The 57,671-nt window shown below is 32.1% G+C and carries 59 protein-coding genes and 2 tRNA genes (2 of these 61 running past the window's edge); 24 read left to right on the top strand and 37 right to left on the bottom strand.

Annotated features, from left to right (window positions below; all coding sequences use genetic code 11):
• Together UXY25_RS10610 and UXY25_RS10605 are read left to right on the top strand one after the other, a co-directional pair.
• A protein-coding gene (locus UXY25_RS10610; protein ID WP_320815990.1) for a zinc-dependent metalloprotease crosses the window boundary here: on the top strand, positions 1-2,351 show its 3' portion. 385 nt of this gene lie to the left of the window's left edge; 2,351 of the gene's 2,736 nt are visible here — the last part of the coding sequence; its start codon lies off the left edge, out of view; its stop codon occupies positions 2,349-2,351.
• Positions 2,352-2,460: 109 nt separating this feature from the next.
• Entirely contained in the window at positions 2,461-5,826 is a 3,366-nt protein-coding gene (locus UXY25_RS10605; protein ID WP_320815989.1) for a reprolysin-like metallopeptidase, read from the top strand.
• 48 nt (positions 5,827-5,874) lie between these two features.
• Here the strand turns inward: UXY25_RS10605 and pth are convergent, their stop codons facing one another.
• The 3 genes from pth to UXY25_RS10590 form a co-directional block, all read right to left on the bottom strand.
• Positions 5,875-6,495, bottom strand: a complete 621-nt coding sequence (gene pth, locus UXY25_RS10600) for an aminoacyl-tRNA hydrolase (RefSeq protein WP_320815988.1) — start codon at positions 6,493-6,495, stop codon at positions 5,875-5,877.
• 203 nt (positions 6,496-6,698) lie between these two features.
• Positions 6,699-7,307, bottom strand: a complete 609-nt coding sequence (locus UXY25_RS10595; protein WP_320815987.1) for a 50S ribosomal protein L25/general stress protein Ctc — start codon at positions 7,305-7,307, stop codon at positions 6,699-6,701.
• A gap of 26 nt (positions 7,308-7,333) precedes the next feature.
• Complete coding sequence (locus UXY25_RS10590) at positions 7,334-8,275, bottom strand: ribose-phosphate pyrophosphokinase (protein ID WP_320815986.1); 942 nt, start codon at positions 8,273-8,275, stop codon at positions 7,334-7,336.
• Positions 8,276-8,490: 215 nt separating this feature from the next.
• On the opposite strand from UXY25_RS10590, the gene UXY25_RS10585 reads away from it, so the two are divergent.
• Positions 8,491-8,570 (top strand) — tRNA-Leu (locus UXY25_RS10585).
• 33 nt (positions 8,571-8,603) lie between these two features.
• On the opposite strand, the gene UXY25_RS10580 is transcribed toward UXY25_RS10585, so the two are convergent.
• Both UXY25_RS10580 and rbfA read right to left on the bottom strand, forming a co-directional pair.
• Positions 8,604-9,803 (bottom strand): ABC transporter permease, encoded by a 1,200-nt coding sequence (locus UXY25_RS10580; protein ID WP_320815985.1) that lies wholly within the window; start codon positions 9,801-9,803, stop codon positions 8,604-8,606.
• A 1-nt stretch (position 9,804) separates the two neighbouring features.
• Positions 9,805-10,197, bottom strand: coding sequence for a 30S ribosome-binding factor RbfA (rbfA, locus tag UXY25_RS10575; RefSeq protein WP_320815984.1), 393 nt, complete (start codon positions 10,195-10,197; stop codon positions 9,805-9,807).
• A gap of 122 nt (positions 10,198-10,319) precedes the next feature.
• Between rbfA and mce the strand changes: the two genes are divergently transcribed.
• The 3 genes from mce (at position 10,320) to UXY25_RS10560 (ending at position 11,349) form a co-directional block, all read left to right on the top strand.
• Positions 10,320-10,727: a methylmalonyl-CoA epimerase gene (gene mce, locus UXY25_RS10570; protein WP_320815983.1), complete on the top strand. Its 408-nt coding sequence runs from the start codon at positions 10,320-10,322 to the stop codon at positions 10,725-10,727.
• Between the two features lie 111 nt (positions 10,728-10,838).
• Positions 10,839-10,912 (top strand) — tRNA-Ile (locus UXY25_RS10565).
• 224 nt (positions 10,913-11,136) lie between these two features.
• Positions 11,137-11,349, top strand: coding sequence for a hypothetical protein (locus tag UXY25_RS10560; RefSeq protein ID WP_320815982.1), 213 nt, complete (start codon positions 11,137-11,139; stop codon positions 11,347-11,349).
• A gap of 9 nt (positions 11,350-11,358) precedes the next feature.
• On the opposite strand, the gene UXY25_RS10555 is transcribed toward UXY25_RS10560, so the two are convergent.
• Positions 11,359-11,949 carry a riboflavin synthase gene (locus UXY25_RS10555; protein WP_320815981.1) on the bottom strand — a complete coding sequence of 197 codons (591 nt, stop codon included), beginning with the start codon at positions 11,947-11,949 and terminating at the stop codon, positions 11,359-11,361.
• 58 nt (positions 11,950-12,007) lie between these two features.
• On the opposite strand from UXY25_RS10555, the gene pdxA reads away from it, so the two are divergent.
• The 6 genes from pdxA to accC all read left to right on the top strand — a co-directional run bounded on the left by pdxA (position 12,008) and on the right by accC (position 17,017).
• Positions 12,008-13,051, top strand: coding sequence for a 4-hydroxythreonine-4-phosphate dehydrogenase PdxA (gene pdxA / locus UXY25_RS10550; protein ID WP_320815980.1), 1,044 nt, complete (start codon positions 12,008-12,010; stop codon positions 13,049-13,051).
• An 86-nt stretch (positions 13,052-13,137) separates the two neighbouring features.
• Positions 13,138-13,680, top strand: a complete 543-nt coding sequence (locus UXY25_RS10545) for a DUF177 domain-containing protein (RefSeq protein WP_320815979.1) — start codon at positions 13,138-13,140, stop codon at positions 13,678-13,680.
• A 9-nt stretch (positions 13,681-13,689) separates the two neighbouring features.
• Complete coding sequence (gene rpmF / locus UXY25_RS10540) at positions 13,690-13,884, top strand: 50S ribosomal protein L32 (RefSeq protein WP_264559858.1); 195 nt, start codon at positions 13,690-13,692, stop codon at positions 13,882-13,884.
• A 163-nt stretch (positions 13,885-14,047) separates the two neighbouring features.
• On the top strand, positions 14,048-15,046 hold the full coding sequence (locus UXY25_RS10535) for a beta-ketoacyl-ACP synthase III (RefSeq protein WP_320815978.1): 999 nt from the start codon (positions 14,048-14,050) through the stop codon (positions 15,044-15,046).
• Between the two features lie 29 nt (positions 15,047-15,075).
• Positions 15,076-15,552 carry an acetyl-CoA carboxylase biotin carboxyl carrier protein gene (gene accB / locus UXY25_RS10530; protein WP_320815977.1) on the top strand — a complete coding sequence of 159 codons (477 nt, stop codon included), beginning with the start codon at positions 15,076-15,078 and terminating at the stop codon, positions 15,550-15,552.
• Between the two features lie 112 nt (positions 15,553-15,664).
• Positions 15,665-17,017 (top strand): acetyl-CoA carboxylase biotin carboxylase subunit, encoded by a 1,353-nt coding sequence (gene accC, locus UXY25_RS10525; RefSeq protein WP_320815976.1) that lies wholly within the window; start codon positions 15,665-15,667, stop codon positions 17,015-17,017.
• Positions 17,018-17,055: 38 nt separating this feature from the next.
• Here the strand turns inward: accC and UXY25_RS10520 are convergent, their stop codons facing one another.
• From UXY25_RS10520 to hemA, 13 genes are read right to left on the bottom strand one after another with little or no spacing between them, the layout of a single operon-like run.
• Entirely contained in the window at positions 17,056-17,691 is a 636-nt protein-coding gene (locus UXY25_RS10520; RefSeq protein ID WP_320815975.1) for a hypothetical protein, read from the bottom strand.
• A gap of 30 nt (positions 17,692-17,721) precedes the next feature.
• Positions 17,722-18,825 carry a DNA-processing protein DprA gene (dprA, locus tag UXY25_RS10515; protein ID WP_320815974.1) on the bottom strand — a complete coding sequence of 368 codons (1,104 nt, stop codon included), beginning with the start codon at positions 18,823-18,825 and terminating at the stop codon, positions 17,722-17,724.
• A 59-nt stretch (positions 18,826-18,884) separates the two neighbouring features.
• Entirely contained in the window at positions 18,885-19,940 is a 1,056-nt protein-coding gene (locus UXY25_RS10510; protein ID WP_320815973.1) for a CNNM domain-containing protein, read from the bottom strand.
• A 57-nt stretch (positions 19,941-19,997) separates the two neighbouring features.
• Positions 19,998-20,504: a DinB family protein gene (locus UXY25_RS10505; protein WP_320815972.1), complete on the bottom strand. Its 507-nt coding sequence runs from the start codon at positions 20,502-20,504 to the stop codon at positions 19,998-20,000.
• 5 nt (positions 20,505-20,509) lie between these two features.
• Positions 20,510-21,499, bottom strand: a complete 990-nt coding sequence (gene hemB / locus UXY25_RS10500) for a porphobilinogen synthase (protein WP_320815971.1) — start codon at positions 21,497-21,499, stop codon at positions 20,510-20,512.
• 23 nt (positions 21,500-21,522) lie between these two features.
• Positions 21,523-22,425 carry an oxygen-dependent coproporphyrinogen oxidase gene (gene hemF / locus UXY25_RS10495; RefSeq protein ID WP_320815970.1) on the bottom strand — a complete coding sequence of 301 codons (903 nt, stop codon included), beginning with the start codon at positions 22,423-22,425 and terminating at the stop codon, positions 21,523-21,525.
• Positions 22,415-22,945 carry a GNAT family N-acetyltransferase gene (locus UXY25_RS10490; protein ID WP_320815969.1) on the bottom strand — a complete coding sequence of 177 codons (531 nt, stop codon included), beginning with the start codon at positions 22,943-22,945 and terminating at the stop codon, positions 22,415-22,417. Before UXY25_RS10490 ends, hemF begins: the two co-directional genes overlap by 11 nt.
• Positions 22,942-23,973 carry a uroporphyrinogen decarboxylase gene (gene hemE / locus UXY25_RS10485; RefSeq protein ID WP_320815968.1) on the bottom strand — a complete coding sequence of 344 codons (1,032 nt, stop codon included), beginning with the start codon at positions 23,971-23,973 and terminating at the stop codon, positions 22,942-22,944. The genes UXY25_RS10490 and hemE overlap by 4 nt, the downstream gene beginning before the upstream one ends.
• Before the next feature lie 49 nt (positions 23,974-24,022).
• Positions 24,023-24,682 (bottom strand): uroporphyrinogen-III synthase, encoded by a 660-nt coding sequence (locus UXY25_RS10480; RefSeq protein WP_320815967.1) that lies wholly within the window; start codon positions 24,680-24,682, stop codon positions 24,023-24,025.
• Positions 24,682-25,401, bottom strand: coding sequence for a TrkA family potassium uptake protein (locus UXY25_RS10475; protein WP_320815966.1), 720 nt, complete (start codon positions 25,399-25,401; stop codon positions 24,682-24,684). Before UXY25_RS10475 ends, UXY25_RS10480 begins: the two co-directional genes overlap by 1 nt.
• 10 nt (positions 25,402-25,411) lie before the next feature.
• Complete coding sequence (locus tag UXY25_RS10470) at positions 25,412-27,154, bottom strand: TrkH family potassium uptake protein (RefSeq protein WP_320815965.1); 1,743 nt, start codon at positions 27,152-27,154, stop codon at positions 25,412-25,414.
• A gap of 10 nt (positions 27,155-27,164) precedes the next feature.
• The gene (gene hemC / locus UXY25_RS10465; protein WP_320815964.1) at positions 27,165-28,088 is read right to left on the bottom strand and encodes a hydroxymethylbilane synthase; all 924 of its coding nucleotides are present in this window, start codon (positions 28,086-28,088) and stop codon (positions 27,165-27,167) included.
• A 1-nt stretch (position 28,089) separates the two neighbouring features.
• Positions 28,090-29,349, bottom strand: a complete 1,260-nt coding sequence (gene hemA, locus UXY25_RS10460; protein WP_320815963.1) for a glutamyl-tRNA reductase — start codon at positions 29,347-29,349, stop codon at positions 28,090-28,092.
• A 227-nt stretch (positions 29,350-29,576) separates the two neighbouring features.
• Here hemA and UXY25_RS10455 point away from each other — a divergent pair, with 227 nt between their 5' ends.
• Entirely contained in the window at positions 29,577-30,449 is an 873-nt protein-coding gene (locus UXY25_RS10455; protein ID WP_320815962.1) for an AraC family transcriptional regulator, read from the top strand.
• 41 nt (positions 30,450-30,490) lie between these two features.
• On the opposite strand, the gene UXY25_RS10450 is transcribed toward UXY25_RS10455, so the two are convergent.
• The 9 genes from UXY25_RS10450 to UXY25_RS10410 form a co-directional block, all read right to left on the bottom strand.
• Positions 30,491-31,312: a hypothetical protein gene (locus UXY25_RS10450; protein ID WP_320815961.1), complete on the bottom strand. Its 822-nt coding sequence runs from the start codon at positions 31,310-31,312 to the stop codon at positions 30,491-30,493.
• Positions 31,313-31,322: 10 nt separating this feature from the next.
• Positions 31,323-32,090, bottom strand: a complete 768-nt coding sequence (locus tag UXY25_RS10445) for a hypothetical protein (RefSeq protein ID WP_320815960.1) — start codon at positions 32,088-32,090, stop codon at positions 31,323-31,325.
• 9 nt (positions 32,091-32,099) lie between these two features.
• Positions 32,100-32,855 (bottom strand): hypothetical protein, encoded by a 756-nt coding sequence (locus UXY25_RS10440; RefSeq protein WP_320815959.1) that lies wholly within the window; start codon positions 32,853-32,855, stop codon positions 32,100-32,102.
• 140 nt (positions 32,856-32,995) lie between these two features.
• Positions 32,996-33,820, bottom strand: a complete 825-nt coding sequence (locus UXY25_RS10435; protein ID WP_320815958.1) for a hypothetical protein — start codon at positions 33,818-33,820, stop codon at positions 32,996-32,998.
• 12 nt (positions 33,821-33,832) lie between these two features.
• Positions 33,833-34,612 carry a hypothetical protein gene (locus UXY25_RS10430; RefSeq protein WP_320815957.1) on the bottom strand — a complete coding sequence of 260 codons (780 nt, stop codon included), beginning with the start codon at positions 34,610-34,612 and terminating at the stop codon, positions 33,833-33,835.
• 12 nt (positions 34,613-34,624) lie between these two features.
• The gene (locus tag UXY25_RS10425) at positions 34,625-35,308 is read right to left on the bottom strand and encodes a hypothetical protein (RefSeq protein WP_320815956.1); all 684 of its coding nucleotides are present in this window, start codon (positions 35,306-35,308) and stop codon (positions 34,625-34,627) included.
• 262 nt (positions 35,309-35,570) lie between these two features.
• The gene (locus tag UXY25_RS10420) at positions 35,571-36,398 is read right to left on the bottom strand and encodes a hypothetical protein (RefSeq protein WP_320815955.1); all 828 of its coding nucleotides are present in this window, start codon (positions 36,396-36,398) and stop codon (positions 35,571-35,573) included.
• 11 nt (positions 36,399-36,409) lie between these two features.
• A complete protein-coding gene (locus UXY25_RS10415) occupies positions 36,410-37,198 on the bottom strand; it encodes a hypothetical protein (RefSeq protein WP_320815954.1) in 789 nt (262 codons plus the stop codon).
• A 27-nt stretch (positions 37,199-37,225) separates the two neighbouring features.
• Positions 37,226-37,975 carry a hypothetical protein gene (locus UXY25_RS10410; RefSeq protein ID WP_320815953.1) on the bottom strand — a complete coding sequence of 250 codons (750 nt, stop codon included), beginning with the start codon at positions 37,973-37,975 and terminating at the stop codon, positions 37,226-37,228.
• Positions 37,976-38,198: 223 nt separating this feature from the next.
• On the opposite strand from UXY25_RS10410, the gene hemH reads away from it, so the two are divergent.
• From hemH to UXY25_RS10380, 6 genes are read left to right on the top strand one after another with little or no spacing between them, the layout of a single operon-like run.
• The gene (gene hemH, locus UXY25_RS10405; RefSeq protein WP_320815952.1) at positions 38,199-39,236 is read left to right on the top strand and encodes a ferrochelatase; all 1,038 of its coding nucleotides are present in this window, start codon (positions 38,199-38,201) and stop codon (positions 39,234-39,236) included.
• Positions 39,236-40,588, top strand: a complete 1,353-nt coding sequence (locus UXY25_RS10400) for an MATE family efflux transporter (RefSeq protein WP_320815951.1) — start codon at positions 39,236-39,238, stop codon at positions 40,586-40,588. Before hemH ends, UXY25_RS10400 begins: the two co-directional genes overlap by 1 nt.
• The gene (locus tag UXY25_RS10395) at positions 40,578-41,117 is read left to right on the top strand and encodes a CopD family protein (protein ID WP_320815950.1); all 540 of its coding nucleotides are present in this window, start codon (positions 40,578-40,580) and stop codon (positions 41,115-41,117) included. Before UXY25_RS10400 ends, UXY25_RS10395 begins: the two co-directional genes overlap by 11 nt.
• Before the next feature lie 53 nt (positions 41,118-41,170).
• Positions 41,171-42,583 (top strand): sensor histidine kinase, encoded by a 1,413-nt coding sequence (locus UXY25_RS10390; RefSeq protein ID WP_414601381.1) that lies wholly within the window; start codon positions 41,171-41,173, stop codon positions 42,581-42,583.
• 6 nt (positions 42,584-42,589) lie between these two features.
• Entirely contained in the window at positions 42,590-43,366 is a 777-nt protein-coding gene (locus UXY25_RS10385) for an enoyl-CoA hydratase/isomerase family protein (protein ID WP_320815948.1), read from the top strand.
• 14 nt (positions 43,367-43,380) lie between these two features.
• The gene (locus UXY25_RS10380) at positions 43,381-44,058 is read left to right on the top strand and encodes a hypothetical protein (RefSeq protein ID WP_320815947.1); all 678 of its coding nucleotides are present in this window, start codon (positions 43,381-43,383) and stop codon (positions 44,056-44,058) included.
• On the opposite strand, the gene UXY25_RS10375 is transcribed toward UXY25_RS10380, so the two are convergent.
• From UXY25_RS10375 to UXY25_RS10355, 5 genes are all read right to left on the bottom strand, one after another.
• On the bottom strand, positions 44,059-44,709 hold the full coding sequence (locus tag UXY25_RS10375; RefSeq protein ID WP_320815946.1) for an HD domain-containing protein: 651 nt from the start codon (positions 44,707-44,709) through the stop codon (positions 44,059-44,061). It lies immediately after the preceding gene.
• 74 nt (positions 44,710-44,783) lie between these two features.
• Complete coding sequence (locus UXY25_RS10370) at positions 44,784-45,779, bottom strand: acyl-ACP desaturase (protein WP_320815945.1); 996 nt, start codon at positions 45,777-45,779, stop codon at positions 44,784-44,786.
• The gene (locus tag UXY25_RS10365; protein ID WP_320815944.1) at positions 45,779-46,516 is read right to left on the bottom strand and encodes a lysophospholipid acyltransferase family protein; all 738 of its coding nucleotides are present in this window, start codon (positions 46,514-46,516) and stop codon (positions 45,779-45,781) included. Before UXY25_RS10365 ends, UXY25_RS10370 begins: the two co-directional genes overlap by 1 nt.
• Before the next feature lie 85 nt (positions 46,517-46,601).
• On the bottom strand, positions 46,602-47,012 hold the full coding sequence (locus tag UXY25_RS10360; RefSeq protein WP_320815943.1) for a BrxA/BrxB family bacilliredoxin: 411 nt from the start codon (positions 47,010-47,012) through the stop codon (positions 46,602-46,604).
• 88 nt (positions 47,013-47,100) lie between these two features.
• The gene (locus tag UXY25_RS10355; protein WP_320815942.1) at positions 47,101-49,350 is read right to left on the bottom strand and encodes a TonB-dependent receptor; all 2,250 of its coding nucleotides are present in this window, start codon (positions 49,348-49,350) and stop codon (positions 47,101-47,103) included.
• An 89-nt stretch (positions 49,351-49,439) separates the two neighbouring features.
• Here UXY25_RS10355 and UXY25_RS10350 point away from each other — a divergent pair, with 89 nt between their 5' ends.
• From UXY25_RS10350 to UXY25_RS10335, 4 genes are read left to right on the top strand one after another with little or no spacing between them, the layout of a single operon-like run.
• On the top strand, positions 49,440-50,087 hold the full coding sequence (locus UXY25_RS10350; protein WP_320815941.1) for a metal-dependent transcriptional regulator: 648 nt from the start codon (positions 49,440-49,442) through the stop codon (positions 50,085-50,087).
• Positions 50,088-50,089: 2 nt separating this feature from the next.
• Positions 50,090-50,908, top strand: a complete 819-nt coding sequence (locus UXY25_RS10345) for a ZIP family metal transporter (protein ID WP_320815940.1) — start codon at positions 50,090-50,092, stop codon at positions 50,906-50,908.
• Between the two features lie 24 nt (positions 50,909-50,932).
• Complete coding sequence (locus UXY25_RS10340; protein ID WP_320815939.1) at positions 50,933-51,328, top strand: hypothetical protein; 396 nt, start codon at positions 50,933-50,935, stop codon at positions 51,326-51,328.
• Between the two features lie 14 nt (positions 51,329-51,342).
• A complete protein-coding gene (locus UXY25_RS10335) occupies positions 51,343-51,693 on the top strand; it encodes a hypothetical protein (protein WP_320815938.1) in 351 nt (116 codons plus the stop codon).
• On the opposite strand, the gene UXY25_RS10330 is transcribed toward UXY25_RS10335, so the two are convergent.
• The 4 genes from UXY25_RS10330 to UXY25_RS10315 form a co-directional block, all read right to left on the bottom strand.
• Positions 51,694-51,816: a FeoB-associated Cys-rich membrane protein gene (locus UXY25_RS10330; RefSeq protein WP_320815937.1), complete on the bottom strand. Its 123-nt coding sequence runs from the start codon at positions 51,814-51,816 to the stop codon at positions 51,694-51,696.
• Positions 51,817-51,822: 6 nt separating this feature from the next.
• A complete protein-coding gene (gene feoB, locus UXY25_RS10325; protein ID WP_320815936.1) occupies positions 51,823-53,925 on the bottom strand; it encodes a ferrous iron transport protein B in 2,103 nt (700 codons plus the stop codon).
• 10 nt (positions 53,926-53,935) lie between these two features.
• The gene (locus UXY25_RS10320) at positions 53,936-54,166 is read right to left on the bottom strand and encodes a FeoA family protein (RefSeq protein WP_320815935.1); all 231 of its coding nucleotides are present in this window, start codon (positions 54,164-54,166) and stop codon (positions 53,936-53,938) included.
• Positions 54,167-54,242: 76 nt separating this feature from the next.
• Positions 54,243-54,902 (bottom strand): SCO family protein, encoded by a 660-nt coding sequence (locus UXY25_RS10315; RefSeq protein ID WP_320815934.1) that lies wholly within the window; start codon positions 54,900-54,902, stop codon positions 54,243-54,245.
• 130 nt (positions 54,903-55,032) lie between these two features.
• Between UXY25_RS10315 and UXY25_RS10310 the strand changes: the two genes are divergently transcribed.
• Positions 55,033-57,671, top strand: partial view of a T9SS type A sorting domain-containing protein gene (locus UXY25_RS10310; RefSeq protein ID WP_320815933.1) — the 5' portion only. 739 nt of this gene lie beyond the right edge of the window; the window shows 2,639 of its 3,378 coding nt (coding positions 1-2,639); the start codon lies at positions 55,033-55,035; its stop codon lies beyond the right edge, outside the window.

Genomic DNA, 57,671 nt, shown 5'->3' with positions numbered 1-57,671 from the left:
TAGATCCTAGAGGAATTCAAACTATGATTCATAGAGCAGATAAAGGTTCTGAGTTTATGGAACCATATTCTCAAGATGGTAAAGTGTACTCAATTTATCGTTCTTCTAGAGTAAAAGGAAAACTACCTTTTACGTGTTCAACACCAGAACAAATTTTAGTAAATGATTTAGCTGGGAAAGGTGAACTTTCTCGTTCTAGTTCAGCTGAGTTATTAACTTTTAGATTGGCTTTATCATGTAATGGAGAATATGCTAATTATTTTGGAGCAACAAGCTCAGCACAAGTAGGACTTGTAAACGCCGCATTTAATGCAACAATGACTAGAGTAAACGGTATATTTGAAACAGATTTTGGTATTCGTATGAATATTGTTGCTTCAAATAATAATGTTATTTTTTATAACCCTGCTACGGATCCATATTCGGCTGCTTTGGGGAACTGGAACACAGAATTACAACAGACGCTTAATACAACATTAACAGGTCCTGCAACTTCATTAGCTGCAAATAATGCTGCTTACGATGTAGGGCATATGTTTGGTTCTACTGGAGGTGGTGGAAACGCAGGTTGTATTGGTTGCGTTTGTGTAAATGGTGTTGCTGCGGGTACTGGTAGTACTAAAGGAAGAGGTATTACTTCTCCAGCAGATGGAATACCAATGGGAGATTTTTTTGATGTAGATTATGTTGCTCATGAGTTGGGTCATCAATTTGGTGCTAATCATACCTTTTCGCATTCTTCTGAAGGTACAGGTGTAAATAAAGAAGTTGGTGGTGGTGTAACAGTTATGGGATACGCAGGAATTACATCTTACAATACCCATATGAACTCAATCGATGTTTTTCACTCTGCGAGTATTGCTCAGGTCCAAGCAAATATGGTTGGTAAGACTTGTCCAACTAGAGTGTCTATACAAGCTGCACCAGTTGTAAATGCAGGTGCTAACTATACAATTCCAATAAGTACACCTTTTATGTTAACGGGTTCAGCTACAGGTTCAGGTTCTTTAACGTATACATGGGAGCAAAATAATGATGCAGGAGGTAGTACAGGCGCTAATAGCCCTGCAAGTGCAACTAAAACTACTGGGCCTAACTTTGTTTGTTTTCCAGATTCACCTAGTCCAATAAGATATTTTCCAAGAATGAGTTCTATTTTAGAGGGAAGTACTACTACTGCTGGAGTTGGTGTTACAATGGAAGCATTAAGCTCAGTTGCAAGAACATTGAATTTTAGATTAACAGCAAGAGATAATGTTGCGGGTCAAGGTCAAACAAACTTTGCAGATGCTGTTGTTACTGTTGACGCAACGAGAGGTCCTCTTGTTGTAACTTCACAAAATACGGATGGAATTACTTGGAATCAAGGAGAAACAAAAACAATAACTTGGAATGTTAATAGTACAAATACTAGTGCAGGTGGTGGAAATGTTGACATCTTATTATCTACAGATAATGGGGTCACTTTTTCAACAGTATTAGTTGCAAACACACCTAATGATGGTTCAGAAAATATAACAGTGCCAGCCGTTTTAGCTCCTTATTGTAGAGTTATGGTTAAAGCATCTGGAAATATTTTCTTTAATGTTAACGTAAAAAATATTGCTATTGGGTATGTTGTTACTACAACAACTACCTGTACAGATTATACAAGAACATTTAGCCCAGGTCAAGCTATGGCTACTGGTTGGACAGGATATACAATACCTACTATAACAGATAGTTATACTATAACAGATGCTAATTTTAAAGTTGTTTGTACTGCAGCAAGAACTAATCAAGTATCTTTTGGACTTGTTAAGCCTGGATCTGGTTTTGTTGATGTAACCGTATTTGACGGACCTACTTCAGGGTGTACTAACCCAAAATTTGATTTAAATGCAGTATTTGATGATGAAGGTGTCGCTTTTGATTGTAATGCAACTGCTACGGGCGCTTCTTATATACCTGTTGGGTCATTAACGGCTTTAGATGGTATGAATTCTGCCGGAGCATGGAGATTTGCAGCGAAGAGTACAAATACAGCAAATACGATTTCAAGTGTTACTTTAACTTTATGTCAAACAAACACTACTGTTGTATTGGCTTCTGAAAGTTTTGGAATTGATGGTTTATCATTGTATCCAAACCCTAATAACGGAGTATTTAACATTCAATTTACTTCTACTTCATCTAATGAAATAAAAGTAAATGTTCATGATATGAGAGGAAGAGAGATTTTTAATAAGTCATTCCAAAATAACGGATTGTTCAATGAATCATTACAATTAAACAATGTTCAGTCTGGAGTTTATCTTGTAACAGTTCAGGATGGAGCTAGAAAAGAAGTTAAAAAAATTGTTGTTGAATAATTTAATTCATAAATAAATTTAAAAGAGCTGCATTTTGCAGCTCTTTTTTTATGGATGTAATTTCAATTAACATTTTGTATATATTTGTTGTAACCAAAATAACTAAAAAATGAAAAAAAAATTACTATTGTCGATTTTTTCATTGTTAGTGTTTAACTTAAGTTTTTCACAAACAGAAAAAGCATGGTCACAAGTAAAAAGTAATAATGTGAAAAAAAACAAAAATGTTGAGAGAGATAATTTCCCTCAAGACTTTAAATTGTTTAGTTTAAACATTGATCCATTACGATCAGAATTATTTTCTACAATTGAAAATAAAACAAAAAAAACTACAATTATTTCTTTGCCAAATTTTGATGGAAAAATTGAGCAATTTGAAGTGTTTGAGGCTTCGAATTTTGATGCAGAATTGCAGGCACAATTCCCAGAGATTAGAGCTTACTCAGGAAAAGGAATTACAGATAAGTACGCAACTTTAAAATTAAGTATTTCTCCTCAAGGGATTCAAACTATGATTTTTAGAACGGACAAAGAAAACGAATTTATTGAAGCATACTCTCAAGATAATTCAGTTTACGCTGTATTTAGATCTCAAAGAAACAAAGGGAGTTTACCCTGGAGTTGTTCTACTGAAGATCATGGCGTAATGAAGAGTGTAAATAAACAAACATCATCACATCAAAGATCAAATGATGGTACATTAAAAACAATGCGTTTAGCACAATCTTGTAATGGTGAGTACGCTAATTATTTTGGAGCAACTAGTGCTGCTCAAGTAGGTTTAGTTTTAGCAGCTTATAACGCAACTTTAACACGTTGTAATGGAGTTTATGAGAGAGATCTAGCATTACACCTTAATTTGGTTGCAAGTTCAACAAATGTTATTTATTATAACCCTGGTACTGATCCATACACTACACTAGCAAATTGGAATACTCAATTACAGATAGCATTAAATACAACATTAACAGGTCCAAGCACATCATTAGCAGCTAATAATGCAGCTTACGACATTGGTCACATGTTTGGAGCTTCTGGAGGTGGTGGAAACGCTGGTTGTATAGGTTGTGTTTGTGTAGATGGAATTGCGGCTGGTACCGGTAGTACAAAAGGAAGAGGTATTACTTCACCTGGTAATGGAGTTCCAGCAGGAGATAGTTTTGATATAGATTATGTGGCGCATGAAATAGGCCACCAATTAGGAGGAAATCATACTTTTTCTAATAGTAATGAAGGTAGTGGTGTAAGTAAAGAAGTGGGTTCTGGAATTACTATTATGGGATATGCAGGAATTACAGGACAAGATATTGCTATGAATTCTATTGCTATGTTTCACGAAACAACAATTGAGCAAATACAAAATAATTTAGCCGGAAGACCTTGTCCAATAACAACTTCTTTATCTGGGACTAATGCAACACCAGTTATAGCACCAGTTAGTAATTATATTATTCCAATAAGCACACCTTTTGTGTTAACAGGTTCAGCTACTGATGCTGATGCTGGCGATGCACTAACGTACTGTTGGGAACAAAACGATGATGGGGGTGGATCTACAGGCGCTGCAAGTAGTGCTTCAACTACAAAAACTGTTGGTCCAAATTTTATTTCATTTATGCCAACCGCTTCACCTTCGAGATATTTTCCACGAATTAGCTCAATTATTGCAAATTCAGCTACTACAGGATTAATAAATGGAGGAGATGCCGGAATGTTATCTGAAGCATTAAGCTCTGTAGCTAGAACATTAAATTTTAGATTGACAGTAAGAGATAACTCTCCATACAGTTCTACTGCTCCAATAAAAGTAGGGCAAACTGCTTATACTGACATGCAAATTAATGTAACGGCAGCTGCAGGTCCTTTTGTGGTTAACGCTCCTTCTGCTACAGGGATATCTTGGCAAGTTGGTACTAACCAAACGGTAACTTGGAATGTTGCAGGAACAACTGCCAATGGAGTAAACGCTGCAAATGTTGACATCTATCTTTCTACAGATGGCGGAAACACATATCCTATTTTACTTGCTAGTAAGGTGCCAAATGACGGATCTGAAACTATTTTAGTTCCTAATAATACAGGTTCTACAAATAGAATTATGGTAAAAGGGAATAATCATGTATTTTTTGACATTTCTAATAATAACTTTACGATTACCGCACCTGCATCTACTTTTGGAATATCTTTTTCTGGAACAGCAGGTGAACAGAACAAATCAATATGTAAAGGGTCATCAGTAACGTATACATTCCCATATACTACTTATGGAGGATATAGTGCTTCAACTGCATTTACTGTTACTGGACAGCCGGTAGGAACATCTGTTGTTTTTACACCTGCAAATACAACAACTGCAGGAACAATATCAATGCAAATAACTAATACAGCTGGAAGTACTGCGAATTTTTACACAATGACAGTTACCGCAACTTCGGGATCAACAAAAACTTTAAACTTTTATTTAGATTTATTAGATGGTAACTTTGGTACTCAAATGCTAACTTCTCCATCAAATAATGCTGTTTCACAATCAACAAGTTTAAGTTTAACTTGGCCTGTTAATGCTACGGCGTCATCATATGATGTTCAGGTTGCTACAGATTCAGGTTTTGCAACAATTGTGTATAGTGGAAATGTAACTTCTAATTCTTATGCGCTTTCTAGTTTATCAGATGCAACTACATATTATTGGAGAGTTAAGCCTAGAAATGCTTCATGTGAAGGGGTGTATAGTTCTGCATATAACTTTCAAACGGGACAGACGAACTGTGCTCTAACACCAAGTGTTGATGTGCCAAAAACTATTCGTTCCAATAATGCAAACACAGTGAATTCAACTTTAAACGTTGCTTCAGGAGTTCTTATATCTGATTTAAATGTTAATATCAATATTTCACATACTTATATACAAGATTTGACAATTACATTAATTGGTCCTCCGCCATCAAATACTCAAGTAATTTTGTTACTAGAGCCTTGTGGAGATGACGACGATATGAATGTAAAAATGGATGATTCTGGCTCTTTGGTTATTTGTTCAGGAGTACCTGCTTTAACAGGGGTTAGAATTCCAACGCAAGCATTATCTGCGTTTAATGGACAAAATTCTGCTGGTACTTGGACTTTGAGAGTTGCTGATAATTGGGCAGGTGATGGAGGTTCTTTAAACAGTTGGAATATTGAGTTTTGTCAAGTACAACCCTTAGCGTCTGAATCTTTTAATACAATTGATGATTTAGCTATATATCCAAATCCTAATAATGGTAACTTTACTGTTCAATTCAATTCAACGTCAAGTAATGAAGTTAAAATTGGAGTTCATGACGTGAGAGGAAGACAGATTTTTGATAAAGCTTACCAAAATAATGGATTATTCAATCAATCATTAAATTTAAATAATGTTCAATCAGGAGTTTATTTTGTAACTGTACAAGATGGTTCTAAAAAGACAACAAAGAAAATTGTTGTTGAATAATAGTATATTTTTTTAATAGTAAAAAGGAGCGCTAAAAGCGCTCCTTTTTTATTTTCCGTTATATGTATTCATAGTATTGTTTAATCCTGCTAAAGCAAAGGATTTTATTATCTCTGCGGATAGTTTTAGACGCTCTTTTAAGGTTTCTTTTTCTTCTTCACCCCACTCCCCTAAAACATACTTGACTTGTTGTCCTTTTTTAAACTCATCGCTTATTCCAAATCTAAAACGAGGGTATTCAGTTGTGTTTAATAATTGTTGAATGCTTTTTAATCCATTGTGTCCGCCATCGCTCCCTTTAGTTTTAATGCGAATGGTTCCAAAAGACAAATTCAAATCGTCAGTAATGATTAAAGTATTTTCTTTTGCAATGTTTTCTTTTTCCATCCAATATTGAACTGCCTTTCCGCTTAAGTTCATGTAGGTATTTGGCTTGAGTAAAAGGATGGTTCTCCCTTTGATTTTGTATTCTGTAATTGCCCCTAGTTTTACATTTTGAAAACTCAGGCTCTCTTGATTTGCAAAAAAATCTAAAATTTTAAATCCTATATTATGTCTTGTATTTACGTATTCGGAACCTATGTTTCCTAATCCAACAATTAAAAATTTCTTCATTGGTTCAAGTTTTTCTTCTTCTTTTGTTTTAAAAATATTAAATAGCCATTTCATTTTGTAAAAGTACTCTTTTTTAAAGTTTACAAAAGGGTCAGAAGTTTATTTTTCTAACCCTGATTGAGCTGGTAGCTTTTTTGTTTACAAAAAACTATAGGCAAAGGCAGGACTTCAATTGCTGAAAACACAAGTTGAAAGGTTTTAAAATAAAAAAAGCACCAGTAAAACTGATGCTTTTAATTTGAATATAATAGAGTGTATTATTTCTTTTTTGCAGGTGCAGCTTTCGCAGCTTTCGCAGCTTCTTGAGCAGCTTTCATCGCAGCACGAGAAATTCTTACTTGACAAACTACAGTGTTGTCTGCGTGTAATAATTTAAAGTTATCTGTAACTATTTTTGTAACATATAATTTGTTACCCATTTGTAATGGTGTAATATCTACTTCTATAGAGTCTGGTAAGTTAGCTGGTAAAGCTTTTACTTTTAATTTACGTTGGTTTAAACGTAAAACTCCACCGCCCATTACACCTGGAGATTTTCCTATTACTTTAACAGGAACTTCCATTGTAATTTCTTTATCGTCATATAAACGATAGAAATCCATGTGTAAAATTTTGTCAGAAACTGGGTGAAACTGAATATCTTGCATAATTGCGTTCAATTTTTTACCACCTTCTAATTCAATTACTACAGTGTGTACTTCTGGAGTATACACCAAGTTTTTAAATGCTCTTTCGTCTGCACTAAAATGTACTGGTTGTTCCCCTCCGTATACTACGCACGGTACCATTCCAGCATTACGTAAGGTTTTAGTTGATACTTTACCTACGCTTTCTCTTTCTGATCCTTTGATCGTAATTGATTTCATTTGAAATAAATTAAGTTAATAAATGTTTACATTAAAAATTTTCCACTAATGGAATTGTTGTTCTGCACCATGTGCATTACTTCGGCGAATAATGGAGCACAGCTCACTACCCTTATTTTTTTAGATTCTTTCTTTAAAGGAATTGAATCAGTTACTATTAATTCTAATAATTTAGAGTTTTCAATTTTTTCGTATGCGTCTCCTGATAAAATAGGGTGCGTACAAATTGCTCTAACGCTTAAAGCGCCTTTTTCCATCATTACATCAGCAGCTTTTGCTAATGTTCCTCCTGTATCAATCATGTCGTCTACTAAGATGACATTTCTTCCTTTTACATCACCAATCAGTTCCATGGTGTCAATTACATTTGCTTTTTTGCGTTGTTTGTAACAAACTACAACGTCTGATTCTAGAAATTTAGAATAAGCATATGCTCTTTTTGAACCACCCATATCTGGTGAAGCAATTGTTAGATTATCAAGCTTTAAACTCTTTACATATGGTAAAAAGATAGTAGAGGCAAATAAATGATCTACTGGCTTTTCAAAAAATCCTTGAATTTGATCTGCGTGCAAATCCATTGTCATGATTCTTGTTGCCCCTGCTGTTTCTAAAAGTTTAGCAACCAATTTTGCCCCTATTGGAACTCTTGGCTTGTCTTTTCTGTCTTGTCTTGCCCATCCAAAATAAGGAATAACTGCTGTTATGTGTCTTGCTGAAGCTCTTTTTGCTGCATCAATCATTAACAATAATTCCATTAAATTGTCTGCGCTTGGAAAAGTAGAACAAACTAAAAAAACTCTTAATCCTCTTATTGATTCCTCAAAAGAAGGCTGAAACTCTCCGTCACTATATGTTGAGAACGTAATATTACCTAGCGGAACTCCATACTTTTCAGCAATTTGTTCGGCTAAATACACACTTTGAGAACATGCAAATATTTTTGCTTCTGGCTCTTGGTATGACATGTTAATTTGTTGTTTTTACTCCGATACGCTCCATACAACTCCGCTTTTTCATAGCTTCGCGTTTGTATTCGCCTCGGGTGTAGTTAGTTAGTGTTGTCTCGTTTAACGAGGTGCAAATTTAGTAATAAAAATGAACTCTGAAAGGATATTTTAAAGTATTTTTCTGTGAATTGAATAAATATTTTTTACATTTGCACTCACAAAATTAATTTTTTGCCCGAATGGCGGAATTGGTAGACGCGCACGACTCAAACTCGTGTTCTTCGGAGTGTGGGTTCGATTCCCACTTCGGGTACAAAAAAAGCTTCAATGTTGCATTGAGGCTTTTTTATTGAAACAAGTTTTTATTTACTCTGGTACTCGCAATCCAAGAAGCGAAAATGCCAAGAAAAAGTATTGTCATTAAAACAATTCCAATATTTTTTAACTTTAAAATTACTGGATATGGAAGTGTAGGGGTTATCATTACAACATCATACTGTTGTTGAATCCAAACAATTAACACGCCTAAAATAGTTCCAATTAATCCTCCAAATAATGTTAAAAGTGTTCCTTGAAAAAGAAATATAGATTGTAATTTTTCTATAGGTGTTCCAATATTGTAAAGCGTTTTTAAATTCGCTTTTTTATCTATAATCATCATTATTAAGGCGCCAACTAGATTAAAAAGCGCAATAATTATTACGAGTGTGAATATTAGGTATACGGCAATGTTTTCTGTATTTAGCATTTTATAAAGCGCATCATTTAGCTGAATGCGGGTTTTAAAATCACCTTTGTTTTTAAAAATGGTGTTTAATTCTGTGATAACATCTTCATCAGATATATTGTCATTCTTTTTAAACTCGATTGAAGAAACCTGATTTTTTTTGTATCCCAAAAGTTTTTGAGAAATTGTTATATCGCAAAAAACATATTTATTGTCTATTTCTTCATTTACAGCATAAATTCCAACAGGTTGTAATACTGTTTTATTAAATGCATCATCAGGGTTTTCAATTATTCCTTTTCCTGGTTTTGGAGAGAAAACTTCTAAACCATTATTGAAGTCAAATAAACCTAATGATAGTTTTCTGCTTATTTCATAACCTACAACTACTTGTGGCGTTTCGCTTTCAAGCCAATCTCCTGTGTATAGTTGATTACTAAATGTATTTGATTTTGTAAAAAGAGAATCAACACCTTTTAAATAAGCAACGTGTTCTTTTTCATTATAATAAAAGAGTACTCTTTCTTCAACTGTTTTAGAATAGTTTGAAATATAAGGTGACTTTTGTAGTTTTTCTTCTTGTTCTGGGGTAATGAAAATTGTTTTTCCTGACTTTGGAAACATTTTTAGATCAGGATCAGATGCGTTGGTGAAACTTAAGCTAAAATCTCTTAATCCGCTGAAGACACATAATACGATAAGTAATGCCATAGAGCTTGCGATAATTCCTATCGAAGCTATGCCTGTTATTATGTTTATTGATGAGTTTTTGCTAAAACTTAAAAAATATCTTTTCGCTATGTATAAAGAGAAATTCAATTTAAGATTTCTTTCTTTTTTCTAATAATTCTGGATTTTGAACTGGGTTTTCTTTTCCTTTTAATGCTTTGTCAATATTGTCAATATAATCTAAACTATCATCTACAAAGAAAATTAAATTTGGCACTTTTCTCAATTGATTTTTCACCCTTTGAGCTAAATCATGCTTAATCATTGGTGCATTGGATTTTACTGCAACAAGAATTTCACCACTTTTTTCAGAAGGGAATACGCTTAAAAAGACTTTTGCAATCGAAAGATCTGAAGTTACATTTACTTTTGATACTGAAATAATTAAATTAGTCATTCCGTTTTTACGCACTTCACCTTGTAAAATATCAACTAAATCATTTTGAAGTAATGCTCCGATTTTTTTTTGTCTATTTGTTTCCATAGTGCAAAAATACGCAAAAGAGTTTTAATCTTTAGTTTTTTTAGAATCGAAAACTTATTGTTATTTTGCATTATACATTTTAAGGCGTGTTTATTGATTAGATAAAATTAAAAAATAGAGAAATGAGAAAAATTGAACATATAGGAATTGCGGTAAAAAATTTAGAAGAGTCAAACTTGTTGTTTGAGAAACTTTTTGGGAATCCTCCTTATAAAGAAGAAGAGGTAGAGAGTGAGGGTGTTAAAACATCTTTTTTTATGAACGGCCCAAACAAGATAGAATTACTTGAAGCTACTAATATCGATAGTCCGATAGCGAAGTTTATTGAGAAAAAAGGAGAGGGGATACATCATATAGCTTTTGATGTAGAGGATATTCAGGGCGAAATTAAGCGATTAAAAAAGGAAGGCTTTGTGGTTTTAAATGAAGTTCCTAAAAAAGGAGCTGACGGCAAATTAGTTGTTTTTTTACACCCAAAATCTACCAATGGAGTGCTGATTGAATTGTGTCAAGATATAAAGGATGAATAAAAAAATTAAAAAATCTTGCGTCAAATAAAAAATAGTAGTAATATTGCACCCTCAATAAACCTAACCATTTGTTGAGAATATCAGACTCTAAAGGGTTTGTAGAAAAAAACTGGTCCTATAGCTCAGTTGGTTAGAGCACCTGACTCATAATCAGGTGGTCCCTGGTTCGAGCCCAGGTGGGACCACAATATTAGATAGCCTGAATAAGGCTATTTTTTATAGCCAAAATAAAAAATATTAAGGTTTTTTTAACTTTTTTTTAATAAAATAGTAGGAAAGTATAAAAATATTTATATTTTCGTGTTTTATAATGAGAAGAAGTCGAATTATTCTTTAATAAATAAAAAATAATTTTAAAAAAAAGTTTTTTTCTTTTGGTAGAATAAAAATTTTTATATTTTTACGACATATGAAAGTAACAATACAAAAAATAGTTTTAGTTTTAATGGTGATGCTTAGCTCACAGAATGTTTTTTCTGAAATTGCACCGCCTCCACCTACACCACCACCACCACCAGGTTTGCCTATTGATGGAGGTATTGTATTAATGTTTTTTGTTGCTCTAGGATTAGGTTATATACTTACAAGAAAATATTTTATCACCAAAAAAAGCTCTATATAGAGCTTTTTTTTATGACCTTAAGTCTTGAATTCTTTTTACATACTTACCTATAACATCAAATTCTAAGTTTACAACTGTTCCTGTTTTGTAGTTTTTAAAATTTGTATGTTCAAATGTGTAAGGTATAATGGCTACGCTAAATTGGTTTTCTTTTGAATTTACAACAGTTAAGCTTGTTCCATCAATAGTAATTGAGCCCTTTTCAATTGTTATGTTGTTTAATTTTTCATCGTATTCGAAAGTAAATATCCAACTTCCATTATCTTCTTTAATATATATACACTTTCCGATTTGATCAACATGTCCTTGTACAATGTGTCCGTCAAGTCTATCGCCTAGCTTCATTGCTCTTTCAAGATTTATTGAATCTCCAGAACATAGCTGGCTAATGTTGGTTTTTTTTACGGTTTCATTAATTGCTGTAACAGTGTAAATGTTGTCTTCAATTGCGACTACTGTAAGGCAAATTCCATTATGAGCTACGCTTTGATCGATTTTTAATTCATTTGTAATATTTGATTGTACCTTAAGGTGTAAATTGTCATTCTCTTTGACGATTTCTTTTATTAAGCCTATTGTTTCTATTATTCCTGTGAACATACTGATTTTATTTTACTAAATTTGCACTTCAAAAGTAAGCATTAATTAGGAACTCATCATGGTTAAAAAAGCAGAAAATATAATTGTAGGTGTTTCAATAGGTGATTTAAACGGCATAGGTCCTGAGGTTATTTTGAAAACATTTGAAGACAATAGGGTTTTAGAATTATGTACTCCGGTAATATTTGGAAACGTAAAAATTGTTTCTTTTCTGAAAAAAAACTTATCACTTACTTCAAGCATTCAAGGAATAGATTCTATTGACCAGTTGGTAATAGGGAAGATTAATGTTTTGAATGTTTGGAAAGAAGGTGTAAATATAGAATTTGGAGTTACTGATGAAAATATTGGTAAGTACGCTATAAAATCATTTGTTGCTGCTACTAAAGCTTTAAAGCTAAATGAAATTGATGTTCTAGTTACTGCTCCTATTAATAAGTACAATATTCAATCTGAAGAATTTAAATTCCCAGGACATACTGATTATTTAAATCAAGAGTTAGAGGGAAATGCGCTTATGTTGATGGTTTGTGATAAATTAAGAGTCGGATTATTAACTGATCATGTTCCTTTAAGCGAGATTTCTAATTTATTAACAGAAGAGTTATTGGTTAAAAAATTAGACATTATAAAAAATAGTTTAATTGCTGATTTTGGAATTTCTAAGCCAAAAATTGCAGTATTAGGCCTGAATCCTCACTGTGGAGATAATGGAGTTATAGGTAATGAAGATGAAAATATAATTAAACCAACTATTAAAAAATTATTTGATAAAGGCGAAATGGTTTTTGGACCGTATGCTTCAGATAGTTTCTTTGGTTCGTCACAGTATGAGAAGTATGATGCTATTTTGGCAATGTATCATGATCAAGGGTTAATTCCTTTCAAAACATTGTCTTTTGGTAGGGGGGTTAATTATACAGCTGGGTTAGATAAAATTCGCACATCTCCTGATCACGGAACCGCTTTTGAAATTGCAGGGAAAGATTTAGCGAATCCTACGTCGTTTAGAGAGGCATTATATTTAGCAATTGACGTTTATAATAAGCGAAATGAGTATCAAGAACTTACGCAAAACCCTTTAAAAGCAAAGCGTAATTAGTTGTAAACAAAAAAATGTTTATAACGAGTTTAGTTTTGCAATAATTTTATATCTTTGCATCCCCTAAAGAGGGCTGAATTGATGTTATGATGAATTTAAAAGAGTTTTTAATACCTTTTGCCGGAATGAAAGACGGTAAACATCAGTTTGAATATCAAATAAGTAATTTGTTTTTTGAACAATTTCAATTTGATGAATATGAAAATGTTGATGTAAAAGTCAATATGGTGTTAGAAAAGAAAACCACAATTATGGAGTTGTGTTTTACTCACAAAGGGACTGTAAATGTTCCTTGTGATATGACAGGAGAGAATTTTGATTTAAAAATTAAAGGAAAGTTTAATCTTGTTGTGAAGTTTGGAGAAGAGTTGAATAATGAAAGCGAAGAGTTGTTGATTCTTCCTCTTAGTGAATTTCAATTAAATGTTTCGCAATATATATATGAAAGTATTGTGTTGTCAGTGCCTTTTAAAAGAGTTCATCCAGGAGTAAAAGATGGAACGCTTGAGACAGAAGCTTTTGAAACACTTGATAAATTAGCTCCAAAAGAAGAAAACGAAGAAAATAAAGAAAGTGAAGATATTGACCCAAGGTGGGAAAATTTAAGAAAACTATTAACGGATAAATAATATAGTAAAATGGCGCATCCAAAGAGAAAAATCTCGAAAACAAGAAGAGATAAGAGAAGAACACATTACAAAGCATCAGTTCCACAAATAGCAACTTGTCCTACAACAGGAGAGGCGCATTTATACCACAGAGCATATTGGTCTGAAGGGAAAATGTACTACAGAGGTCAAGTGGTTATTGATAAAACTGAAGCTGTAGCTTAATACGGTTTTTATAAATAGAGAAAAACTCTCACTATGTGAGAGTTTTTTTGTTAATTACAACTCGTTAATAATTTAACGGGTACTATTTATTTGGTTTGACTTTTTTTTTGTAATTTTCACAACTTTTCGAAATTAAATTAATTCGATAAGAAAATATATTTTTATGACTAAAATCACTGCCGCAATTACAGCAATAGGTTCATATGTGCCAGATTATGTTTTGTCTAATAAGGTGCTGGAGACATTAGTAGATACTAATGATGAATGGATTACTAGCAGAACTGGTATTAAAGAAAGAAGAATATTAAAAGAAGAAGGTCAAGGAACATCCTTTCTTGCAATTAAAGCCGCTCAGGATTTAATTAAAAAAGCCAATCTTGATCCAAAAGACATTGATTTGGTAATTATGGCTACTGCTACTCCAGATATGCCTGTAGCTGCAACAGGTGTCTATGTGGCTACTCAAATTGGAGCTACTAATGCATTTGCCTATGACTTACAAGCCGCTTGCTCTAGTTTTCTTTACGGAATGTCTACAGCCTCAGCTTATATTGCTTCTGGAAAATACAAAAAAGTCTTATTGATAGGTGCAGATAAAATGTCATCAATTATTGATTACACTGATAGAGCAACTTGTATCATCTTCGGAGATGGAGCAGGTGCTGTTTTGTTTGAACCAAATGAAGAAGGTTTAGGTTTACAAGATGAACTTTTAAAAAGTGATGGAATAGGAAGGGAGTTTTTGAAAATCGAAGCTGGTGGTTCTATTTTACCTCCATCTGAAGAAACTATTAAAAATAAACAACATTTCGTATTCCAAGACGGAAAAACAGTTTTTAAACATGCCGTTTCTGGTATGGCAGATGTAAGTGAGAAAATTATGCAACGAAACAATTTAACAAAAGATGATGTTAATTGGTTAGTTGCGCATCAAGCAAACAGACGAATTATTGATGCAACGTCAAACAGAATGGGGTTAGACGATTCTAAGGTTTTAATCAACATTCAAAAATATGGTAATACTACTTCTGCAACATTACCATTGCTACTTAGCGATTTTGAAAATCAATTGAAAAAAGGAGATAATATTATATTTGCTGCATTTGGTGGTGGGTTCACATGGGGAGCTATTTACCTAAAATGGGCTTATACTAAACAATAACAAACAAACTAAATCAAAATAGTAACATTATGGATATTAGAGAAATTCAAAATTTAATCAAATTTGTTTCAAAATCTGGAGCTACAGAAGTTAAATTAGAGATGGATGATTTTAAAATCACTATTAAAACAGCACCAGAAGGTGGCGAAACAACTTACATACAACAAGTTCCTGTTTCAGCAGCATTGCCACAGGCATCTGCTCCACAGCCAGTTGCTCCAACAGCACCTGCAGCACCTGCAGCACCTGCAGATGAAGATTCAAAATACATCACTGTTAAGTCGCCAATCATTGGTACTTTATATAGAAAAGCAGCACCAGATAAGCCTGTTTTTGTAGAAGTAGGTTCTACAATTGCAAAAGGAGATGTTTTATGTGTTATTGAAGCAATGAAATTATTTAACGAAATTGAATCTGAAGTTTCAGGTAAAATCGTTAAAATATTAGTTGATGATTCTTCACCAGTTGAGTTTGATCAACCATTATTTTTAGTTGATCCGTCTTAAAGATTAGAAGTTAGAAAGCAGAAATTAGAAAAGGTATTATTTTTTATTTACCAAAATTCTTAGTTTCTAAATTCTAAATTCATTTATTGTCTAATTATCTAATTGAAAAAAGATGTTTAAAAAAATATTAATTGCCAATAGAGGTGAAATTGCACTACGTGTAATTAGAACTTGTAAGGAGATGGGTATCAAAACAGTAGCTGTTTATTCAACTGCTGATGCTGAAAGTTTACACGTACGTTTCGCTGATGAAGCGGTATGTATTGGACCTCCTGCAAGTAATTTGTCATATTTAAAAATGTCAAATATTATTGCTGCTGCAGAAATTACAAATGCTGACGCTATACATCCGGGTTATGGTTTTCTTTCTGAAAACGCGAAATTTTCTAAAATTTGTCAAGAACACGGTATTAAGTTTATTGGAGCTTCACCTGATATGATTGACAGAATGGGAGACAAAGCTAACGCTAAAGCAACTATGATTGAAGCGGGAGTCCCTGTTGTCCCTGGAAGTGAAGGGATTATTGAAACTTTTGAAGATTGCCAAAAAGTTGCTAAAGAAACAGGATACCCTGTAATGCTTAAAGCTTCGGCTGGTGGCGGTGGAAAAGGAATGCGTGCTATATGGAAAGAAGAAGATCTTTTAGGTGCTTGGGAATCTGCAAGACAAGAAAGTAAAGCTGCCTTTGGAAACGACGATATGTACATGGAAAAGCTTATTGAAGAACCAAGACATATTGAAATTCAAATTGTTGGAGATTCTTTTGGTAAAGCATGTCACCTTTCTGAAAGAGATTGTTCAGTACAAAGACGTCATCAAAAGCTAACAGAAGAAACGCCTTCTCCTTTTATGACTGATGAATTGCGTAACGCAATGGGAGCTGCTGCAGTAAAAGCTGCCGAATATATTAAATATGAAGGAGCAGGAACTGTTGAGTTTTTAGTGGATAAGCATAGAAATTTCTTTTTTATGGAAATGAATACGCGTATTCAAGTAGAACATCCTATTACAGAACAAGTAATTGATTTTGATTTAATACGTGAACAAATTATGGTTGCTGCTGGAATTCCAATTTCGGGTAAAAACTATTTTCCAATGTTGCATTCTATCGAATGTCGTATTAATGCTGAAGATCCATATAATGATTTTAGACCTTCTCCAGGAAAAATTACTACATTACATACACCAGGAGGACATGGGGTTCGTTTAGATACTCATGTGTACTCAGGCTATACAATTCCACCAAATTATGATTCTATGATTGCTAAGTTGATTACAACAGCTCAATCTAGAGAAGAAGCTATAAGCAAAATGAGACGTGCTTTAGATGAATTTGTAATTGAAGGAATTAAAACCACTATTCCGTTCCATAGACAATTAATGGACGAACCAGATTATGTGGCTGGAAACTATACTACAAAATTCATGGAATCTTTTGTGATGAAAGATAAAATTGAAGATTAAATATTTTACAAAAAGCTCAATGAAAATTGAGCTTTTTTTTATTCCTTAATTATTTCTTTTACAACCCATTTGTTGTTTTTCTTTTCTGAAATTATTTTGAATTCGTAAGGAACACAACCGCCATTTGATAGATTAAAAAATGCTAAGTTTTTATTTTCATTAATAATTACTCTTGACAAAGATAAAATAGTATTTTCTTGATGATTTTGATTGCTTGTAAGGCTTGAAAGATATTTAATATTATAAATATTGATTAATAAAGTTGATTTTTTCATTTCAAATTTTTCAACTCTTCTTTCATTTATTGAATCATAAATTTGAGAAAAACCTTTAAATTTGTTAGTGTATCTCTTTTTGTAATAAGTAAAATCGATACTTCTTAATGTATCAATTATACCAATTCTATATTTGTGTTTTTCATTAGCTAACTTTAAAATATCTTCTTTTGATTTTTTAATTAGATTAATTGTTTCTTTATCAGTTGTAGTTTTAAAATTGTTGCTTTTTAAACTATCAGGGAATGGTGGAGGTGGAAGTTGAATTGTGATTTCTCCAACAATACTTGGCAAAACATCACACAAAACCTCTGCTTCAAGTTCTTCATAGGTTTTTTCCTTTTCAGTACAGGAAAGTAATGTTATGCTAAACAAAAAAAGTAAAACGATTTTTTTCATGAGTTAAATTTAAAAAATAGAATTCAATAATTATGCCGTTTCAAACAATTTTCCGGGTAACGGTTTTATAACGCCTTTCAATTCCATATTAAGTAATAGAGAAGATAATTTATAGGTTGGTAACTCACAAGCTATTGCAATAGAATCTAAATCTTCTTTACCGGTTTTTAAAAGATAGTCGTATACTTTTTGTTCTTCGGGTTCTAAAGAAACAAACAATTGTTTTTGAATAGCTTTTTCTTCTTTCTTTTTCAATTCCCAATTTAAAATGTAAACCAAATCAGCTGCAGAATGCAATAAATGTGCGCGTTGGGTTTTGATGAGGTTATTACAACCTTGACTGTATTTGTCTGTTGTTCTTCCTGGAACCGCAAAAACATCCCGATTATAATCGTTTGCTATTTGAGCCGTTATTAGCGAACCACCTTTTTCGGCACTTTCAATTACAATAGTAGCTTCTGTCATTCCGGCAACAATTCGATTGCGTTTTACAAAATTTTCTCTATCCGGTTGTGATGTGCTCCAAAACTCGGTTAAAAAACCACCGTTTTCTTCCATTTTTGCCATGTACTTTTTATGGTTTTTTGGATAAATTTGGTTTAAACCATGTGCTAAAACGCCTATAGTTTGTAAGCCACAATCTATTGCTGCTTGGTGCGCAACAATATCTACACCATAAGCAAATCCGCTAACGATAATGGGATTTAATGGCGCAATATCTTCTATTAGTTTTTGTGTAAATGAAGAGCCATAACTGGTGATTTGTCGTGTGCCAACAATACTAATTATTTTTCTATTTGATAAATCTATTTTTCCGGATTGAAATAATAGAGTAGGAGCATCAAAACAGTTTTGCAATCGTTCTGGATAATCTGAATCTTGGAAATGGAGTATGTTTATATTCTCTTTTTCAATAAAACGGAGTTCTTTTTCTGCTTTTTGAAATACGGTTTTGTCTTGCAGGTTTTTGAGTAAGTACTTACCTATTCCTTCAATTTTTGCTAAAGAAGTGTTTTTAGATTGAAATACGGTTTCGGCTGATCCGCAATGATGGATGAGTTTTTTGGCAATAACGTCACCAATTCCATCTACTTGCAATAACGCAAGCGTGTGGTATAATTCGTTTTGTAACATGGCGTGTAATAAATAATTTGGCTTATATAGTACACAAATGTAAAAATTATTTTAATTAGTTAATCGTTATTTTTTAATTTTTCAATTCTCTTTTCTAATTTCTTTTTTGCAAGTTGCTGTAAGTCTTCAACAGAATCGCTTTCGTCCATGATTTCCAGTCCTAATAGTGTTTCAATAACGTCTTCTTGTGTTATTAAACCGCTAAAAGAACCGTATTCGTCTAAAACTGCAGCCATATGGTTTTTGCTTTGAACTAACTCTTCAAATAATTGTGCAATAGGTTGGTTTCTTCTGGTTATAACAATTGGCCGTTTAATGCTTTCTAATAAAGCAGTTCCGTTATTATTAATCATTGCATCTAAAACATCTGTTTTTAAAACTAAACCAATGATGTTATCTGCATTTGTTTGATAAATAGGGATTCTTGAAAAGCGAAGGTTTTTATTTTCTTTATAAAAATCTTCAACAGTAGTTATGCTATTGGCTATTTTTACGACTGTTCTAGGCGACATAACGTCTTTTGCAAAGACAGAATCAAGTGTTAATAAATTCTTCAATACTTTAGATTCTGAGGCTTTAAAAACACCTTCTTTTTCTGCTAAATCAGCCATTGCAGAAAAATCGTCTCTACTTAAAATAGAAACATGACCCGAACCGCCTATTAATTTTGTGGTTAACTCTAGCAACCATAAGATTCCAGTTATTTTTAATGGAAAAATCAAGATGTTAAGTGTCGTTGTTGTAAAACCGGCTAATTCTCTCCAAAATTTAGCGCCAATTGTTTTTGGTATTATTTCAGATAAAATTAAAATTAAAAAAGTCATCACTGAAGAAACGATTGCTACTGAGTTATTTCCGTTTCCAAAGGTTTTTTCTGCTTGCACACCAACTAAAATAGCACCAACTGTATGTGCAATTGTATTTAGTGTTAAAATAGTAATTAACGGTTTGTCAATATCACTTTTTAGTATTTCTAACTTTGCAGCAAAACTTTTCTTTTCCTTCTTTTTGACTGTGATAAAAGTATGTGTAACACTTAATAACACTGCTTCTAAAATGGAGCATAAAAATGAAAAGAAAATAGAAGTAACCGCGTAAATAATTAATAGTGTCATTAATTGTGTTTTATAAGTTCTAAAGTACTTATTTAATGTAAGAAAACAAAGTGAAGTTTACCAGCCAACATATTTTGGAGGTGTAATTCCTTTTAAATTTAGATAAACAATCAATTGTCCACGATGATGTGTTACATGATCTTGGAGTAAGTTTAAAATTTGAAATTTTGTTTTTGGACCAGCAAAAAAGTCAACTTTATCTTTTAAATTTTTTGGGTTAGTGTTTTTGATGACTTCGTAAACATTATCAAATGATTTTTCCAACATAGAAATAATTTCTTCTTTAGAATAAACGGTTTCATCTTTCTTTTTATCAAATTTTTCAGAAGTAAAATAAGAAGTGCTAAGCCAATCCATGTTTCCTTTTATATGAAGCAATTGTTCTCCAAAAGACATTTCTCTTTCCGTTGGTTTAAAAGAATAGTTTTCTTCAGGCATTGCTTTAGCTAAATCTAAAAGATAAGTTTTTGAATTTTGCCATTTTTCAAGAAAAGCATCCATAGTTTCGTTTTGAGAAAAAGAATTCAAAGAGAATAACATTAGTAAAATTAGTATTTTTTTCATGTTTTTTATTTTAATAAGCGAATAATGTCTTTAGCAAAATAACTTGCAATAACATCAGCACCTGCTCTTTTAATGGCAACAATTTGCTCCATCATAACGGCATCATGGTCTAGCCAACCTCTTTCGGCAGCAGCTTTAATCATGGAATATTCGCCCGAAACTTGGTACACTGCAACGGGAACGTCTACAATGTTTTTAATGTCTCTAACAATGTCTAAATATGCAATACCAGGTTTTACCATCACAATATCAGCACCTTCTTCAATGTCCATTTCTGTTTCTCTAATGGCTTCCGTTCTATTGTGATAATCCATTTGATACGTTTTTTTATCTTTTGGAACATCAATCAAATCTACAGGAGCAGAATCTAAAGCATCACGAAAAGGTCCGTAAAAAGCAGAAGCATATTTAGCAGAATAACTCATAATTCCGGTATTAATAAAACCCGAGCTTTCTAAGGTTTCGCGCATTTCTAAAATTCTTCCATCCATCATATCACTTGGTGCAACAAAATCAGCTCCAGCTTGTGCATGCGACAATGCCATTTCTGCCAATATAGAAGAAGTAATATCATTAGCCACTTGTCCGTTTTCAATAACACCATCATGTCCAAAAGAAGAATATGGATCTAGAGCCACATCGGTCATTACAACCATCTCTGGAACAGCGTTTTTAATCACTTTTACAGCACGTTGCATTAATCCGTTAGGGTTTAGCGCTTCCGTTCCTTTATTGTCTTTTAAATTATTGGGTACTTTTACAAATACTAAAACAGACTTTAATCCCATTGCCCACAATTCTTTTACTTCTTTTTCCAATAAGTCTAAACTGTATCTGAAATAATTTGGCATGGAAGCAATTTCTTCTTTAATCCCTTTTCCTTCTACTACGAATAATGGAACTAAAAAATCACTTGGAGTTATAACTGTTTCACGAACTAACGAACGAATACTTTCATTGGTTCTTAAACGGCGATTTCTTCTTAATGGGAACATAGTTTTAGCTTTATGTTGTTATTTTAAATCCAATCAACTGGTGATTCTAATACTTTAATTAACTTTTCTTCTTCGCTTCCTTTCTCTGGGTGATGATCGTACACCCATTGAACATGCGGCGGTAAACTCATTAATATACTTTCAATTCTTCCGTTGGTTTTTAAACCAAAAAGAGTCCCTTTATCATGAACTAAATTGAATTCTACATAACGACCACGACGAATTTCTTGCCATGTTTTTTGTTCTGGAGTAAAAGGTAACTCTTTTCGTTTTTCAACAATTGGAACATAAGCTTCTAGAAAACTATTTCCAACTTCGGTTACAAAGTTATACCAATCCTCCATTTTCATTTCTTCGGTTTCTTTGCAATAGTCAAAAAATAAACCACCTAATCCACGTGCTTCATTTCTATGTGCGTTCCAAAAATAGTCATCACACTGTTTTTTATATTTTGGATAAAAATCAGAATTGTGTTTGTCGCAAGCAGTTTTACACGTTTGATGAAAATGTTTTCCATCTTCTTCAAACAAATAATAAGGCGTTAAATCTTGTCCGCCACCAAACCAGCTGTTGATTATGTTTCCGTTATTGTCATACATTTCAAAATAACGCCAATTTGCATGCACAGTTGGAACCATTGGATTTTTCGGATGAATTACTAAACTTAAACCACAAGCAAAAAAATCAGCTTCCCCTACATTAAAAAGCTTTTGCATAGAATCAGGTAATTTTCCATGAACTGCAGAAATATTTACACCACCTTTTTCAAAAACGTTTCCGTTTTCAATAACGCGTGTTCTTCCACCACCACCTTCAGGTCTGCTCCATAAATCTTCTTTAAAGAAACCTTTTCCGTCAATATCTTCCAAACCTTTACAGATTTGATCTTGTAAATGTTGTATGTATGCGTAAAATTTATTTTTCATTTTCAAGTTCATATAATTCCATATCTAATGGAGTTTCATTGTCTGGTGTAAATTCATTTAGCAACGTTTTTTTCCACGTAAAGCCACAGTTTTCGGCTACTTTACAACTTCCAATATTAGTTTTATGAGCAATGATTTGAAGTGTTTTTAGTTGTAACTCATTAAAAGCAAATTCCATCATTTCATTTACTGCCTTTGAAGTATAACCTTTTCCTTCCTGATCAGAACCAATACAATAAGCAAATTCACCCATTTTTGTGGTCCAATCAATTTTTTTAAGAATCATCAGTCCGATTATAATAGACTTCTCATTGCGAATGGCAAAAGTAAAGTTAGATCGTTCCTCAATTTCTTTATTTTTAGTTACAATATATTCAGTTGTTTTTTCTAGTGTAGAATTACTTGATAATGTAACTGGAAAATATTTTTTTAACCTTTCCGTATTTGATAAAATAAAATTATGTAATTCTACTGAATCGGTTAATTTTAAATTTTCAATATTGGAACTTAACTTACTCATTGCTTTCTTTGATACTCTTTAACCGCTTCTACAAATGCTTTTGCGTGGTCTACAGGAATGTTTGGTAAAATTCCATGTCCAAGGTTTACAATGTAGTTGTCGACTCCAAATTCGTCAATCATTTCGTGTACCATTTTCTTAATAACAGGAATTGGTGATAATAAACGAGAAGGATCGAAATTTCCTTGTAATGTTTTCTTTCCGCCAGTTAAATAACGTGCGTTCTTTGGAGAGACCGTCCAATCCACTCCAATTGCAGATGCTTTTGACTTTGCCATATCATTAAGTGCAAACCAACACCCTTTTCCAAATACAATGACTTTTGTTTCAGGAGCTAAAGCTTCCACAATTTGATTCATGTAATTCCATGAAAATTCTGTATAATCTGTTGGAGATAACATTCCTCCCCAAGAGTCAAAAATTTGAACAGCATTTACGCCATGCTTTACTTTTTCCTTTAAATATAGAATAGTTGTATCGGTAATTTTTTGCAATAATAAATGTGCAGCAACCGGATTTGAAAAACAGAACCCTTTTGCTTTATCAAAACTTTTAGAACCTTTTCCCTCTACGGCATAACAAAAAATGGTCCAAGGAGAACCTGCGAAACCAATTAACGGAACTTCGTTATTAAGTTTTTCTCTTGTCATGTCAATTGCATCCATTACATAACCTAATGTATCATTAATGTCTGGAATAAAAACACTATCAACATCTGCTGAAGTACGAATAGGATTTGGTAAAACTGGTCCGATTCCATCTTCTAACTCTACATCAATTCCCATTGCTTGTGGAATTACTAAAATATCTGAAAATAAAATTGCAGCATCTGGCTTTATAATACGAATAGGTTGTATTGTAATTTCAGAAGCTAATTCGGGTGTTTTACAACGTGTAAAAAAATCATATTTTTTTTTGATTGCCATAAATTCTGGCAAATATCTTCCTGCTTGACGCATCATCCAAACTGGCGGACGTTCTACTTTTTCGTTATTTAATGCTCTTAAAAATAAATCGTTTTTAATCATTTTTTATTGTTTTAAACCTGTTAGAATTTATAATTCGTTTTAGGTTGTTTTATTGATAGTGTTCTAATACATCGTTAATTACATTTTCAACTGATGGTTTTTCTGCAATTATAATGTTGTGTATTTTTTTATTTTCTAAAGCTTCTGAAGTGGATTCGCCAATACAAAAACACATTTGGTCTTTTATAGTATTTGATGTCAAATAGCTTTCCACGGCTGACGGACTAAAAAATAATATTCCGTCGATTTTTGAAGTGATTTTTTTTGAAATTAAATTGGTTTCATACACTTCTATTTCATTGAATTTTATTTCGTTTTCTTTAAGTGTATTTGGCAAAATGTCTCTTCGTAAATTTCCTGTAAAAAAGGTATAGGTAGCTTGCGCGTAAATTAAAGAAATAATTTCAGCTAAATCAGCCGCATAACCTGTGAAAGCAATAACATCAAATCCTTTTTCAGTTAACAATTCTTTGGTTTTTAAACCAACACAAAATACAGGTTTGCTTTTTAAAGTTTCCCAATTTGGATTTTGTAAAAGGCTTAAAACTGCATTTTGACTTGTGAAAATCAAATTTTGATTAATGTTCGCTAATTCAAACTCTCTTGTTTTAGTTTCTATGAAATTTTCTTCAATCAATGAAATTGAATGATCAAGAAGCATTTGTTTATGGTTTTCTGAAAGCTTTTTTGTTGATAAAATAGAATTCATTAATTGCTATTTTTATTAGTAATATCATATTCTTCTTGACCTTTACAATACTTCTCAATGTCCTTATTGTTTCCATATACAACAAGAATATCTCCTTCTTCAATAATTGTGTCAGGTGACGGTCTTCCAATAGATTCTTTTACTAAACTTTTTTTGCCAATTAAATTTCTCTTCTCTTTCTTTCTAATTATAGTTATTAATGTTAAATGGTATTTGTCAATTGAATCTAGTTCTTCTAATGATTTTCCAAAAAACTCATTACGTGCTTTTACTTCAGAAATAGTATAATTATCGTCTAATTGATAGTTTTCTAAAGTTGATTTAAAGTTAATTTGCTTTGTTAATCGGTCAGCACTTTCTTGCTCCGGGTGAATTATACTGTGAATTCCCATAGCTTCCAGAACCGTATCGTGAATAGGAGATAAGGCTCTACTGATAATTTTTACATCAGATAATTTCTTAATAATTGCAGTTGTAATAATTGCAGCTCCTTCACTTTCTCCAATAGCTACAACCACTTTATCTGCATCTTTTAAGGGGACAGCATCAAATGCCAGTTCATTAGTAGAATCCATACAAATTGCATGGGAAATTTTATCTTTTACAAGATTAACTTTGTCCATTTGTTTGTCAATTCCTATCACTTCATTACCCGTTTCTGTTAAACTTAACGCTAATGACATTCCGAAATTTCCTAAACCAAAAACTATAATTTTCATAACATTAACATTAGTTAATTAATATATTTTCTTTTGGGTATTCATAAAATTGATGGTTCATTTGGCGCAATAAACCAATCATTAAATTGAGCATTCCTATTCTTCCTATAAACATAGTAGCAATAATAACATACTTACTAGGTTCAGATAATGTTGGTGTAAAATTTAAACTTAAACCAACCGTGCTAAAAGCAGAGAAACATTCAAATGCAACTGTTAATAATGGTGTGCCAACCGGCTCTAAAATTAATAAAGCCATAATTGATATGCCAATAGCTATTAAGGAAATACATAAAATAGCAAATGCTCTCGAAGTAGATTCGCTTGAAATTCTTCTTCCTCTAAATTGTATTCTGTTTTTTCCTTTTGCAACCGCAAAAATATTTAAAGTTGCTAATGCAAAGGTACTTGTTTTTATTCCACCTCCTGTTGATGCTGGAGAAGCTCCAATCCACATTAAAAATATAATAAATAATAGAGATGGAACTGTCATTTTTGAAAAATCAACAGTGTTGAAACCAGCTGTTCTTGGTGTAACTGAATTAAATGCAGCATTAGTTATTTTGCCAAACATTGTTTTGTGTTCAAGCATAGTATTGTTGTACTCAGACATAAATAAAAATATCCACCCTGCAAATAGTAATGTTAAAGTCGTATAAATTACAATTTTAGTGTTTAAGGTTATTATGGGTACCTGTTTGTGAATTATTTTTTTGTCAAACAACTCAATAACATAGGTTTTCAAATATTGATAAAAGTTAAATACAATGTTATGACCAAGCCCACCAAATATAATTAAAATCATTATTATCCATTGAAAATAATAATGAAAACGGATGCTAGAGTCGTAAAGTCCACTTGAAAAAATTGAAAATCCAGCATTACAAAAAGCAGAAATAGAATGGAAAATTGAAAAGAAAAATTTATTGTCAACACCAGTATTATCTAGGACCGATGAGTAAATAAATACAGCTCCAACTATTTCAATACTAATTGTAAATATAACTACATTTAGAGCTGCTCTAAATACGTCTTTTAATCCTTCTTGGGCTATGAAATCTTTAGTGTTCAATCCTTCTTTAAAGGTAGAGCCTCCTCTAAAGAAAAAAGCAAAGAAAGACGTAAATGTTAAAATACCAATTCCACCTAATTGAATTAAAACAAGTATTATTGATTGCCCAATTAGTGTAAAGTCCTTAGCGGTATCTACAACTGCAAGACCTGTAACACAAACAGCGCTTGTTGCTGTAAATATTGCGTTGGTAAAAGAAATTCCATTTGTAGTTGCACTTGGCATCATTAATAGAAAGGCTCCAGAAATAGCTAAAATCATAAAACTTCCTACAAATACAATTGCGGGGTTGAAATAGATGTCATAAATATGACGCACTAATATCATCAACCTTATTAAAAAATAAATGATTAGCCCACCTTCTAAAACAGGTTTTATTTTTTGAAGAATATAGCTCCAACTAAAATCGCTGTTTATGAATGCTATGAATGTTGATAGAACAAACATTACCGTTAAAATGATAAAGTTGACTAAAGCTACTTTTTTATTACTCTCGTACTTATAGGTAAAAAACTTAAAGGCATTAAATGCAAGTAGTCCAATTGAAAGAACTATTAATCCAATTACGTGTGGAGAATTGTAATTTTCATCAAAATCATATCCAAAGTCAAACACTATAAATAATAAGACAATGATGTCAAAAAATCGGTATAGGTAATTGAGTAAGGATTCTTTTTCCATTTTGAAGTGCTTATTTCACTTTTAATTCTTTGCGAAGTTCTTCCATTAATGGTTTTCCTCCGTTTTGTAATATTTCATTAGCACAAATTTGTCCAAAATCAATATAAGAATCAAAATTACAACTTTTTTTAATTGCAAACTTTTGTTTTCCATCTAAAGAAAATAAAACGCCTTCAAAATTAATTTGTTTTTTGTTTATAGTTGCTAATGCTCCAATTGGCGCCGTACAACCCCCTTCTAAAGTACGTAAAAATTGTCTTTCAATATGTGTGCAAATTTCTGAGTCAGTATCATTTAAATGTTTCAGTGCTTCTCTAGTGAATTTATCATTTTCCATTGCAACAACAACCATTGCTCCTTGAGCCGGAGCTGGAGTCATCCAGTCTAAATCTATATATTCACTTGGCTTTAAATTAATTCGTTCTAAGCCTGCAGCTGCAAAAATTGCTCCATTCCAGTTATTGTCCTTAAGTTTTTGCATTCTGGTATTTACATTTCCACGTAAATCTTCCACTTTGTGTGTTGGGTATTTATGTAACCATTGTGCTTTTCTTCTTAAACTTCCAGAAGCAATTATTCCACTTGAATTTAAAAAATCGAGATTTCCTTTATGAACTAATATGTCTAAAGTACTTGCTCTTTCTAAAACTGCAGCTTGAATAATTCCTATAGGTAAAGCAGTAGGGACGTCTTTCATAGAATGTACTGCAATATCTACTTCGCCTTTAAGCATAGCTATGTCTAAAGTTTTTGTAAATATTCCTGTTATTCCTAATTCGTACAAAGGTTTGTCTAAAATTATATCTCCGGTAGATTTTACTGCGATAATTTCAGTTTTGTAGCCTAAATCGTGAAGTTTGTTTTGAACCGTGTGTGCTTGCCAAAGAGCTAATTCGCTATCACGAGTTCCTATTTTAATAACTTTTTGAGTCATTTTATTGTTTTTCGACAGCTTCAATTTGAAAAATTTTGTTGATCCACTCAATACTTTCATCAACAACTGTGTCTTCACTTTTTAGGTGATTTGCAAAATGATTGGTAATTTTTTGAATAATTCTATTGCTGATAATTTCAGCTTGTTCTTCATTGAAGTTTTCTAGTTTTTTCCTTTGATAATTTAATTCGGTTTGTTTTATAGAACCTAATTTTTCCTTTAAAGAGTGAATTGTTGGTGCGAATTTTCTGGTTTTAGACCAATTCAAAAATTCAGCCATCACATCTTCAATGATATTTTCTGCAGCAGGAATGTGTTCTTTTCTTTTTTCAATAGTTACATCTGTAACTTGAGATAAATGATCTAAATGGACTAAAGTAACATTTTCATTAGTTTTTACATTCTCATCAACATTTTTCGGTATTGATAAATCTAAAATTAATAGAGGTTTTTTCAATTTTAAAATTTCTGCATCTACTGTTGGGTTTTGTGCGCCTGTAGCAACTACTAAAACATCTGTTTTTTGAATTTCTAATTGTAAATCAGAGTAGTCTTTAACAATTAAATTGAATTTACCAGCTACCTTTTCTGCGGTAGCTTTTGTTCTATTTATAAGAACTATATGTTCGTTTTTAGTGTGTTTTACTAAATTTTCGCAAGTATTTCTTCCAATTTTTCCTGTTCCAAAAAGCAGAATATTTTTATTTCCAATATCAGGAACGTTATTCATGATATATTGTACAGAAGCAAAAGAAACAGACGTTGCGCCTGAACTTAAGTCTGTTTCGTTTTTAACTTTTTTACTCGCTTGAATAACCGCATTTACCAGTCTTTCAACATATGAATTTGCTAAGCCTAATTTTTTACTTTCGTTAAAGCTTTGTTTGATTTGAGATATGATTTCAAAATCACCTAAAATTTGACTGTCTAAACCAGTTCCTACTCTAAACATATGATTTAAAGCCTCTTTATTTTTATATACGTAAGCTACTTTTTGAAAATCCTCAACAGTTCCATTACTATTTTCACAAAGCAATTTTATTAATTGAAAAGGATGTTCTGCAAAACCATATATTTCAGTTCTGTTACAAGTTGAGGTAACAAGTATGCTTTCTATTCCATCATTTTTTGCTTGATGTAATAAATTTGTTTTAGCATTTCCATCTAAACTGAATTTACCCCTCATTGAGGCATCAGCTTTTTTGTAGCTTAACCCAATGGCATAAAATGAAAGATGTTTTCCTACTGTAAATGTATCCATAAAATTTACTTTGCCTAAAAGTGATACAAAAGTACTTTTATCAATTTTATAAAAGCATCGCTAAAAGTACTTTTTGTGTCGATTGCAGATTTTTTAATAAAAAAAGTATTTATAATGTAAAAAACGTTTAAATTTGAAGTAAAACAAGCCTTTAACTAATTTTTTGTTTAGAATTATTCTAAATAAAATCATCAAGAAAGAGGAAACATATTTATTAAAACATCGCTATGAGTGCAGTTGAGGAAATTAAAATTGAACAAGATTTTATTTTGATTCGTTTTCAAAACGATACAAATGAAGTGCAACATGTTGAAAAACAAGTAAAAACAGGATTGATACAATTTCATTTCAACGTGAAAGGGAATGGAAAATTTATTTTTAACAATGGTAATTATGCACTTGATTTAAATGAAGAAAAATCACTTTTATTATATAATCCACAGAAAGAATTGCCATTGCATTTAGAGATTTTTCCTAAATCATGGATAATTTCGGCATTAATCTCTATTAAAAAATTCCATGCTTTATTTTCAAATGAGGCTGAGTCCATTCCTTTTTTAAGCGATGAAAATATTGAAAAAAAATATTATGGTGAAGAAGATATTAGTCCTTCTATGGCAATTGTTTTGAATCAAATATTTCATTACAATCAAAATTCATCGGTTAAGAATTTATATTTAAAAGGTAAAGGGTATGAGTTGTTGAGTTTGTATTTCAATCGAAATGAAGATCCAAACGCAGAACAATGTCCGTTTTTAATTGATGAGGAAAACGTGTTAAAAATTAAGAAAGCTAAAGAAATTGTTATTGCAAATATGGCTGAGCCTCCAGGTTTACAAGAATTAGCAGATCAAGTAGGATTGAATTTAAAAAAGCTTAAAGTTGGTTTTAAGAAAATTTATGGTGATAGTGTTTATAGTTTTCTGTTTGATTATAAAATGGAGTCAGCTAGAAAATTACTTGAAAGTGGTTCCTATAATGTAAATGAAGTAGGTTTGCAAATAGGCTATAGTACTTCAAGCCATTTTATTGCTGCATTTAAAAAGAAATACGGCACTACTCCAAAAAAATATTTATTGTCATTAAATTCTGCTAATTAAAAAAAGCGCTTTAAAGCGCTTTTTTTAAAATGTATGTATTGTTAGTTGTAATAATGTGCAACAACTATAACTTCATCATCTCCGCCGCCAATTTGCATTTTAACAGCACCGGTTCCAACAGTGCTTGCTACAAATAGTATTCCAGAAAACATTGGAGTATATGTACCAGGACCTAGTTTTATATAATCGTGCCCTGTGGCATAAAATTCTTTCCCAGTTCCTTCTCCACCTCCAGCTCCTGAAGAGCTACCGTTAGTATAAAAATTTCCGCTATATCCTAAAGCACCTACATTTCCACCAAAGTCTACAGGGTTTCCGTCATAATCTGTTGAAATAATTGCTCCACCTGGACCGCCATTACGTAAATAAATATAAAATTGAGCAGTACGAGCATGGTAATCATCTATAGGGATTCCAGATTTATAAATTTCGTACGAAAGCGCATAATTAATTTCAACAATAGCTGGTTTTGTTAATGTAAATGTTGATAAACCTGGTCCAATTTGTCTTGGCCATCCACCCTCTGCATAACCACTACCAACACCAGTTTGGTTAATGACATTTGCATCTGGTCCTCCAGTGTCTAATGGGTCAGCCAGATAGTTTGCTGGGTTAAATAATACTGCAATATTTGTTGGAACGCTGCTTAAGACTAAATCTCCACTAGTGTTAACATAAACCCTTGTGTTTTCTTTATCTCCAAGATTTAAAATATTATTAGTTTCGTTTAGTCCTTCAACTCTAATGGTTGAACTTGAACCAGCTACATGAAGTTCTTCTAATGGAGTTGTTGTATTAATACCTACTTGGCTGACTGCCATAAAAGTAAATAATATAAATATAGTGGTAAAAATATTTTTCATAGAGTATCTTTTAATTATAAATACGGATTTTTAAATAATCTGAAGAACCACCGAAACCAACATAAGTTTCTCTGTTAATTCCATCTGCTGTTTCTCCAAAAAAGACTAATGCATGATTTCCGGCAGGTATGTTACCATATCCAACACCGTGTATAAATGCATAACCAACAGAACCTTGGGAAAAAGAAGTATATGCTTCACCATGTAGGCCATAGACCTTTGTAAGTTCCATTGCATCTAAACCATCATTATTTAAATCTAAATAAAAATAACAACGAACTGTTCTTGCAGAAACATCATTAAAAGTAGATGCAGCTGGTGCTGGTAAAAATTGATCGGAAAGGTCAATTGTCATAGCATAACGAACCTCAAGTAAAGCATCTTGCGGACTTGAAAAGGGAACAGAAACAATTTGTTGTGTTGCTGACTGAATTGCTGCAGGATTTGCAACGACTGTTCCGTCACCAAAAGGGCCATTAGGAATGAAATTAGGAATACTAATTAAGAAGTTTAATGGTTCATTAGTTCCTGCGCCACCACCTGAAGTGTATCCAGAAGGGTCAAGTGTTAAATTTCCATTACTTGTTACGTATACTGGTGCAAGTTTTGTCCCGTCGTTTAGTGTTGGTTCATTGGTACTGTTTAAACTTTCAATTCTTATTGTAGAAGTTGTACCAGCTACGTGAAGCTCTTGTTGTGGATTGTTAGTTCCTATACCTACTTGAGAAAAGGAATAAAAACTAAATAATAATATCGTAAATAATAATATTTTTTTCATAGTATAATTTTAATAAAGGCGTAAAAATATAGCATCAGGACCACCAGCGAACCTTATAAATGTTGCGCGATTATTAGATCCAGAACATACCGTTCCATAAAGTCGTAATGTGTGTGTGCCTGTAGTTAAAGGGATGTAAGTTGTACCGGTGTTGTATATATATCCGGTTGCAGCGTCGGGTAACGCAGCCGGATTAGTAAAGTTATCATTTCTATTAAAATAGCATTTAGAGCTTGGAGCGTATCTTCTTGTAGTTGGAGCTAAAACGGGCGTATTTAAAGTAAAAAAATTGGTTATGTTTCTAGCATATTGGTCTTTTAAAATTGTAAGTAGATTATTTTGAAACACTTCTATACTTAACGAATATTTTATTTCAAGAATTGTATTTCTACTAACTGTAAAAGTGTAAGATGTAATTTCAACTGATTCATAGCCATCATCAGCTTGAACTATTGGTATAATAGATACAGTTCCGTTTATTGCAGCGGTTAAAAACGCATCATCTCCATCACTATTGTCGTAGGCTGTAGTCTTTAGTGTTAAGTCTCCGTTATTATCAACATATACCGGATAGGTTTTATCTACGCCGCCACCGTTGTAAGAATTATTCGTAGCGTTTAATCCATCAACACGGATTGTTCCAGTCTGAGACCCTAGATGTAAAGCTTGTTCTGGAATTGTTTCATTAATTCCTACTCCACTTACTTGAGAATAAACAGGGAAAAAGGATAGGAAAATGGTTAAAAATTGTAATTTTATTCTCATAAAAAGGGAAATTAAATTTCCGCAAGCTAAGGAATAATTATATTTTTAATGTAATGTATGTTAAGGTTTAACTACTTATTCGACAAATGGTTGCGCTTTATCGATTAAACGCAAGATATGTTTAACTATTTAAGAGTTTGTTAGTTAAAATAATAAGCAACTATCTGAACTTCATCCATTCCAGGGCCTAAATATAGTTTTACTGCACCTGTTCCTCCGGTATCTCCAACGGCTAACTGAGCAGCAAACATAGGTGTATAAGTGCCAGGCCCTAAAACTATATAATCAGAGGCTGTGTTTCTGTAGTTTTTCCATTCTCCATTTTCCCCATCGTTATTGTTGTAAAATTGACCGTGTACTGCTAATAAACCTGCAGCTTCAGAGCAGGATGAGGTTATGCATCCAGGTCCTCCGTTTATTGGGTTTCCATAATAATCATTTAGAATTGCTGGTCCAAGGTAGTTACCTTGCCTAAAATACATTGCTGTTTGTACTATTCTAGCTCTGTAATCATCTATTCTTGAAATATCTGTAGCATTCTTTCCTAAATTCCATGATACGGAATAGTTGATTTCTATAATTGCAGCTTTTGTTAGGGTAAATGAAATGGTAGTTCCTCCAATTGGTATCCCTGCTTGACTATAGCCTTGGCCTTCACCTGTTTGGTTGATTAATGAAGTAGGATTTTGCACGTCTTCTAGGTAGTTTTCTGAGTCAAACATAATTGCCACATTATCACTTGATGTACCTAAAACTAAATCGCCGTTAGCATTTGCGTATACTTTTGAGCTTGATCCAGGTCCAAGGTTGTTAATGTTGTTTGGAGAATTTAAACCTTCTATTCGTATGGTTGAGGTGCTGCCTGCAATATGAAGCTCTTCTTGAGGGTTTGTAGTGTTAATGCCAACTTGTCCAAAGCAAAAAGTTGTAGTTATAAATATCGAAGTTGTAATTAGCTTTTTCATAAGTAACAAAATTTAATTATAAACTCGTATTTTTAAAAAATCAAGACTACCACCAAAGCCTATGCTTGTAAATGTGCTTGGAGGGTCTGATATTATTGCGAAAAAATGAATTGAATGTGTGCCAGGTGGTAATGATGCGTACCCATGACTATTTAAATAAGGGTATCCTGTTATGCCGCCCGTATCTGAAGCATAAAATTGTCCTTGAAAACCATATTTAATTGCTTTTTCTGCCGGACTTAACCCATCATTTCCTATGTCGAAGCAAAAATATGTTTGTAAGGTGCGTGTCTTTCCATCACTAATGTATGTTTTACTAGGTATAGCTAAATCTGAACCAGACAAAATCACACTAATACTGTGTTTTATTTCTACCACACAAGATTGTGGAGTTGTAAACGGAACACTATAAATAAACCCTTCAGTAGATTCGTTTGTATTGTTGCTTGTTATAATTCTTCCCAATTTATGGTATGGAGAAGCAAAACCACTTAGGTTGTCGGGAACAAAGTTTGGAATATCTATAATAAAGTTTAAAGGAGATCCTGCACTACCTGCGCCAGTAAAAACAGGCGGATTGAGTGTAAGTTCGCCATCTTTATCTGCATATACTTGTGTTAATTCTATTCCGTTATTTTTTATGTTATTTGTTGTGTTTAGACTTTCAATTCTTATAGTTGAATTGCTTTCTGCTAAATGTAATGATTCTAATGGGGTTGTGGTGCCGATTCCTACTTGACAATGGCTAAAAGATGTTGTTAGTAGAATGAATTTAAGGTAGTTTTTTATCATAACGGAAGTTGTTTAATGAAGTCTAAATAATAGAGAATCGTTGCCTCTAGCAAATTTTACGCATGTTGCTAGACCTGTGTTTGGGTTGCTTCTATTTATTCCCGAGGAAACCTCACCATAAAATCGTATAGTATATGTTCCAGATGTTGGAAGGTTGATGTAAGAAGTGCAACTATTAAAATAATTCCCTGTTTCGCTGTCAACGGAACCTCCGTTATAGCATTTAGAAGAAACGCCATATTGTCTAGTTCCTGTATTAACTCTAAAATAGGTATTAATCCTTCTTGCTTTTTTGTCTGAAATTGCGATTTCTGCTGCGTTAAGAAACACTTCAAAACTCACATCGTATTTCACCTCAAGTATTGAGGCTCTGTTTGTGTTTATTGTAAAGTTAAAGAGTTCGCCGCTTTCAATTCCGTCATTGTCGCCATTTAGAATTGTTATTGTTGCGCTAGGTAGTGTTAAATGGTCTAAAGCATCAGAGCCATTACTGTTGTAAAGAGGGATAAATTCAAGGGTTAAGTTTCCAAGATTGTCCACTAAAAGAGGATAAGTGTTTGTTCCTCCACCATTGTAGGGATCATTTGAATCATTAAGGCCATCGATTCTAATTGTTCCTGAAGAGGATCCGAGATGTAGAGCTTGTTCGGGTATTGATTCATTAATTCCCACGCCACTTGTTTGTGCAAAAATCAAATTACTAATCAATAAAAATACAAATGCATAGTTTTCTTTTTTCATGGATTAAAAGTTTAAAAATGAATATTTTTTCCTTTACAAATATGAAAACGGAATTTTTTCCTATGACTAATGTATGTAAAATGTTATTGTTAATTTGTGTTTTTGTTACAAAAAGGCATTAATTTAACTAAATATACACAAAAAATATAATATTTTAACAAAGTATTTTGTGTTATTATATTTTTTGTGTATAAGAATTTTTCAATTATTTTTTTTTCTAATTAAAGTAATAGGCAATTATTTGTACTTCGTCTTTTTCGCCTCCTAAGTATAATTTAACAGCACCTGTTCCGGCTGTATCTCCAACTGCTAATTGGCAAGCAAACATTGGAGTGTAAGTTCCGGGACCAAGTACTACATAATCAGAAGCTGTGTTTCTATAGCTTTTCCATTCACCGTTTCTATCGCTAACATTATTATAGAATTGTCCATTAATTCCAAGTAATCCACCTAGTTCACTACAGTTTGAAGTAATACACCATGGCCCACCATTTATTGGGTTTCCATAATAGTCATTTATAACTGCAACCCCCATGTAATTATTTCGTCTAAAATACATTGCTGTTTGTACAATTCTTGCTCTAAAATCATCTATTCTAGAATTTGGCGCTACATTTTTACCTACGGTCCAAGTAACTGCATAGTTAATTTCTACAATAGCAGGTTTTGTTAACGTAAATGAGGTTGCAACACCTCCAATTGGTATACCGGCTTGCGTAAAACCAGCGCCACCACCTGTTTGATTTACAAGGTTTGTAGGGTCTTGCACATTCATTAAATAGTCTTCAGAATCAAATAATATTTGCACATTATCTGTCAAAGTTCCTAAAACTAAGTCTCCGTTAGCATTTGCATAAACTGGTGTTGTTGATCCTACGCCAAGGTTGTTAACATCATTAGGACTGTTTAAACCTTCGACTCTAATAGTTGAAGTTGGTCCAGCAATATGTAGTTCTTCTTGAGGATTAGTTGTTTTTATTCCTACTTGGCAAAAGCTATTTGTTGCAATAAAGCAAGTAAGGTAAATAAAGTATATTTTTTTCATAGGGCTTTATTTTAGTTGTAAACTCTCATTTTTAGATAATCTGTTGCTCCTCCAAAACCTACACTTGTATATGTATTTGGAGGATCTGATACAATTCCGAAAAAATGAATTGAATGTGTCCCGGCAGGAAGTATTGCATATCCTTGACTATTCATATAAGGATAACCTAGAGAGCCACCTGCTACAGAACAATAAAATTGTCCTTTGTGTCCATATTGTAGGGCTTTCTCAGCTACACTTAACCCGTCATTATTTATGTCAAAGCAGAAAAATGTCTGTATTATTCTTGTTTTACTATCATTTAAATAGGCTAAACTAGGCGTTAGCATATTGGATCCTGAAATTACGATTGTAACCCCGTGTTTAACTTCAACAGTACATGCTTGAGGAACTGTAAAAGTTACACTGTGTATAAACCCTTCAACTGTTTCTTGGGCTAAAGTACTATTGATAATTCTTCCTAATCTATTGTAAGGAGCGGGTAGTCCATCAATGTTATCGGGTATGAAATTTGGCACATCAATTAGGAAGTTCAATGGCAAGTTGCTATTTCCACTTCCTCCAGCTGTAAAATTTGGAGGGATTAAGGTGAAATCTCCATCTATATCCACATATACTCTTGCATTTTTTAGCCCATCATTTTGTGGGTTATTTGTTGAGTTTAAACTTTCAATTCTTATAGTAGAGTTTGTCCCAGTAATGTGTAAATCTTCTTGCGGATTTGTTGTTCCAATTCCAACTTGGCTATAAAAGCTTAAAGAATAAAATAAAACTGTGGTTAATAGGTAGTGTTTTTTCATAATCAAGATGTTTTATATTCTAATAAATTAGTGAAGTCTAAATAATAAAGAGTCATTTCCTCTTGCAAATTTTGCACAAGTAGCTCTACCGGTGTTTGGAACTTCTGTTCCTCCACCAGCGTTTGTACCGGTAAGTCCAGAAGAAACTTCTCCATAGAATCTTATTGTATAAGAACCAGCTGCAGGTAAGTTAATATAAGCGGTACAACAGTTAAATAACGAACCGGTTTCGCTATCTGCTGTTCCGCCAGTGTAGCATTTTGAAGAATGTCCATATTGTCTACCTATTCCATTAACTCTAAAATAAGTATTTACTCTTCTTGCATATCGATCTATAATAACTGTCTCTGCTGGATTTAGAAAAACTTCAATGCTTACATTGTATTTTACTTCTAATATTGCAGGTCTGTTTACGGCAATTGTAAAGTTGAATAATTCGCCAGTTGCTATTCCGTCATTGTCTCCTGCTAAAAGAGTTACGGTTGAGCCAGGAAGTATTGCATGGTCTAGGGCGTCTGAGCCGTTACTGTTGTATAAAGGTTTAAATTCTAAAGTTAAGTTACCTTTGTCATCAGCATATAAAGGATAGGTTTTAGTGCCTCCACCATTATTAACATTGTTTGTATTGTTAAAACCTTCGACTCTAATTGTTCCTGTAGATGATCCTAAATGCAAAGCCTGCTCTGGAACAGTTTCATTTATACCTACTCCTGGCACTTGAGAAAAGGCCAAAACGCTAAATGATAAAAAGAATATTTGAATGTATTTTTTTTTCATAAACTTTAGAATTAAATGAAACAATATTTTTGTTAAAGAATTAACAATAGTCTAAAGTTAGAAAAATATTTAACACTCACGACATTTTTTATGTAATAATTCTAAAATTTAACATTTAGCTTATTAAATGTTTAGTAATTATTTAAATCTGTTTAATTATTCATTATTTTCCTACTAATACTTTTTTAAAATTTATGTAGTATTTTTGAAAAAAATTTTTACAATGAAAAAAGGAGTACTATTAGTTAATTTAGGTTCGCCAGAAAGCCCTACGCCAAAAGACGTTAAGCCCTATTTAGACGAATTTTTAATGGATGAATATGTTATAGACGTTCCGTTTTTATTAAGAGCTTTATTAGTAAGAGGAATTATTTTACAGACTAGGCCTAAAAAATCAGCTGCTGCCTATGCAAAAATTTGGTGGGATGAAGGTTCGCCTTTAATTGTTTTATCAAAACGATTGCAAGCAAAAATTCAAAAACAAGTTAGTATTCCTGTTGAATTAGCTATGCGTTATGGAAATCCAAGTATTGAAAGTGGATTAAAAAAATTAAGCGATCAAGGCATAACTGAGGTTTTGTTGTTTCCTCTATATCCTCAACATGCAATGGCTTCAACACAGACCATTTTAGTTTTAGCAGAAAAGCTGCGTAAAGAGAAATTTCCTCATATGAGTTTCACTATAATTCCAGCTTTTTATAATCAAAAAGACTACATAAGGGATTTATCAAATTCAATAAAAAGACATTTAGAAGGATTCGAATATGATCATTTATTGTTTTCATATCATGGAATTCCAGAACGTCATATTCGTAAAACAGACATAACTAAAAGCCATTGTAAAATTGATGGAAGCTGCTGCAATACATCTTCACCTGCGCATGAGTTTTGCTACCGTCACCAATGTTATGAAACTACAAAACAAGTGGTTGAGTTTTTAGGAATTGAAGAAGGAAAATACAGTCAAACTTTTCAGTCTCGTTTAGCGGGAGACAAATGGTTAACACCATATACTGATGTTGAGATTAATAAAATGCCAGAAAAAGGAATTAAAAAATTAGCAGTTGTTACTCCAGCTTTTGTTTCGGATTGTCTAGAAACTTTAGAAGAAATAGCAATGGAAGCTAATCATGAATTTAAAGCTCACGGTGGGGAAGAGTTTTTAGCTATTCCATGTTTAAATGATGATGATGATTGGGCGAAAACATTAAGTCGCTGGGTTGATCAATGGGCATTTCAAAATAAAGAAGAAACAGTATAATGGCTGTTTCATCAACAGAATTAGGGTCGTTAGACATAAAACAATTACTTATTAAGCAATCGGTTCCTGCTGCTATAGGTATATTGTTTATGTCAGTGAATATTTTAATTGACACTATTTTTGTTGGACAATGGATAGGTTCGTTAGCAATTGCTGCTGTATCTGTTGTATTGCCTATTACATTCTTAATTTCGTCTTTAGGGATGGCTTTAGGAATTGGTGGAAGTTCTATAATTTCAAGAGCTTTGGGTGCAAACAATAGAGAAAAAGCCTTAAAAACTTTTGGAAATCAAATCATGATGACGCTTGGTTTGGCTTTAATTTCTATAGTTGTTGGTCTGTTTTATTCTGATGAGGTTCTATTACTTTTTGGTGCAAATGGTGAAATTATGAAGCCTGCTAAAGAGTTTTTTACACCTGTTTTATTTGGAGTACCATTTTTGGCTTTAAGTATGATGGGAAATACAGTTATTAGGGCAGAAGGGAAACCTAAATTTGCCATGATTGCCATGATAGTTCCAGCTTTTAGTAATGTCATATTAGATATTATCTTTATTAAGTTTTTAGATTTAGGAATGTTTGGTGCAGCTTTAGCTACATCTATTTCATTTTTTATGTGCTTTGGATTCATATTGTGGTTTTTTATATTTAAAAGCGAATTACGGTTAGATTTTAAACATTACTTATTAGACTTAAGTATAGTTTCTGAAATTACCTCTCTTGGTTTTGTAACTTTTGCTCGTCAAGGTGTAGTTGCAATTTTATCTATAATATTAAACCACACTTTATTTGTTCATGGGGGAGAACACTCGGTTGCTGTTTACGGAATTATAAGTAGAATGTTAATGTTTGCTTTGTTCCCAATATTAGGTGTTACTCAAGGGTTTATACCTGTTGCCGGATACAATTACGGTGCGAAAAAATACAGTAGAGTTAGTGAAAGTATTTCGGTTTCCATTAAGTGGGCTGCTGGTTTAGCAACAATAATATTTATTATAATAGTAATTTTTGCAGAACCTATAGTTTCTGTGTTTACTAATGATGTAACTATAATTAAAGAAACTCCAAATGCATTACGTATGGTTTTTGGAGCATCTCCAATTATTGCTATTCAGCTAATAGGTGCTGCTTATTTTCAAGCGGCAGGGAAAGCAATTCCGGCATTATTACTTACATTAACTAAGCAAGGATTTTTCTTAATTCCATTAATATTAATTTTACCAAATTATTATGGTATTTTTGGAGTATGGATTTCTTTTCCTATTGCCGATGTATTGGCTACATTGGTAACGGCTTTCTTTTTAAAAAGAGAAATGAATCTTAAATTAATAATGGCTCAAGATGGAATATAATTATATAAAAGCATTGCATTTAATCTTTGTAATCACTTGGTTTGCGGGCTTGTTTTATATAGTTCGTTTGTTTGTGTATCATGCAGAAGCTAAACAAAAACCACAGCCAGAGCAAGATATTCTAATTAAACAGTATCAATTAATGCAATACCGATTATGGTATATTATTACTTGGCCAGGTGCTGTTTTAGCAAGTGTTTTCGCTTTTTATCTGCTGTATCTTAATCCGTCTTTGTTAGATCAATCTTGGATGCAAGTAAAATTAGCATTTGTTTTTCTGTTGTATCTTTATCAGTTAAAATGTCATCAAATTTTCAAGCAATTACAAAATAACGAAGTAAAATACAGTTCTAATTTTTTTAGAATTTGGAATGAAGGAGCTACAATAATTTTGTTTGCAGTTGTTTTTTTAGTCATATTAAAAAGCGCAATAAATTGGGTTTTTGGAGTAATTGGAATCTTTGTGTTTTCAGCTTTAATTATGTTAGGGTTTAAATTATACAAAAGAATAAGAGAAAAAAAAGAATGATTAAATTCTTCAACATAAAGCAAACTTCGTTAAGAGTAAGAATATTTTTATCTATGATATTCTTAACCTTGATTGCCTCTATTTTAATTGCATCGGTATCTATATATCAATTTAGAAAAGAAGCAAGAGAATACCATCAAGAGCGATTAGAAAGAAAAGAAAATGCAATTGTTGAACATATTTATTACATTCTTCAAACCACAACTTACCCTTTAATTACAGAGAATGTTCCTCTGATTTTTAAAGAACGTATCCATGAATTATCTAACATACACAGTTTAGAAATTAATATGGATGATCTAGAAGGTAATAGCTTAATTACTTCTAAAGCTTTATTTGAGTTAGACACGGTTCAGCCTAAGATAAAATCATCAACTTTAAAAATATTAAAATCAACCATTGAAAAAAGGTATGTAGAGTTTGAAGTGATTAATGGGCAACAATATAGGTCTTCTTATAGTTATATTAAAGACAATAAGTTTAAGCCACTTTTCATTTTAAATTTACCTTACGAAGAAGATACCGAATTTTATAAAAATGAATTAAGGAATTTTCTAATACGTTTTGGACAAGTATATTCCTTAATGTTTATTATTGCTATTATTCTTTCATATTTTCTTTCAAGTTATATTACAAAATCCTTAAAAATCATTACTGATAAAATTCAAGAAACCAACTTAAATCATCAAAATAAAAAAATTGAGTTGGAAGACGGAAGTCAAGAAATTAACTTACTTGTAGAGTCCTATAACAACATGGTTGATAAGCTAGAAGAAAGCGCAATTAAACTAGCGCAAAGCGAGCGAGAACAAGCTTGGAGGGAGATGGCTAAGCAGGTGGCTCATGAGATTAAAAACCCGCTAACACCAATGCGTTTAACCGTGCAAAATTTCCAAAGAAGATTTGACGAAAACGATCCTAATGTAAAGCTAAAACTTGAAGATTATTCAAAAACGCTAATACAACAAATAGATACAATGAGCGCTGTTGCTAATGCTTTTTCAAATTTTGCAGATATGCCAGCACAACAGAATGAAACTTTAAATGTTGTTAAAATTGTTCAGTTATCATTAGAAATATTTAATGAGAATTACATTCAATTTTCAAGTTTAGAAGCAGAAATTGTTGCTAGACTGGATAGAACACAATTAATTAGAGTAATTACAAATCTTGTAAAAAATGCCATTCAATCTATTCCAGATGAACAAGAAAACAAATCTGTTTTTGTAACTGTTTTTGAAGAAAATAACAATGTTATTATTTCAGTTAAAGATAATGGAATAGGGGTTTCAGAAGAAAATAAAAGCAGAATTTTTGAACCAAAATTCACCACAAAATCAAGTGGAATGGGCTTAGGTTTGGCAATTATAAAAAATATTATTGAAAATTATAACGGAACAATAACGTTTAATAGCGAACTAGGAAGAGGAACTGAATTTATTGTCTCTTTTCCAATTACTAAATAAAACAAAATGGAAAATATTTTAATTGAAAAAGAAGGAAGTATTGCGATTATAACTATTAATCGCCCAACAAAATTAAACGCTTTAAACAAAGCTACTATTCAAGAATTACATGATGGTTTTAAAGCTTTAAATAATGATAAAGAAGTTAAAGCTATAATTATTACAGGTAGTGGTGAAAAAGCATTTGTTGCTGGAGCAGATATTTCAGAATTTGCTAATTTTTCAGTAGAAAACGGAGCTAAATTAGCAGCTGAAGGTCAGGCTTTATTGTTTGATTATGTTCAAAATTTAAGTACGCCTGTTATTGCAGCTGTAAATGGTTTTGCATTAGGAGGAGGGTTAGAGTTGGCAATGTCTTGTCATTTTAGAACCACATCTGATAATGCTAAAATGGGATTGCCAGAAGTAACACTTGGAGTAATTCCAGGTTATGGGGGAACACAACGTTTGGCTCATTTAGTAGGGAAAGGTCGTGCTATGGAAATGATAATGACTGCAGGAATGGTTGATGCGGTTACTGCGTTGAATTACGGACTTGTGAATCATGTTGTTGCGCAAGAAGAATTATTAGATTTTACAAAAGGAATTGCAACTAAAATTGCAAGAAACTCTACTGTAGCAATAGGTAAAGCTATTGAAGCTGTAAATGCTAATTATACGGATGGCGTTGATGGTTTTAAAGTTGAAATTGAAAACTTTGGTGCTTGTTTTGGAACAGAAGATTTTAAAGAAGGGACAACAGCATTTTTAGAAAAAAGAAAAGCAGTTTTTCCAGGTAAATAATATATTTTAAACTAATGTTTAAAAAAGACAAGTTAAGTCATTTCGAAACTATATTTAAACTTACAATCGTTATTATAGCAATAACGGTTGTATTTTTTTTGCCCTTTTATTGGTATTATAAATACCAAGGGCAAGGAATTGCTATGTATTTAGTTTTAATCGTATTTACATCGCCTTTTATAAAATATACGTTTAAAGACTTTATTTATTTCAAGAAAAACGAAATTTCAAACGCATTTTTAAACTTAAATACGTTATTGGCTTTCTTGTTTATTTTAAATGTAATTGCTTTTATTTATTTCGGATTAAAGACGCTAATTAACATTTGGATATTAATAGGTCTTTATGTTTTGAATTATTTTCCTGTAATTATTAATCGCATAAAAAAACAAAAATCAAATTTTGCTGAGGTTTTGTTTACTTTAACAATAAGTGCTTTTTTGATTGTTAATTTCCAGTTTTCATCTAATCCTAAAATTGAAGAATATGAATTTTTTAGTAAGCGCGAAAGAAGTAAAGGCGGAAATCGTAAGACTACATTGATCGTTTTAGAAGAAAATAAATATGAACAATATGTGGGTATGAGAACTTTTCTAGATATCTCAGAGATAAAAGGCTATCACATAACCTACACTATAAAAGAAGGTTTTTTTGGATTAGAGGTTGTAGATAGTTACAAGTTCAATTACTAATTATTTTTCACCTTCCCATTCTGCATAAAATTGAGATAAGAAGTTCTCCATATAAAGATGGCGTTCTTCTGCTATTTTTTTGCCACTTTGAGTATTCATTTTGTCTTTTAAGAGCAGTAATTTTTCATAAAAATGATTAATTGTAGGCGCTTCACTGTTTTTATATTCTTCTTTGCTCATATTAAACTTAGGAGCAATATTTGGGTTATAAATAGCCCTATTTTTAAAGCCACTATAATTAAATGTTCTTGCAATTCCTATTGCGCCTAGAGCATCAAGTCTATCGGCATCTTGAACAATTTCTAGTTCTTTGGAAGTGAATTTATTTTCAAAATTACCTCCTTTAAAAGAGATATTTTCAATAATTACGACAACATGATTAATCGTTTCTTCAGCAACATTTTCTTTTTCTAAAAATTCACGTGCTACTTTTGGACCAACGGTTTCATCTCCATTATGAAATTTACTATCGGCAATGTCATGAAGTAACGCGCCAAGTTTAACAACTTCTAGATTGCAATTTTCTTCGCTTTTTGCAATTAATAAAGCATTTTTATAAACGCGTTCAATGTGAAACCAATCGTGTCCGCCTTCGGCATTTTCCAATTGTTTTTTTACAAAAAGTATAGTGTTATCTATAATGTTACTCATGTGTTTAATTAAAAAAATGTTGATTCTTAAAGGTTACTTTAAGAATCAACATTAAATAATAATAATATTTCTGTTTAGATTTTAGCAGGCTCAACCCATTTAAAAATATGCTGTTGTTCCGGTGTAATTAATCTCTCAGAAACTCTTGCCATACGCGCAGGAAGCTTCATTAAGTAATCTCTTGCTTTTTCTGCGTCATCTGTAAGATTTCCTATTTTTTCAATTTCCCATTTCTCGATTAACTTCTGCATGATATCTACATAATCCATAGCAGTATAAACACCAATACGCTGTGCTGAATTTGAAAATTCTTCAAAAGCAGTTCCCATTTTTTCTCCCGATTCACGAATTAATTGCGCTGGCATATTAATTTTGTTTTTCATCATGTAGTGAAAAGACAACATCATTTCACTTGGGTCAACTTCAAATATCTTTTTTACAAAATGACTGTAAGCATGATGATGACGCATTTCGTCTCCAGCAATTAAGCGACACATTTTGGATAGTTTATTATCGCCATATTTCTTAGCCATTTGCGCTACACGATTATGTGAAACATAAGTTGCTAATTCTTGAAAACTTGTAAACACAAAGTTTTTATAAGGGTCGCGACCTGTTCCTGGGTCAAAGCCATCGTTAATAAGATGTTGAGTAGTGATTTCTACCTCTCTCATATTTACTCTTCCAGAAAGGTATAAGTATTTATTTAAAACATCTCCATGTCTGTTTTCTTCACCTGTCCATTGGCGCAACCATTTGGCCCAACCATTGTCTCCATTTTCTCCTTTTTGAGTCACTCCTTCTACATCCATTAACCAAGTTTCATAAGTAGGTAAAGCTTCTTCAGTAATTGTATCACCTACTAAAGTTACCCAAAAGTCATAAGGAAGGTCTTTAGCAATTTCTCTAAGCTCTTTTACTTCTTCCAAAAAATTTTCACTTTTTGAATCGGGCAAAAGATCTGTTGGTTGCCAGATTTTCTCAACCGGAATTAAATATTCTTCTACGAAGCTGTCAATTTTCTTTTCTAGAAATTGCATTACTTCTAAACGTACGTTTTGTATCGACATTATTCTGTTTTTATATGTTTTTTTATAATACTTTCTGTTTTCTCAAAAATCTCTTCAAAATTATAATCTGCAATCTTTAAAGGTTCGTGAATTTTAAACGTAATTCTACTTCCTAATCCCATTGGAAATTTTCCGTATCGGTTCATTTTCCATGAATTATTAATGCTTATGGGTACAAAATAAGCGTCTGGTGCAAACTTATAAAGCATTTTCAATCCATTTATTGAAAATTCTTTTGGCACACCATTCTTGCCTCTTGTTCCTTCAGGAAATATCATTACAGAAAAATTATTTTTATTAATATATTCTGCTGTTTTTTTAATTTCTCCTAATGCTTGTTTTGCGTCTTTTCTGTCAATTAAGGCAGAACCTCCTACTCTTAAATTATAGGACACACTTGGAATTCCTTTTCCTAATTCTTTCTTGCTGATGAATTTTGGATGCCAAGCACGCATAAACCATATCACAGCAGGGATGTCGTGTAAACTTTGATGATTTGAAACTAATACTAACGGTACTTTTTTTGGCAGCTTCTCTAGACCTTCAAAATGATAAGTCGTTCCTAATATATGAGAAGTCCTTAACAACATACAATTCATTATAGCAACACTCCATCGATGTGCATTATATCCAAATACATTATAACAAATCCATTGAATAGGATGAAATACTATCAACCAAAACATAAATAATGCGACATACACTACTGATATAGGATAAGATACTATTTTTTGCATTTAAATACTAATTTTAAACAAAGGTAAATTATAAAATAAAAAAAACCATCAAATTTGATGGTTTTTATAATATGCTTGCATAGTATTAACAGTGCTCGTTATAGGCGTCTTTAAGGTTTTCTGCAATTAATTCAGCGGGACGACCTTCAATATGATGACGTTCTAACATGTGAACCAATTCTCCATTTTTAAACAAAGCCATACATGGCGACGATGGAGGAAAAGGAAACATATGTTCTCTTGCCTTATCAACTGCCTCTTTGTCAACTCCTGCAAAAACAGTAACTGTTTGTGAAGGCTTTTTAGCATTGTCTAAACTCATTTTAGCTCCTGGGCGTGCGTTTCTTGCTGCACAACCACAAACAGAATTGATTACTACTAATGTTGTTCCTTCTTTTGCAAGTACGTTATCAACATCAGCTGCGCTATATAATTCTTGAAAACCAGCGTCCGTTAATTCGGCTTTCATTGGTTTTACCATTTCTTCTGGGTACATAATAGTGTGTTTTAAATTCTATTTGCAAAGTTACAAAGATTTCAGAACTGTAACTTGATAATTATCATAAAGATTTGTTATCGTTTGATTATTCAAAATTATACCTAATCCCTGCAAATCCTCTAATTCCTTGATTAGGACCATAAACATATCCGGGATCAAAAGTTAATGCATAAGGGTTGTCGGGTGTTGCTACGGCATTTCCACTGCCGTCAAAAACGACATTATTATCAAAAGGGTCATTTGCTCTTGCAATGATAAATGGGTTTCCTCTATTTGGTGTCCAGTTCAATAAGTTTTTTACACCTCCGTATATTTCAAACCTATTGAATTTCTTATAGGTAAATTGGATGTTTTGTATGCTCCAAATAGGAGAGTATTCTTTTCTAGGGTCTAAATCGCCAAGTAGAGGCAAACGCATTGGTCCGTATAAATTTCCAGTGTAATCTATAGATAAAAACCATTTTGGAATGTCGTAAGTTACTCCCCAAGTTGCGCTATACTTCTCAGTTAAAATAGGCGTACTCATTACTCCGTCACGTTTGTTTTTAGAATCTAAAATGGTAAAACCAAACATTGTTTTTAATCCGAAAGGAAAAATCAAATCAATATTTCCAGTTACTCCCATCGTTTTTGAATAACCGTTTAAGTTGGAATAAATAATTTTGTTTGGGTCTGTATCATAATCAGGTAAAATTTGATTGGTGAAATAAGTGTACCAACTTGAAAATTCAATCACTGAATGAATGCTATTGCCTAATTCAAGTTTTGCTAAATAATTTACATTGATGTTATATGACTTTTCAGGTTTTAAATCTTCAGTAATTTCAACATCTCTAGAGCCTGTTAATGCTGCATGTTCTTCGGTAAATAAATTAACTACTCTAAAACCAGTTCCTGTATTAATTCTAAACACTGATTTGTCATTTGGCTTCCATTTGTAAGCAATTCTTGGTGTAAAAATAGAACCATGAACATTATTATAATCATATCTTGACCCTAATAAGACGCTATGTTTTTCAGCTAATTTAATTTCATCTTGTACAAACAGACTGCTAATTTTTGTTTTTTCGGAAACAATAGTGGCAGTTGTGTTGTCGTCATAATACTGATACCTAAAAGCAGTTCCAACTAAAAAATCGTGGTTTTTAATTTTTTTATCCCAAGTCATTTGTCCGTACGCAATTTCTTGTTGGGCTAAAAACAAAGTGTTTCCATAAACAGAATTTTGATCATGATTTGTATAAGAAAAAGAAGCAAAGATGTTTTCGGAAACAGGCAATTGATATTTTCCTAATAATTCATAACGTGTTGTGTAAATACTTTCGCCATACACTTCACTTCCTCCTCGATAATTTTTGTTCCATTGCATTTCTCCTCCCCAGCGGTCTTCATAGAAAAATCTTGCGGCAACGCTGAATTCTTTGTCACTCTTTCTTTCGAAGTTAAATTTATTGAAAATAGAAATTCTGTCTTGTAAAGTTACATCAGTAAAGTTGTCGTTATTGTTGTCAATTGGATTCGAATAATTAAAGTAATTGATTCCTAAAAGGGAATTAACCTTTTTTCCAATTTTGTATTTCGCGCCTAAATCAATATTATGTTCTAGCCAAGAAGTAGTAAAATAATCACCATAAAATTTTGGAGCTGTTGTTGGTGTTTTAGTAATTATATTGATTAAACCACCAACTGCTTCGCTACCGTATAAAGAAGAAGCAGGCCCTTTTACAATTTCAATTCTGTCAATTAATGAATTTGGAATACCCGATAATCCATAAACTGTTGAAAGTCCGCTCACAATTGGCATTCCGTCAATAGTAACCATGGTATATGGTCCTTCAAGTCCGTTAATGTGAATATCACCAGTGTTACAAATGTTGCAATTCAATTGCGGACGAACACCGTTTACATTTTGAAGTGCTTCAAATACATTTGATGTTGGATTTTTCTTTAAAAAAGTTGCCGTGTAAATTTCTACTGGAACTGGCGTTTCTAATCGCGAAACAGCTTTTAAAGTTCCCGTTACAACGACTTCGTTTAGCGTGTTACTTTCTATTAAAGTGATGTTTAACTGGATTTCTTTTTCATTATTGAAAGTGATTTTTCGTCTTTCCGATTTAAAACCAATAAAAGAGTAACTTAATGTGTAAGTTCCATTAGGAATGTCTTTTAAAATGTAATTTCCTTGTAAATCAGATTCCGTTCCTTTTTTTAATTCAATAATATATACAGATACAAAAGGAAGAGACTCGCTTTTATCTGAAATCTTCCCTTTTAATACGGTTTGTGAAAAGGAGAACGAACTTGTTAATATAAATAATAAAAAAATATTTTTCATTAATGATTAAATAAAATTTTAGACAAAACTAAAAATATTATTGTAATATACAAAACTAAATTGTTTATATTTGTTGAAAATATGAACTAATGACTATTTCTGAAGAGAACTATTTAAAAGTAATTTACCATTTATCTTTAGTTTCGCCAAAAGGGGTAAACACTAACGCTATTGCGGGAATGTTAGATACTAAAGCATCTTCAGTAACAGATATGATGAAGAAATTGGCTGATAAAGATTTGGTTTCTTATAAGAAATACCAAGGCGTTACTTTAACAGAAAACGGAACTTTAACAGCTAAAATGATTGTAAGAAAACACCGTTTGTGGGAAGTTTTTTTGGTAGAAAAGTTGAATTTTTCTTGGGACGAAGTACATGAGATCGCTGAAGAATTAGAACATATTAAATCGGAAAAATTAATCAATAGACTAGATGCTTTTTTAAATTTCCCTGCTTTTGATCCACATGGTGATCCAATTCCTAATGAAAAAGGAGAGATTATTAAACTTCAAAAGCAATTGCTTTCTGATGTTGCCTTGAATATTTCTTGTAAATGTGTTGGTGTTAAGGATTCCTCACCAGAATTTTTACAATATTTAGATAAACAACAAATTGCATTAGGTTCGACTTTTAAAATTATAGAAAAAGAAAGTTTTGACGACACTTTACTCGTTGAGATAAACAATAATAAGATTACTATATCTAATAAAATAGCTAGTAATTTATACGTACAATAATTATGTTTCAAGATGTTTTAACTTATTTAGAGAGCATTGATCCAATTTTGGCTGCTTTTTATGCTACTATGTTTACTTGGTTTTTAACTGCTTTAGGAGCTTCATTTGTGTTCTTTTTTAAAGAAATGAATCGAACATTTTTTGATGGAATGCTTGGTTTTACGGGTGGAGTTATGGTTGCCGCGAGTTTTTGGAGTTTATTAGCTCCATCAATTGCTATGAGTGATGGTGAAGGATTTGTTAAAGTAATTCCGGCTGCAGTTGGTTTTGCTTTAGGAGCTCTTTTTATTTTTGGATTAGACAAAATATTACCTCATTTGCACATTAATTTTAAGGAAACAGAAGGTATAAAATCACCTTGGCAAAGAACTACTTTATTAACTTTAGCCATTACAATGCATAATATTCCAGAAGGATTAGCGATTGGAGTTTTATTTGGCGGTGTTGCTGCTGGAATCCCAGAAGCTTCTATTGCAGGTGCTGTTACTTTAGCTATTGGAATTGGAATTCAAAATTTTCCTGAAGGAATTGCTGTTTCAATGCCTTTGAGAAGAATGGGAATGAGCAGAAGAAAGAGTTTTATGTACGGACAAGCATCTGCAATTGTTGAGCCTATTGCTGGAGTTTTAGGTGCTGTTGCCGTAACATTTTTTACTCCAATGTTACCTTACGCTTTAGCTTTTGCTGCTGGTGCAATGATATTTGTTGTAGTGGAAGAAGTAATTCCGGAAACACAACAAGCTAATAATACTGATATTGCCACTTTAGGATTTATTGGCGGTTTCATTGTAATGATGATTCTTGATGTTGCTTTAGGTTAATCGTTTTTTTACTAACTTGGTAGAATGAAAAAAATAGTCAGTTTCTTTATAGTTGTTTTATTAATAGGTTGTGCTTCTAAAAAAGAAGAAGTACTAACTGATTTACCAGTGCAAATAAATAAATTAAGTGAAGAGTATTCTTTTAAAATAAAAGAAATAGTTTCAGATTCTCGTTGTCCTGAAGGAGTGAATTGTGTTTGGGCGGGAGAAGTTGAACTTATACTTTCAATTTATAAAGAAGGAGTCTTCTATAAAGACGAACCTTTAACCATAAACTTCATAAATTTTAATAAAAATAAATGGGTATTAGAAAAATATACTTCAAACAAAGAGATTAAAAGCATTGAAGTGCTTCCTGAAAAAAAACAAGGTGTTGAAGTCAATTTAGAAGATTATTTATTGAATATTAATTTTGACTAAAAACATTTAATATAATGAGTAATTTAAAAACTTTAATTTTTTTCTTTTTTATCTCAGTAGCTTTTTTAAGTTGTGAAAAAAGAATTTATAATAAGTTTAAATATATAGAAGTCATTGATTTTAAAAAAAGTGATTCGGTTTTAGTAGTAGTAAAAGACAGCTTAATTATTAATTCTTTTGAAAAAGAAATATCTAACTCAGTTAAGAAAGAGTATTTAAAAAACCCATCAGTTAATGAATTTTATATTAAGTGTTATTCAAGAGACTCAATTATAACATATTTTATAGAAAATAATCTTATTTCTAATAAAAATGGAATTTATGTTTCAAACAAAAATTTTATTAAATTATTAAAACTTGAATAATTAATGACAAGCACAATCATCGCCACAAGATTTTGATTTTTTGGGCTTTTTTTTCCAAAAGAATTTTTTAACTAAAAATCCTACAGCTACAGCTAATGTTATGTAAACTAAAATTTCTTGCATAACTTCTTATTTTAAAACCTGATAGGCAATTAATGAAACAATATAGGCGAATCCACTCATAAATACCAATTGAATTATTGGCCATTTCCAAGAATTGGTTTCTTTTTTAACGATAGCTAAAGTACTTACACATTGCATAGCAAAAGCATAGAATAGTAACAGCGAAACTCCTGTTGCAAAATTAAAAATTTTATCTCCTGTTTCAGGATGAACTTCTGCAGCCATTTTGTTTTTAATAGTTGTTTCTTCTTCGCTATGATTACCTACACTATAAATAGTTGCCAAAGTTCCTACGAAAACTTCCCTTGCTGCAAATGAACTTAAAACCGCAATCCCTATTTTCCAATCGTAACCTAAAGGTTTAATTGCAGGTTCAATAGTTTTTCCTAGAATACCAATATAAGAATGTTCTAGCTTATAAGCACTTATTTCATCTTCAAGAACATCAGTACTAATGGTTTTACTTTCATTTGACTTTAAAACGATTGTCTCTGCATTATCAAAACCATTACTTGGTCCATGAGAACCTAAAAACCATAAAACAACAGATATTGCTAAGATTATTTTTCCTGCACCAGTAACAAATGCTTTTGTTTTTTCTAAAACATTAATTCCTACGTTACTAAACATTGGAATTTTATAACTTGGCATTTCAACAACAAAATACGATTTGCATTTTAACTTTAGCATTTTGTTTAAAATATAAGCAGATATGACTGCCGCACCAAATCCTATTAAATACAAGAACATTAAAGTTAAGCCTTGTAAACTTAAAAAGCCTAATATTCTTTTATCTGGAATTATTAATGAGATTAAAATGGCATAAACCGGTAATCTAGCAGAGCAAGTTGTAAATGGAGTAACTAAAATGGTGATTAATCGTTCTTTCCAGTTTTCAATATTTCGCGCACTCATAATGGCAGGAATAGCACATGCAGTTCCTGAAATTAAAGGCACAATGCTTTTTCCTGAAAGTCCAAATTTTTGCATTACTTTATCCATTAAGAAGACCACACGACTCATGTAACCACTCTCTTCTAACACAGAAATAAACAGAAATAAAAATGCTATTTGAGGAATAAAAATTACAATTCCGCCTATTCCGGGAATTAGCCCTTCACTTATTAAATTAGTAAATTCTCCTGCGGGTAGATTTGTTTTTGCATATGAACTTAAATTAGCAAAAGATTCATCAATAAAATCCATTGGAATACTGCTCCAATCAAATAGGGACTGAAAAATAACCATTAAAATTCCGAAGAAAATAACGTAGCCAAAAATTTTATGTGTTAAAACTCTATCTAATTTACTTTGAAAATCAGAGGCTTTCGTTTTATCTATAGTTTGACCAATTTTTAAAGTGTCATTAATAAATTGGTATCTTTTAATTGTTTCTTTTTGTTGTAAACGCTTTAAATCTGCATGTGATTTTGTGAAAGAACTTTTAATTTCATTTCGCTCTAAATTTAAAAAGTTTACATCTTGAGTAATTACCAACCAAAGTTTGTAAAGTAATTGATTGGGGAATGTTTTTCTTAATTTATCAAAATATTCTGGATCTATACTGGAAGCGTGTAAGCAAGGTTCGATTGATAAATTTTTATAATCTTGAATTAAGTTTTTAAGATTATCAATTCCAACTTTTTTTCTTGAGCTTACCAGTGCAATTTTGGTATTGAACTCTTCTTCAAGATAAGGAATGTCTAATTCAATTCCTTTTAAAGCCATTCTATCACTCATGTTAATTACGAGAATGGTGGGAATTTCTAAATCTTTAATTTGAGTAAACAAAAGTAAATTTCGTTTTAAATTTTCCACTTCAGTAACAACTACTGCTACATCTGGAAAGTCAATATCATTTTTATTTAAAAGTAATTCGATAACTACATTTTCATCAATTGAACTTGCATTTAAACTGTAAGTTCCAGGAAGGTCAATTATTTTTGCTTTCGAATTTGAAGACAGTTTACAAATCCCTTCTTTTTTTTCAACAGTTATCCCTGGGTAATTTCCCACTTGTTGATTAAGACCTGTTAATTGGTTGAAAACAGAAGTTTTACCCACGTTTGGGTTTCCAATTAAAGCGACTTTTATAGTGGTATTGTGCATTAAATTAAATCTATTTTTCTAAACGTATAGTAACTTCAGCAGCGGTTTCTTTTCGAATTGCTACATGAGAATCATTGATGTTAAAATACAAAGGGTCTCCAAAAGGAGCAATTTGTAACAATTGAATTTCATTCCCAGGCAAACAACCCATTTCAAGAAGTTTTAAAGGAATTTCGTCAATATTTACATCGAGTATTATTGCTTTTTCGCCAATTTTTAAATCTGAAAGTAAAACAGCCACTCTTATTTAGATTGAATTAAAATACAAATGTAGCTATTATTTAGAAAATCAAAATGATAATTATCATAAATTAACTTTACTCTTGCGAAAGATAGTTGATGTCCTCTAATAGTTTTTTTACATCTTCAAGGTTTGTTCCGTCATAAAAACCTCTAATTCTTCTTTTTTGGTCCACTAAAATAAAGTTTTCAGTATGAACCATGTCATAAAGTTCGACTGAACTATTTGTCTTTACTGCTAAGTATGATTTTCGGGCAATGTAATAAATGTCTTTTTTGTTACCTGTAACCAAATTCCATTTTGTATCATCAACACCTTTTTCTAGAGCGTATTTTTTTAATACCCTTACGTTGTCAATATCTGGTGTTACTGAATGAGACAGTAACATTACTTTTGAATTGCTTTTAATTTGATTTTGTAGCCAAACCATATTGTCAGTCATTTTCGGGCAAATTGTAGGACAAGTTGTAAAAAAGAAATCAGCTACATATATTTTTCCGTCATAGTCTTTTTGAGTAATCATTTTCCCGTTTTGGTTAGTAAAAGCAAAATCGGCAATAGTATGTTTATATCCAATATGTTGAACGGTTGTGTCAACTAATTCTGTATTTACATCTCTAGGGGAAAAAATAGGGAGTGTTTTTTTAGGTTTAAGTAAGGTGTAAATAGCAATAAATATAATTAATGAAATAGTTATAAATATGAATATGAATAATTTGTATTTTTTTAAGGACATGTTATTTTTTTACAAAAATATAGAATTTATATTTTTTATGTAAATATTTGATATTTATATTGTTGAGAATTATTTTTTTTGTAAAATACTATTTATATTTGTGAAAATTACCCAATAAAACTACTAAAACATGAAAAAAATTTACTTATTGTTAATGTTGCTTATCTCTTTTTTAGGATATTCGCAATTTAGCGAATCTGCTCCATGGTCAATAAATTCACAAAATTCAAAACAAAATGAATTATCAATTGACGAATTAAAAAGTTCATTTGATCAGTATTGGCTTACTCACGATCAAAATGTGAAAGGATCAGGTCATAAGCCTTTTATGCGTTGGGAATACCATTGGCGTAATAAGGTGAACGATCAAGGATACTTAATTACTCCACAAGAAATGTGGGATGCTTGGAATCAAAAACAACAATCAAAACAATCTAGAAGTGCTTTAGCTTTGCCTCCAAGTAATTGGCAGCCAGTTGGTCCTTTTACACATACAAACACTGGTTCATGGTCTTCAGGGCAAGGAAGGGTTAACTTTGTATATGAAGACCCAAATACTTCGACCACTTTATACATTGGTACACCTGCAGGTGGAATATGGAAATCTATTGATTCAGGAGTTAATTGGACTCCTCTTTCAGATGAACTTCCACAAATAGGAGTTTCGGGAATTGCTGTAGATCATACGAATTCAAATGTTATTTATATTGCTACTGGAGATAAAGATGCTGGTGACACTTATTCAATTGGTGTTCTTAAATCTACCGATGGTGGTGTAACATGGAACACAACAGGTCTAACATTTACTAATACTACTACTAGAGCTGGTGATATTATAATGCATCCATCAAATAATCAAATATTATTATGTGCAACAAGTGTAGGTTTATATAAAACTAGTAATGGTGGTACTACATGGTCAGTTGTACAAACAGGTAGTTTTGCTCAAGGTTCAGTTCGATTTAAGCCAAGTGACCCGACAACTGTTTATGCAGTTAATTCTAATAGATTTATTCGTTCTACAAATACTGGAGATTCATTTTCAGTTATTACAACTGGACTTCCATTAAGTTCTGGAAGATTAAGTTTAGATGTAACTCCTGCAGATGCAAATTATGTATACATTTTAAGTGCAACAACTGCAAACGCATTTCAAGGAGTTTATCGTTCTACTAATGGTGGAACAAACTGGACAAAAACATCGGGAACTACAGACGTTTTTGAGTCTACGCAATCATGGTATGATATGGCATTTGCAGTTTCAAATACTAATAAAGATGAAATTTATACCGGATGTCTAAATGTTTGGAAATCTACTAATGGAGGAGTGGCATTTACAAAAGTAAACAATTGGAACGCACCTTCAGCTCCATCATATACGCATGCAGATATTCATTATTTAGGTTTCTATAATGGTAAACTATTTTGCGGAAGCGATGGAGGAGTTTATCGTTCAACTAATGGTGGAACAAATTTTACCGATTTAACTGCTACGGCTCAAATTAGTCAATTTTATAAAATTGCAGTTTCAAAACAGACTTCAGCTAATATTGTTGGAGGCTTACAAGATAATGGAGGACATGCATATAGTGGAGGAGCTTGGAAAAATTATTATGGTGCAGACGGAATGGATGCAGCAATTAGTCCAGTAAATCAAAACTTATACTACGGTTTTATTCAATATGGTACTAGTATGTATGTAAGTAATAATGCTGGTGGTGGAATTTCAGGTTCAGTAGCTTCTCCAGGAGGTGTAAATGGAAACTGGGTAACGCCATTAATGCCAAACTCTCAAGGTGAATTATTTTCGGGATTTGGAAATTTGTTTCAATTAATTGGAGGAGCTTGGGTTCAACAAAATACTGGTACTATTGGAAGTGGGAATTTAGAATTAATTCATGTAGATCCTTCAAATGATGATATCATGTATATTGCAAATGGTTCGGGTTTATATAAAAGTACAAATAAGGGTGTTAACTTTAGTTTAGCCTATTCTGCTACAGGAAATATCACTTCAATTGAAGTTCATTCTACAAATAGTAGTATTGTTTATATTACAACTTCTGGAACAACAGGTCAAGTATATAGATCAACAAACGGTGGAACATCTTTTGTATCTCATAATACAGGATTACCAAACATTGGTAAAAATATAATTGTTCACCAAGGTAGAAATACAACTAACCCTCTTTATTTAGGTACTAGTTTAGGTGTTTACTATAGAGATGACTCTATGGCCTCATGGATGCCTTTTGAAACTAATTTACCTAATGTTTCTGTTACAGATCTTGAAATTAACTTAGAGGACTCTAAATTAATTGCTGGGACTTATGGTAGAGGTGTTTGGCAAACTGATATTCCTGTTGAAGTTCCTTTAAACGATGTAAAATTGGTTCAAATTCAAAGCCCTACTTTAGATATTACGTGTGGAACGGTTTCTCCAGTAGTAGAAGTTAAAAATAATGGTACAAATCCAATTACTTCTGTAACTGTAAACTATACTGTAGATGGAAATCCATATAGTTATGTTTGGAATGGAACTTTAGCTTCAAATGCAACAACAACAATTGGCTTACCATCGTTAGTTTTAGCAAGAGGGACTCATAATTTAAATGTAACTACAACAATCACTAATGATGCTTATCCAGATAATAACAGTGGCCTTACTCCATTTTATGTTAATGACGCTGGGACGGTTGGAGTTGTAAATAATTTCACAAATCCTTCGGATGCATTAATAGCATATAATGAAGGAACTTCTGGGTCTGC

It is taken from the genome of Flavobacterium sp. (assembly GCF_034111225.1).
Taxonomy (GTDB): Bacteria; Bacteroidota; Bacteroidia; order Flavobacteriales; family Flavobacteriaceae; genus Flavobacterium.
The sequence above is the reverse complement of the archived record's forward strand: the minus strand, read 5'-3'. Positions and strand labels throughout refer to the sequence as shown.

Coding starts and splice junctions, on each gene's coding strand:
- UXY25_RS10605 (WP_320815989.1), top strand. CDS start 2,461: ATGAAAAAAAAATTACTATTGTCGATTTTTTCATTGTTAGTGTTTAAC.
- pth (WP_320815988.1), bottom strand. CDS start 6,495: ATGAAATGGCTATTTAATATTTTTAAAACAAAAGAAGAAGAAAAACTT.
- UXY25_RS10595 (WP_320815987.1), bottom strand. CDS start 7,307: ATGAAATCAATTACGATCAAAGGATCAGAAAGAGAAAGCGTAGGTAAA.
- UXY25_RS10590 (WP_320815986.1), bottom strand. CDS start 8,275: ATGTCATACCAAGAGCCAGAAGCAAAAATATTTGCATGTTCTCAAAGT.
- rbfA (WP_320815984.1), bottom strand. CDS start 10,197: ATGGAAACAAATAGACAAAAAAAAATCGGAGCATTACTTCAAAATGAT.
- mce (WP_320815983.1), top strand. CDS start 10,320: ATGAGAAAAATTGAACATATAGGAATTGCGGTAAAAAATTTAGAAGAG.
- UXY25_RS10560 (WP_320815982.1), top strand. CDS start 11,137: ATGAAAGTAACAATACAAAAAATAGTTTTAGTTTTAATGGTGATGCTT.
- UXY25_RS10555 (WP_320815981.1), bottom strand. CDS start 11,949: ATGTTCACAGGAATAATAGAAACAATAGGCTTAATAAAAGAAATCGTC.
- pdxA (WP_320815980.1), top strand. CDS start 12,008: ATGGTTAAAAAAGCAGAAAATATAATTGTAGGTGTTTCAATAGGTGAT.
- UXY25_RS10545 (WP_320815979.1), top strand. CDS start 13,138: ATGATGAATTTAAAAGAGTTTTTAATACCTTTTGCCGGAATGAAAGAC.
- rpmF (WP_264559858.1), top strand. CDS start 13,690: ATGGCGCATCCAAAGAGAAAAATCTCGAAAACAAGAAGAGATAAGAGA.
- UXY25_RS10535 (WP_320815978.1), top strand. CDS start 14,048: ATGACTAAAATCACTGCCGCAATTACAGCAATAGGTTCATATGTGCCA.
- accB (WP_320815977.1), top strand. CDS start 15,076: ATGGATATTAGAGAAATTCAAAATTTAATCAAATTTGTTTCAAAATCT.
- accC (WP_320815976.1), top strand. CDS start 15,665: ATGTTTAAAAAAATATTAATTGCCAATAGAGGTGAAATTGCACTACGT.
- UXY25_RS10520 (WP_320815975.1), bottom strand. CDS start 17,691: ATGAAAAAAATCGTTTTACTTTTTTTGTTTAGCATAACATTACTTTCC.
- dprA (WP_320815974.1), bottom strand. CDS start 18,825: ATGTTACAAAACGAATTATACCACACGCTTGCGTTATTGCAAGTAGAT.
- UXY25_RS10510 (WP_320815973.1), bottom strand. CDS start 19,940: ATGACACTATTAATTATTTACGCGGTTACTTCTATTTTCTTTTCATTT.
- UXY25_RS10505 (WP_320815972.1), bottom strand. CDS start 20,504: ATGAAAAAAATACTAATTTTACTAATGTTATTCTCTTTGAATTCTTTT.
- hemB (WP_320815971.1), bottom strand. CDS start 21,499: ATGTTCCCATTAAGAAGAAATCGCCGTTTAAGAACCAATGAAAGTATT.
- hemF (WP_320815970.1), bottom strand. CDS start 22,425: ATGAAAAATAAATTTTACGCATACATACAACATTTACAAGATCAAATC.
- UXY25_RS10490 (WP_320815969.1), bottom strand. CDS start 22,945: ATGAGTAAGTTAAGTTCCAATATTGAAAATTTAAAATTAACCGATTCA.
- hemE (WP_320815968.1), bottom strand. CDS start 23,973: ATGATTAAAAACGATTTATTTTTAAGAGCATTAAATAACGAAAAAGTA.
- UXY25_RS10480 (WP_320815967.1), bottom strand. CDS start 24,682: ATGAATTCTATTTTATCAACAAAAAAGCTTTCAGAAAACCATAAACAA.
- UXY25_RS10475 (WP_320815966.1), bottom strand. CDS start 25,401: ATGAAAATTATAGTTTTTGGTTTAGGAAATTTCGGAATGTCATTAGCG.
- UXY25_RS10470 (WP_320815965.1), bottom strand. CDS start 27,154: ATGGAAAAAGAATCCTTACTCAATTACCTATACCGATTTTTTGACATC.
- hemC (WP_320815964.1), bottom strand. CDS start 28,088: ATGACTCAAAAAGTTATTAAAATAGGAACTCGTGATAGCGAATTAGCT.
- hemA (WP_320815963.1), bottom strand. CDS start 29,349: ATGGATACATTTACAGTAGGAAAACATCTTTCATTTTATGCCATTGGG.
- UXY25_RS10455 (WP_320815962.1), top strand. CDS start 29,577: ATGAGTGCAGTTGAGGAAATTAAAATTGAACAAGATTTTATTTTGATT.
- UXY25_RS10450 (WP_320815961.1), bottom strand. CDS start 31,312: ATGAAAAATATTTTTACCACTATATTTATATTATTTACTTTTATGGCA.
- UXY25_RS10445 (WP_320815960.1), bottom strand. CDS start 32,090: ATGAAAAAAATATTATTATTTACGATATTATTATTTAGTTTTTATTCC.
- UXY25_RS10440 (WP_320815959.1), bottom strand. CDS start 32,855: ATGAGAATAAAATTACAATTTTTAACCATTTTCCTATCCTTTTTCCCT.
- UXY25_RS10435 (WP_320815958.1), bottom strand. CDS start 33,820: ATGAAAAAGCTAATTACAACTTCGATATTTATAACTACAACTTTTTGC.
- UXY25_RS10430 (WP_320815957.1), bottom strand. CDS start 34,612: ATGATAAAAAACTACCTTAAATTCATTCTACTAACAACATCTTTTAGC.
- UXY25_RS10420 (WP_320815955.1), bottom strand. CDS start 36,398: ATGAAAAAAATATACTTTATTTACCTTACTTGCTTTATTGCAACAAAT.
- UXY25_RS10415 (WP_320815954.1), bottom strand. CDS start 37,198: ATGAAAAAACACTACCTATTAACCACAGTTTTATTTTATTCTTTAAGC.
- UXY25_RS10410 (WP_320815953.1), bottom strand. CDS start 37,975: ATGAAAAAAAAATACATTCAAATATTCTTTTTATCATTTAGCGTTTTG.
- hemH (WP_320815952.1), top strand. CDS start 38,199: ATGAAAAAAGGAGTACTATTAGTTAATTTAGGTTCGCCAGAAAGCCCT.
- UXY25_RS10400 (WP_320815951.1), top strand. CDS start 39,236: ATGGCTGTTTCATCAACAGAATTAGGGTCGTTAGACATAAAACAATTA.
- UXY25_RS10395 (WP_320815950.1), top strand. CDS start 40,578: ATGGAATATAATTATATAAAAGCATTGCATTTAATCTTTGTAATCACT.
- UXY25_RS10390 (WP_414601381.1), top strand. CDS start 41,171: ATGATATTCTTAACCTTGATTGCCTCTATTTTAATTGCATCGGTATCT.
- UXY25_RS10385 (WP_320815948.1), top strand. CDS start 42,590: ATGGAAAATATTTTAATTGAAAAAGAAGGAAGTATTGCGATTATAACT.
- UXY25_RS10380 (WP_320815947.1), top strand. CDS start 43,381: ATGTTTAAAAAAGACAAGTTAAGTCATTTCGAAACTATATTTAAACTT.
- UXY25_RS10375 (WP_320815946.1), bottom strand. CDS start 44,709: ATGAGTAACATTATAGATAACACTATACTTTTTGTAAAAAAACAATTG.
- UXY25_RS10370 (WP_320815945.1), bottom strand. CDS start 45,779: ATGTCGATACAAAACGTACGTTTAGAAGTAATGCAATTTCTAGAAAAG.
- UXY25_RS10365 (WP_320815944.1), bottom strand. CDS start 46,516: ATGCAAAAAATAGTATCTTATCCTATATCAGTAGTGTATGTCGCATTA.
- UXY25_RS10360 (WP_320815943.1), bottom strand. CDS start 47,012: ATGTACCCAGAAGAAATGGTAAAACCAATGAAAGCCGAATTAACGGAC.
- UXY25_RS10355 (WP_320815942.1), bottom strand. CDS start 49,350: ATGAAAAATATTTTTTTATTATTTATATTAACAAGTTCGTTCTCCTTT.
- UXY25_RS10350 (WP_320815941.1), top strand. CDS start 49,440: ATGACTATTTCTGAAGAGAACTATTTAAAAGTAATTTACCATTTATCT.
- UXY25_RS10345 (WP_320815940.1), top strand. CDS start 50,090: ATGTTTCAAGATGTTTTAACTTATTTAGAGAGCATTGATCCAATTTTG.
- UXY25_RS10340 (WP_320815939.1), top strand. CDS start 50,933: ATGAAAAAAATAGTCAGTTTCTTTATAGTTGTTTTATTAATAGGTTGT.
- UXY25_RS10335 (WP_320815938.1), top strand. CDS start 51,343: ATGAGTAATTTAAAAACTTTAATTTTTTTCTTTTTTATCTCAGTAGCT.
- UXY25_RS10330 (WP_320815937.1), bottom strand. CDS start 51,816: ATGCAAGAAATTTTAGTTTACATAACATTAGCTGTAGCTGTAGGATTT.
- feoB (WP_320815936.1), bottom strand. CDS start 53,925: ATGCACAATACCACTATAAAAGTCGCTTTAATTGGAAACCCAAACGTG.
- UXY25_RS10315 (WP_320815934.1), bottom strand. CDS start 54,902: ATGTCCTTAAAAAAATACAAATTATTCATATTCATATTTATAACTATT.